The sequence below is a fragment of the Lutibacter sp. HS1-25 genome, from assembly GCF_004121075.1.
Classification (GTDB): domain Bacteria; phylum Bacteroidota; class Bacteroidia; order Flavobacteriales; family Flavobacteriaceae; genus Lutibacter.
On record NZ_RHLN01000009.1, the window covers coordinates 57,672 to 103,190 of the forward strand.

Sequence of the window (45,519 nt, forward strand, 5' to 3'; positions counted from 1 at the left end):
ATGTCAGATATTGCATCAAGAGTAAAAGCCATTATCGTAGATAAATTAGGCGTTGACGAAAATGAAGTGACAACAGAAGCAAGCTTCACTAACGATTTAGGAGCTGATTCACTTGACACTGTAGAGTTAATCATGGAATTCGAAAAAGAATTCGATATTCAAATTCCAGACGATCAAGCAGAGAACATTGGTACTGTAGGTCAAGCAATTAGCTATATAGAAGACGCCAAAAAGTAATTTTTATATGGAATTGAAACGAGTAGTAGTAACTGGGCTTGGTGCATTAACACCTATAGGTAATAATATAGAACAATATTGGAATGGTCTTGTTAACGGCGTTAGCGGAGCCGCTCCAATAACGCATTTTGATGCTTCCAAGTTCAAAACTCGTTTTGCATGCGAAATCAAAGATTTCGATGTTACTAAATTTATAGATCGAAAAGAAGCTCGAAAAATGGATAAATTCACACAATATGCTATGGTAGCAAGTGAGGAAGCCATTTTAGATACTCAAATTGATTTAGAAAAAATTGATAAAGATAGAGTTGGTGTTATTTGGGGTGCAGGAATTGGCGGTTTAGAAACATTTCAAAACGAAGTGATTAGCTATGCTGGCGGTGATGGAACTCCAAGATTCAACCCATTTTTTATACCAAAAATGATTGCTGATATTGCAGCTGGTCACATATCTATTAAATATGGATTTAGAGGACCAAACTTTGCTACTGTATCAGCTTGTGCATCTTCTTCAAATGCTATAATTGATGCTTTTAACTACATTCGTTTAGGACATGCAGATGTAATAGTATCTGGTGGTTCTGAAGCTACTGTTGCAATTGCAGGAATTGGTGGTTTTAATGCTTTACAAGCACTTTCAACAAGAAATGACGATCCTACAACTGCATCGAGACCTTTCGATAAAGATCGTGATGGTTTTGTTTCGGGTGAAGGAGCAGGAGCACTTGTTTTAGAAGAATATGAACACGCCATAGCTAGAGGCGCAAAAATTTATGCTGAAGTAGGCGGTGGCGGATTATCTGCTGATGCTTATCACATTACAGCACCGCATCCTGATGGTTTAGGAGCTAGAAATGTGATGTTAAACTGCTTAAGAGACGCTGGTTTAAAACCAGAAGATGTTGATGCTATAAATATGCACGGAACTTCAACTCCGCTTGGAGACATTGCAGAATCTAAAGCAATACTAGAAGTATTTGGTGAACATGCGTATACCATTAACTTAAATTCAACCAAGTCAATGACAGGTCATTTATTAGGTGCAGCCGGAGCTGTTGAAGCAATCGCTTCTATATTAGCTATAAAACACGGTATGGTACCTCCTACAATTAATCATTTTACAGATGATGACCAAATTGACAGTAAATTAAACTTTACGTTTAACAAAGCACAAAAACGTAATGTAAAAGTTGCAATGAGTAACACTTTTGGCTTTGGGGGTCACAATGCTTGTGTTCTCTTTAAAAAAATTGATTAACGTAATAATTGAATGAACTTCATTCGTAAAATTATTGAAAATCTCTCCAAAGAGGACGAGCTTTTTTTTAACGAATTAAAAAAAATTATAGGCTTTTCTCCAAGTAATTTAAGTTACTATAAAAAAGCTTTTATACATAGATCAATTAAACAAGTTGATAAGGAAACAGGTTTGCCTCTAAACTATGAACGTTTAGAGTTTTTAGGCGATGCTATGTTAAGTGCCGTAATTGCAGCATTCTTATTTAAAGAAGTCCCTAGTGGAGACGAAGGTTATTTAACTCAAATGCGCTCAAAAATTGTTAGTCGAGAACATTTAAATGAACTAGGACGCGATTTAGATTTGTTGAAGTTTGTTAAAAGTACAGTTGCCAAATCTAAATTTGGCGAAAATATTCATGGAAATATTTTTGAAGCTTTGGTTGGTGCTATTTATTTAGACAAAGGATACAAACAGTGCAATAAATTTATTGAAAAAAAAGTTATTGAACCTTATATTGATGTTCCTAAATTAGAAGGAAAAATTACCAGTTACAAAAGTCTTTTTATTGAATGGTGCCAAAAACATAAAAAAGAATTTGTATTTGAGGTATATGCAGACACTGGAAATGACGCTATTAAGCACTTTAGTGTAAAACTTTTTTTAGATGGAAAACAAATTTCAAAAGGAAGGGCAACATCTAAGAAAAAAGCAGAAGAAACAGCTTCTAAAAGAGCATATTTTGCATTTCAGAACGAAATTTCGAATATTTAAGAGTGAATTGTCCGAATACGTTTTCGTAAAAATATTAGTTACTGTACCTAAACAATAGTATTTTTGCACTTATTGTTTTCATCATTTGTATGCAACCATTAACATTTAATTTAGAAGAAGAAGACTACTCTTTAATTGGAATTCATTCAACCGAAGAAGATTATAGATTGGCTTATTTTTTAAATAAAATTTTAAAAACAAAGTTAAAAAGATCTAAATACAACTTAGACTTTCAAAATTCAGATGCTGAATTTTCTTTGTTTGAATTTAAAGATGAAACCAGTTTTACAAATTATTATTTAATAAATAACAAATTTAAATCATTCGTACAAAATAAAAATAACAACGGATTATTTGATGGAAATTTTAGTTCAATTTCATATTTAATACCAGAAAAAAATAAAATAGATTTCTTTCTAAAAATTGAAGGATGCTATTGTCAAAATTCTGTAAATAATTTAATTGAAAAATTAAATACAATAAATCAAGTAATTACCTCATATTCAATAGAACCAGAAACATTAAAATCAAAAGATCACCTAATATTTTAACTATGGCATTAAATAGAAAACGCACAAAAATAGTTGCAACACTTGGACCTGCAACCGACACAAAAGAAACCATTGAAACAATGATGGATTGTGGTGTAAACGTTTTTAGAATTAACTTTTCACACGCTGATTATTCGGAAGTTGAAAAACGTGTAAATATCATTAGAAACGCAAACAAAGAAAAAAACTTTCACGTAGCAATTTTAGCAGACTTACAAGGTCCTAAATTACGTGTTGGTGTAATGGCTGAAGACGTAATTTTAAACGTTGGAGACACTTTTACTTTTACAACAAACAAATGTGAAGGTACGCAAGAATTGGCTTATATGACTTACCAAAACTTCCCAATGGATGTTCAAGTTGGTGAGCATATTTTAGTTGACGATGGTAAATTGCTTTTTGAAGTAACTGCAACAGACAGAGACTCTAAAGTAACTACAAAAGTATTGCGTGGTGGACCTTTAAGATCTAAAAAAGGGGTTAACTTACCAAATACTAAAATTTCATTACCTGCTTTAACTGAAAAAGATAAAGAAGATGCTGAATTTGCAATTAAATTAGAAGTAGACTGGATTGCTTTATCATTTGTTAGAACTGCTGAAGATTTAACTGAATTAAGAGATTTTATTGATGCTCGTACTGATTATAAAATTCCAATCGTTGCAAAAATAGAAAAGCCAGAAGCAATTAAAAATATTGATGAAATTACAGCTCATTGTGATGCTTTAATGTGTGCTCGTGGAGATCTTGGTGTTGAAGTTCCTATGGAAACTGTGCCATTATTACAAAAGAACTTGGTATTAAAAGCTAAAAAAGCGCATATTCCAATTATTATTGCTACACAAATGATGGAAACTATGATTACAAATCAGGTTCCAACAAGAGCAGAAGTAAACGACGTTGCAAACTCTATTATGGATGGTGCTGATGCTGTGATGCTTTCTGGAGAAACTGCTATGGGAGATTATCCTGTTGAAGTAATTAAACAAATGAGAAGAATTATTGAAAGTGTTGAAAATTCTCCATTAATTTCTCCTCCAAGTGAATTTATTCAAGATCGTAGCGATGACCGTTTTATTTCTAAAACACTTTGTCATCAATCTGCTTTATTAGCTAAAAATATTGGTGCAGAAGTAATTACTACTTTAACTGCAACTGGATTTACAGCTTTCCATATTTCATCTTGGAGACCACAATCTCATATCTTAGTTTTCTCTTCAAACAGAAGAATTTTAGCTATGCTAAACTTACTTTGGGGTGTTAAAGGTGTTTACTATGATAAATTTGTAAGTACAGATCAAACAATTGAAGACATCAATGCATTGGCACACGAGCGTGGTTACTTAAAAGAAGGTGATTATGCAATTAACATTACTTCTATGCCTGTAAAAGCAAGAGGTAGAGCTAATACAATTCGTGTTACTCGATTTGAAAAATAATAAATACTATTGTATTTTATAACAAAAGGGATGCTTACTTAAATGTGAGCATCCTTTTTTTATTTAGAGCTGTATTGATTTGAATGATGCGTTTTTTACTTAAAATAATTCATAAATTTTAGCTTACTAAATTTTTATTTTATAAATATAACCCGCGTTAGGGATAGCAGCGGCATCCTTTTTTACAATGCAACGCAGTGAAATTGTAAAAAAGATATAGCGTATAGCCCGACCCCTTGTGGGTAACGCCCAAATTTACAAAGTGGCAAAAAAATTGTAAGTTGATTGCTTTTTTAATTTGTAATTGATTATTAATCACTTTTTTTCTTAAAAATTAACACAATGTAAGGTTAATGTTAGCTTAATGTTATACTTTTAATGTGTTTAAAATACCGATGCATTTTATGTTTACTTTTGTGAGTATTTATTAAATTATAGAATGAAAAACGCTGATATTAAAATATTACTTGTTGATGATGAACCAGATATTTTAGAAATTGTAGGTTACAATTTAAAAAATGAAGGTTATCAAATTACGACTGCAAAAAACGGACTTGAAGCTGTTGAATTGGCAAAAAAAATTGAACCTCATTTAATTATTTTAGACATTATGATGCCTGAAATGGATGGGATTGAGGCTTGTGAAAAAATTAGAGCAACTGCTGGTTTAGAAGATGTTATTATTTCGTTTTTTACCGCACGTAGCGAAGATTACTCACAAGTGGCTGGTTTTAATGTTGGTGCCGATGATTATATTACAAAACCAATTAAGCCAAAAGTATTGGTTAGCAAGGTAAAAGCTTTACTTAGACGTGTTAAAAATACTGCTGAAACTTCTAATTCAGAATCATCTGAACAGGTAAATGTTGGTGAAATTATTATTGACAGAGAAGAATATGTAATTATTAAAGATGGCGAAAAGCTTTCTTTACCAAGAAAAGAATTTGAATTATTTTCATTATTGGCTTCAAAACCTGATAAAGTTTTTAAACGTGATGATATTTTAGACCAAGTTTGGGGTAATGAAGTTGTGGTTGGTGGTAGAACCATTGATGTTCATATTAGAAAATTGCGTGAAAAAATTGGTGATGAGTATTTTAAAACTGTTAAAGGCGTAGGGTACAAATTTACTTTAGATGAAGATTAAAAAAACATACCAATTTGCATTTTGGACTTCACTTTATATTACACTTATTACAAGTATCTTATTTTATTTTAGCATTGCCTATTTGCTAAACAATTGGTTGTACTATTTATATATTGTTTTATTTTGTGTTATTGTTTTTACCGTTACTTTTTTTGTTACACAATACCGAGTTGAAAAATTTATTTATCCTCGAATTAAAAAAATATTAGAAAGTGTAGCTTTATTTGACTCGACCGACTTATCTAAAACTCCTATTTCGTCTAATTTTGATGATTTATCTAAAGAGGTTCAAAAGTTTGCAAAAATAAAGCAGCAACAAATTAAAAAATTAACACTTCAAGAAAATTATCGCCGAGAATATTTAGGCAATATTTCACACGAATTAAAAACACCTTTATTTACCGTTCAAGGCTATTTACTAACCTTGGAAGATGGTGCTATTGACGATAAAAAAATTAGGTATAACTATTTAAAAAGAGCCAATAAAGGCGTTGAACGTTTGATTGCGATTGTAAAAGATTTGGATTTAATTTCGAAATTAGAAACAGCCGATTTAAAATTAAACAAACAGTCTTTTAACATTGTTGAATTGATTAAAGATATTTTTGATTTGTTGGAAATGGAAGCGAAAAAGAGAAATATTTCGTTGCTTTTTGACAAAAATTACGATTTTCCAATTAAAGTTATTGCCGATGAGGAACGCATTGAGCAAGTACTTACCAATTTAATTGTAAACTCTATTAAATATGGTAAAATAAATGGAACCACCATTATTAGTATTGAATCTTTTAATACTGAAAAGGTTTTGGTGAAGGTAAAAGACAATGGCGAAGGTATTAAAGAAGAACATTTAGGTCGTATTTTTGAACGTTTTTACAGAGTAGATCAAAGTAGATCAAGAGATCAAGGAGGTTCTGGCTTGGGACTTTCTATTGTAAAACACATTGTTGAAGCGCATGATGAAGAAATTTTTGTAAAAAGCAAATATATGCGCGGTTCTGAATTTTCATTTACCTTAGAAAAGGCTGAAAAGATTTAAATCAATTGCAGTTTTACAACTTGTAAAACCGGTATAATTTTCAACTTCATTTAAATTTGCTAACTTAAAATTGGCTTGTTCTGAAAAAGGAGCAATTCTTTTTTCTTGTAAGCTTTCAGCCAAATATACTTGCTCAAACTGTCCGGGAGTTGGAATAAAAAATGCTTTTTTTCCCAACACAGCCAAATCCATAATTGTTGAATAACCCGATCGTGCCAACACCAACCTACTTTGATTGATTGCTTTTTCTAAAACTTCGGTTTCTAAATAATCTACAATTTCAATATTTTTATTAAAATTTACGCTTGTTGAAGTGTTGGGAACTCCTTGCACAAACAAAACAGCTCCTTTATAGCTTTTAAGCTCAAATAAGAGCTTTTTTTCTAAAATCGTTCTCTGAGGCTCTGGACCAGATAACAACACCAGTAAATCGTATTTAATTGCTGTTTTAAACTGTTTTAAACGACTTAAAACGCCTACATACTTAATATTGGGAAAATCTGTTTTTAAATGAGTTAAGATTCCTGAATAATTGGAATTACCTTCAAAATCAGGCACCCAACATTGGGTATATTTAGAAATTACTTTTTGATGAATTTTTGAAGTTAAAAATGAAGTTGCACCAGATAAAACCTGCAATTGGTGTGTGATATAAACTGTTGGGATTTTAGCATTAAACAATCCAAACCTATTGTCGGAAATAACACCACAAATGCCCTCACTTGCAATCAAATTAGTAACAAATTGTTGTTCCTTTTTAACTGCAGCGTAAATAAAAGGCACACTCAAAAGCAGTTTAAATTTTAAATTTTTACCGCTTTTGGTGTACTTAATATTGTATGAAGGAAGTGTATAACTTTTTAATGTTGGAAATTCTTTTTGAAGCACCAACAAAGCATTGCCATCGCTTGCTAAAATAGGTTCAAACCCGCTGTTTATAAGCGCGTAAATAATGGGCACGCAACGTGTAGCGTGACCCAATCCCCAATTTAACGGAGCGACAAGAATTTTTTTTTATAAGTCAAAACCAATATCTGTTCTAAAATTCATTCCTTCGAAACAAATTTTATCAATGTTTTCATATGATGTTTTTAAAGCTTCTGGAAAACTTTCACCATAAGAAGTAATTGCAATTACACGACCACCATTGGTTACAACTTTACCATCTTTGGTTGTTGTACCAGCGTGAAAAGCAATAGAACCATCAACTTTATCAAGTCCATGCATTTCTTTTCCTTTTTCATAAGCTTCTGGATAACCACCCGACACCAACATAACTGTACAGGCAGTCTCATCTTTAAACTCGATCGTTTTGGTATGTAACTCATTGTTTCCTGTAGCGATTAATAATTCTAAGAAATCGCTTTTAATTCGCGGAATTACAACTTCAGTTTCAGGATCTCCCATACGGCAATTGTATTCAATTACTTTAGGTTCGTCTCCTACTTTAATAATTCCGAAGAAAATAAAACCTTTGTAAGGAATATTGTCTTTTTGCAAACCTTCAACAGTAGGTTTTACAATGCGTTCTTCAATTTTTTGCATAAATGCAGCATTGGCAAATGGCACTGGAGATACGGCACCCATTCCACCAGTATTTAAACCTTTATCTCCTTCACCAATACGTTTATAATCTTTTGCATTTGGCAGGTTTACATAGCTTTTACCATCTGTAAGTGTAAAACAACTTAACTCAATACCATCTAAAAACTCTTCAATAACAACTTTGCTACTTGCAGCACCAAACTTTTTATTAGCCAACATTTCTGTTAGTTCGTCTTTAGCTTCCTGTAAATCGTTTAAAATTAACACCCCTTTTCCGGCAGCTAAACCATCGGCTTTTAAAACATAAGGAGGTGTTAAGGTTTCTAAAAATTGATGACCTGCAGGTATATTTTCAGCAGTAAAACTTTCGTAAGCAGCTGTAGGAATGTTATGACGTACCATAAATTCTTTGGCAAATTCTTTACTACCTTCTAATTGTGCTGCGTATTTTTGAGGTCCAATAACAGGAATTGTAACCAATTCAGCATCATTTAAAAAGAAATCGTGCACACCTTTTACCAAAGGATCTTCTGGTCCAACAATTACCAATTTAATATCATTTTCTAAAACCGCTTTTTTAACTGCTTCAAAATCTGTTTGACTAATATCTAAATTAGTTCCTACTTCTTTTGTACCTGCATTTCCAGGAGCAATAAATAACTTAGTTAATAAATTACTTTGGGCTATTTTCCAAGCCATTGCGTGTTCTCTTCCTCCTGATCCTAAAATTAATACATTCATATAATATTGCTTTCTGTTTTATCTACCTTTTCCTTGAAATACAATTATAATTGTACCCAAAATTACTTTAATATCTGTCCAAAATGTTAGATTATCCAAATAAATTAAATCGTAACGCGCACGTTTTAACATTTGTTCTAAATTATCGGCATAACCATATTTTATTTGTCCTAATGATGTGATTCCTGGCTTTAAATTTATCATTTTTTTGTATTTTGGAATGTATGAAGTAATATCATTCAAAAAAAATAAGCGTTCAGGTCTAGGCCCAACAATACTCATTTCTCCTTTAAATACATTGATAAACTGAGGAAATTCATCTATTCTATATTTTCGCATGATTCTTCCAAATGTTGTAATTCTTCCTTCTTCATCTTTAGATAATAAAGGATCATTTACAGGCGGAAAACCAACCATACTTTTAAATTTATAAATATAAAAAGGTTTCCAATTTTTACCGATACGCTCTTGTTTAAAAAAAGTTTTTTCACCCGATTCAAAAAAAATTATAATAGCAACCAAAGGTGTTAACCAAGTTAAAACGGCTAAAATAACGAATGATGAAAACGCAATATCAAAAATTCTCTTAGGAAATATGTACCTCTTTTTATGCAATAGAAATCAACTAAAATATTTGTTCTAAAATTTTTTGTGTTATTACATATGTTGGTAAAACACCATTGGTTCCCAATCCGCCTGAAGCCAAAGTGCTACCTGTTTCTAAAGGATTATCAGATGCATAATAAGCGTAACGCACTTTTACTTTTTTGGTGATATTTCCTCTAATTTTTGAAGCTGCTTGTATTGCTTTTTGATAGTGAGCTCCTTCCATTTCCAATCCGGTAACTTTCCATGTTGAATCGTGAAAGAAATTTAAAATATCTTTATTTTGAAGTGAAGTTCCTAAGACAGTTACCATTGCACCTGTATAAACATCGACTCCACAACCTTCAAACATTTTTTTCTTCAATTGGTTTTTAAATGGATAATTGTCGGCTGTACCTTCAAAAATATGAGAAGATGGAATCATAATATCTCCTTTTCCACCTTCTAAAATACCAGCTTTTCCCATGATTGAAACCGACTCAACATTTAAGTGCTGTTTCTTTTCTTTTCCGTATTTATAAGGTTTCAACAGCTCGTCCATAGTTTCATAAGCCTGTTCACCAAAAGCATAATCCATTACAATTAATACAGGTTTTTCTATACTATCCAGGCTATTTTTAATTTCAAAATTTGTTTTATCAATGTCAATTTTAGCAGTATCTATTATTTGAACATCAATATTGGTACCTGAAGTATTTTTGATAAATGTTAAGCCGTTTTTTGCGGCATATTCCATGACTTGTTTGCGTAAATCTTCATTATCATCTTTACTTAACATTTTAAACAATGAAATGGTATCATTGTCTTCTATTTGATTTGGTAAAACTACAGGCGCATAAATAGAGTTCATAACACTGTGCATATTGGCACTGATAATATGAATTGGGCGCTCTAACAAACCTTTATCGTGTAATATTTTTTTAATATTATCTGCCCACATTTCACCATAAATATGGTGACCAATACGTTCACGTAAAACCGGACTAAAAGTGATGGTTCTTTTTAAGTCTTTTACTTTTTCTTCAATTGCAAAATAACCCAACCAAAATATAATTTGAAAAAAACGGTCTGGGTTATTTTTTTCTGCTAAAACCCCATGTACATAATGAATTTCTTCAAAAGTTCTTCCTAAAATACTTGCTACGTGAGCAAACATAATATCGCGTTCATCTTTTGACAATTCTTTGTGATGAATTACAACTTCTTCCAGTTTTTTCCATTCTCTAATGGTTGTATTTTCATCTTCAATAAAAACCTTATTTGCTATTTTATGAGATTCAACAAACAAAAAAGTTAAGTGCGTGAGAATATCGTAGATTTCAGACCTTCCTCTGGTCACCTCAATATTCATTTGATCTTTGTCTATTCTATAGCAATTTCTTCTACGTTTAGGTGGAACAATGGCTTTAAAGTGTGAATTTGAATAACCTTCATCTGCAGTTAAATTGATAAATCGGCATTCTTCTATACCAACAGGAAGCCTTTCAATTACATAAATTAAGCCGTTTAATTCAACTTTTTCATCGGCAATTGAACCATAAATTTCTGGTCGAAGTTGTAGCAATGCCTGACGTAGAGCGTCTCCTGAAACACCCATAGGTTTATAAAAACCACGGCTAAACAAATGACGCATAGATATATACAAACGCTCAATGGCGTTTGATGACTCTTGTGCGCGAGTTCTTTCTCTTAATTTTGACTGTTGCATAATTTACAGTTTGGTTTACAAAGATACTTTATATTGTGGAAATGGTTTTAAGTTTTAAGCTTTAAGTTTAAGGCTAAAGCTAATGGTTAAAAAAACATTTCATCTTATCTAATCTTGAGCTTCACTTAAAGACTTATCGACCAGTTTTATTTTTTAAAAAACACTCCTAAAATCCCCTCAAAGAGATATTTGGAATATTGATAATGAAGAAGTAAAAACTTCTAACATCTAATATTTAACTTAATTTTTTAATATTTTTTCATATGCTGAAGTGTTGCTTAAAACAGAAACTGCTTTTAAAATAGTGGTATCAAAAACTGCTTTTTGCTGATAAACACCCTCTTCATAATAATAACGTTTTACAATTTCATCGGTCAAATTAAATAAAATTTCATCTTTATTTTTATCCAACTCTTTTAATTTTTCTGAATAAATAGTCGCTAAAAGATCGTTGTAATTTTTAGTCAAATTATTGGATAACTGATCTTCATTAGCCATTTTATTGGCTTTTTTAAATTCTATTTCTGTTTTTGTTTCAAAATCGGCTTGATGAGAAGCTAAATAAGACCTTAAATTATCGTAATCTGCATCATTCAATTTAAATTTTGAAGGCTGTGCAATGGTTGCATTTTTATAAAAATAGTTGGTCGCATAATTAAAAAATGCGTTTGAATTTAACAACACTTCGGTTGTTTTGGTTGTTGCTGGTTTTTCAATTTCAAGGTCTGGTAAAATTCCGCCACCACCATAAACAATTCTTCCGTTTTCAGTTTTGTATTCCTCTCTTCCAACATCAGAAAACTTTGGAACGTTGCCTTTATCATCTCTATTGGTATAATCTAACTCTTGAATACAGCGTCCGCTTGGCGTATAATATTTAGAAATGGTTAGTTTTAATTGTGTGCCATACGACAGTGATAAATATCTTTGCACCAAACCCTTACCAAAAGAACGACTCCCAATTATTACAGCTCTATCATAATCTTGCAAAGAACCGGCTAAAATTTCGGATGCTGATGCTGAATACCCATCAATTAAAATAGAAATAGGAATGTTTAAATCTAATGGCGCATCTTTTGTTTTAAAAGTATCGCTCCATTTATCGACTTTGGCTTTTGTGGTAACCACAATTTTATCTTTTGGTATAAAAAAATTGGTAATTTTTACGGCTTCATTTAACAAACCGCCTGGGTTGCCCCTTACATCAATAATCAATTTTTTCATCCCTTCATCTTTCAAAGCTAAAAATGCTTCTTTTACTTGTGCTGAAGCTTTTTCGTTGAAGGTGGTAAATGAAATATACCCCACTTCACTATTAAGCATTGTATAAAAAGGGACAGGATTTATCTCAATTTTTTCGCGAACTACTTCAATATTTAACAATTGATTTTGACGTTTAATTTGAAGTTTAACAGTGGTATTAGGAATCCCGTTTATCAAAGTTGCTATACCTTCATCATCAAAATCTGAAACTAAAATATCACCTACTTTTACAATTTCATCACCCGGTTTTATACCTGCTTTTTCAGCGGGTGCATCTTTTAGTACTGCTCTAATAGTTAAAACTTTATCTTTATATCTAGAGATTGCCCCAATACCTCCATAATCTCCAGTTGCTCTAATTTTGGCATCTTCTACACCTTGTTCATCAAAATAATTGGTGTAAGGATCCAGTTCTTTTAGCATATTTTTAATGGCCGTATTGGTCAATTGGGCAGGATTTATAGGGTCTACATAATACATATTCAACTCTTTAAACAAGGTTGTATAAATATCGATTTGTTTTGCAATTTCAAAAAAATCGGACTGAAATGCTGCAGAAACGCCAACAGAAATCACTATAAAAATGCCTAAAAACCATTTCTTAATTTTGCTCATCTTCTTTTATTTTATCTAAAAATTTGATGGTAATTTTTTCAAAAGTACGCTCTAATTCGGCATAATTTATTTCTTCTTTAGCCATATAAATCAGCATAAAAATATACTGTTCATTTAAATTGTCAACAATAGCATATTTATTTTTTCTATAAACTTCGCGCATTACACGCTTAATTCTATTGCGATTTACAGCTAATTTAACATTGCGTTTTGGCACTGAAAACCCTACCCTAACCGGAAATTCTGAATAGTGATTTACTTTTAAATAAATCAACCTAAAAGGAAACGATTTTACATGTTTTCCTTCTGCAAATAATTGATCAATTAAAGTTTTACTTTTTAATTTTTGCTCTTTTCCTAGGGTATATCTCATTATTAATTTTCAACTTTAAGTACTTAAATTTTAGCACTATTGAGGTATTGTATCAACCACAAATGTAAGGAATAAAAGATTTTAATAAATGAAATTGCTAGTACTTTAATTATTAACTTTGTGTAAAACCGAAAATTTTGAACCTATGTCACAAGATTTATTTCAAGCACCAGATTATTATCAAGTAGATGATTTACTAAGTGAAGAACACAAATTAGTTCGTGATACAGCAAGAGAATGGGTAAAACGTGCTGTTTCTCCTATTATTGAAGAAGCTGCACAACAGGCCAAATTTCCAACCTCAATTGTTAGTGGTTTGGCTGAAATTGGCGCTTTTGGACCTTACATTCCTGAAGCATATGGTGGCGCAGGTTTAGACCAAATATCTTATGGTTTAATTATGCAAGAATTAGAGCGAGGAGATTCAGGCATACGTTCAACAGCATCGGTACAATCATCATTGGTAATGTACCCAATTTACCAATATGGCAATGAAGCGCAACGACAAAAATATTTACCAAAACTAGCCAGTGGCGAATTATTGGGTTGTTTTGGTTTAACAGAACCAGACTACGGTTCTAATCCTGCTGCATTGGTTACCAATATTAAAGATATGGGCGATTATTATTTGTTGAATGGTGCTAAAATGTGGATATCGAATGCGCCGTTTGCTGATATTGCTGTTGTTTGGGCAAAAAATGAAGAAGGACGTATAAAAGGGTTGATTGTTGAACGCGGTATGGAAGGTTTTACTACACCCGAAACACACAACAAATGGAGTTTAAGAACTTCGGCAACAGGAGAATTGATTTTTGACAATGTGAAAATTCCGAAAGAAAATATTTTACCAAATAAAGACGGTTTGGGGGCACCACTTGGCTGTTTAGATTCTGCTCGTTACGGTATTGCCTGGGGTGCTATTGGCGCAGCTATGGATTGTTATGATACTGCTTTGCGTTACGCCAAACAACGCATTCAATTTGGAAAACCGATTGCAGGTACGCAATTGCAACAAAAAAAATTAGCTGAAATGATTACTGAAATCACCAAAGCGCAATTATTAACTTGGCGTTTGGGGGTTTTAAAAAATGAAAATAGGGCAACTACAGCTCAAATATCTATGGCTAAAAGAAACAATGTTGAAATGGCATTAAAAATAGCCAGAGAAGCGCGTCAGGTTTTAGGTGCTATGGGAATTACTGGTGAATACGCTATTATGCGCCATATGATGAATTTAGAAAGTGTTGTTACTTATGAAGGAACACACGATATACATTTGTTAATTACCGGAATGGATATTACAGGAATTTCAGCTTTTAAATAATTAAAAAGCCCATTTTATTGAATAAAATGGGCTTTTTTAATTTTAATACTTATTTTAAAAATTACTCTACAGTAACAGATTTTGCTAAATTTCTTGGCTGATCTACATTACAACCTCTCATTACCGCAATATAATACGATAATAATTGCAAAGGAATTGTAGTTAATAATGGTGATAATGCTTCTGAAATTTCAGGAATTTCAATTACGTGATCTGCAATATCTCTAACTTGCGTATCTCCTTTGGTAACAATAGCAATTATTTTACCTTTTCTAGATTTTATTTCCTGAATATTACTTACTACTTTTTCGTAATGACCCTTTTTAGTTGCAATTACAACAACTGGCATAGATTCATCAATTAAAGCAATAGGTCCGTGTTTCATTTCTGCAGCAGGATAACCTTCAGCGTGGATGTATGAAATTTCTTTAAGCTTTAAAGCACCTTCTAATGCAACTGGAAAATTAAAACCTCTTCCTAAGTATAAGCAATTTGGAGCGTCTTTGTAAATAGCTGCAATTTTTTCAATATCTTCACTAACTTTTAATAATTCTTGAACTTTTGAAGGTATTAAACTTAATTCTTGAATGTAATTATGCAACTCAGAATTTGAAAGTTCACCTTTTAAACTTCCTAATTTTAAAGCAATTAAAGTAAGTACTGTTATTTGTGTTGTAAATGCTTTTGTTGAAGCCACACCAATTTCTGGCCCAGCATGTGTATAAGCACCCGAATCAGTTTCTCTTGCAATTGAAGAACCTACTACATTACAAATACCAAATACAAATGCACCTTTAGATTTTGCCAATTTAATAGCAGCCAAAGTATCGGCAGTTTCACCAGATTGAGAGATTGCAATAACAATATCTCCTTTATTAATAATTGGATTTCTATATCTAAATTCTGAAGCATATTCAACTTCAACAGGGATACGAGCCAATTCTTCTATTAAATATTCTCCAACCAAACCTGCGTGCCAAGATGTACCACAAGCAACAATAACAATGCGCTTGGCATTTAAAAATTTAGCAATATGATTGTCAACACTACCCATTTTAATAACGTCAGTTTCAGGCAATAACCTTCCTCTGTAAGTATCTAAAATTGCACTAGGTTGTTCATGAATTTCTTTCAACATAAAATGGTCAAAACCACCTTTTTCAATTTGCTCCAAATTCATTTTTAGCTCTTGAACATTTGGCTCAACAATATCATTATTTAGAATTTTACGAACTCTAATCTCTCTTCCTAATTTGATAATTGCCATTTCTTCATCATCTAAATATACTGCATCTTTTGTATATTCTAAAAATGGAGAAGCATCAGAAGCAATAAAAAATTCTGAATTATTTTCACCAATTCCAATGGCAATTGGACTTCCTAAACGAGCAACAATAATTTCGTTTGGTTTTGTAATGTCAAATACTGCAATGGCATAAGCACCTACCACATTATTTAAAGCCAATTGAACAGCTTGACCTAATTTACAGTTATTTTTGGTTTTCATCTCTTCAATTAAATTGATTAAAACCTCTGTATCTGTATCACTAGAAAACGTATAACCTCTTGTTAACAATTCTTTTTTAATTGAATTGTAATTTTCAATAATTCCGTTGTGAACAATTACCAAATTGCCCGAATTAGATACGTGTGGATGAGAATTCTCATTGTTTGGCACACCGTGTGTTGCCCAACGAGTATGACCTAAACCTAAATTTCCAGCTGTATTTTTATTTTCGGTAATTTGCTGTAAATCAGATACTTTTCCTTTTGTTTTATACAATCCAGAAACACTTCCATTTGCCAAAATTATTCCTGCACTATCGTACCCTCTGTATTCTAATCGTTGTAATCCGTTAATTACAATTGGGTAAGCCTCTCTGTAACCTAAATAACCTACAATTCCACACATAAAAAATTAGTTTTCGTTAGTTTTTAATATTGTATATTTTATATCAAATGTTGCCTTGAAATTTCCTGCATTGTCCCCATTTTGGTTGTACAATACAACTCCTTTTGGTGTCCAACTATATTCTGGAATTTCAACAACGCTAACTGGTTTATCAGTTGGATTGTAAACTTTAATGGCTAAAGTTGATATATCTAAAGGATCTGTTGCTGTTAATACTCTTGAAATATAGTCTGTAATTTTAAAAGTATATTTATATGGTTTACCATCATCATCTCTTTCTAAAATACCACCTACAGTTGTTATACCTTCAGTTAAAACATCGGTAATTTGAGTATTCTCTTGATAATTATAAATAAATAGCTGTTCTGGTACAATATCACTTGAAGCATTTTGATCTACATAAAAAGTCAAACTAGCATCGTTAATTAACCATCCGCCAATATTTCGAATTTCTTCAATTTCTCCATCAGCAAATAAATCAATAGTAGCTATTGAACCTGCGGCTCCTTGAACGTACAATCTGTCTGGACCACTTTCGTGAGGTGTTGGATAATCTCTTTCTAAAACATTAGACTTGATATCTCCAAACAAAAATGTAAAACTCTTTTGTACTCTAACTCCTTGCTCTCCACTTATACCGTTTCCGTTTAAATCAGATGTTTCTGTTTCGTCCTGATCATTTGAATAATAAATAACCATTTTAGCCGATTTCATATCCAGAGAAACCAAATGCGATTTGTTTGTCAAATCTTCAGTAGCTTCAATATAAAAACCTCTAAAATAACGTGTAAAAGCATCTAAAGAAGAAAACTGAGAACCAGAAGCATTGTCTATAAATATTTGCTGAATTTTAGCCTCATCTAATGGCAATATAATACTTGGTACTGTGTTAGTTTGTTTTATAGTATCTGTGTTATATACTGTTACCCCATCGGCTAAATATCGTTTAATATAAGCAACCGTATCGTTGGGATTTATTTTAAAATTTTGAGCGTAAAATGGCGCATTTGATTTAGCAAAAACTTTATCAGAGTAATACACAATGCCCTTTGTTGGATCGTTAGGATCCAAATTATTTAAATAAGTTTCTAACTCGTAAACAGACAATTTAAATTCAACGTCTTTGTTTCCTATAACAGAATCGACTTGAAATAAAGGTTTTCCATCTTCGGCATCATCTAATTTTGTAGATTGATAAGGAATAAAAATAAGAACCGAATCTATACCTGCATTAACACCAAAGTTATAATCACTACCTGTTACATAACCGCCAGCAGAACTTAGTGGTAACAATAATTGAGAAACTATAGAACCTTTTAAAGATCCAAATTCATTGTCATAGTAAGACCCTAATAAATATTGTTCAATTTTATTTGCAGGAACACTATCAACATTTTTATTATTGGCAATGGCAGTAGAATTATAAGTACCAGTAGAAAATTTTGAATTATCTATAATTCCAACTCCAATTCCTTCAATTTCTTTTTCGCATGAAATTATTGTAAAAAACACAATGGAAAACAAACCAAAATATTTTAAAATAGTTACAACTCTTGTTGTCATATGTAATTTTTGATTTTTTAAGATAAAACTTTAGTTGTGTAAAACTCTGTATAGGCACTTTCAAATTCTTCAACCGGAAAATAGTCTAACACAGGTTTTCCTGATGCGTCTATAAATTCAGACAACTCAGTTGGTAACTTTTCACTTGCTTTGATAACTGCATCAGAATTATTAACAGCATTGATAAGTATATTTGTGTGGTTTGGTGTAGCAATTGGATGAATTTTATCTTCACTTATGTTGTCAAACATAATTTTATTGTGAAAATCTAAATCCAAATTACCTTCATAACTATCATTATAAACAGATGTAATTATTTTACTAGTTGCAAACAATGGATCATTTTTATAATACTCTTTAATGTACAAAGGCAACAAAGAAGCCATCCAACCGTGCACATGAATTACATCAGGTGACCAGTTTAATTTTTTTACAGTTTCAACAACTCCTTTTGCAAAAAATATAGCTCTTTCATCATTATCAGTAAATAATTTATTGTCTTCATCAGTAAACAAAGCTTTACGCTTAAAATACTCATCATTGTCAATAAAATAAACCTGCATTCTTTCTTTTGGAATAGAGGCAACTTTAAGAATTAAAGGCATATCCATATCATTAATTACCAAATTCATCCCAGATAGACGAATTACTTCGTGTAGTTGATGTCTTCGCTCATTAATTAAACCATATCTTGGCATAAAAATACGTGTTTGACCTCCCTTTCCATGAATCATTCTTGCCGTCTCAAAAGAAGACGTTGATAATTCATTTTCAGGCAAATACGGTACTACTTCCGAAGAAACAATCAATACTCTCTTATCTTTCATAATTCAACTCTTAATTTTAAAGATTGTGCAAAATTACGAAAATTTATATTGAATTTAGCTTTAATCATGTAAGTTTGCACGCTTTTAACGTTTATTAACACCTGATTATGTTAGTTTTTGCTAAAATTAAATCCGTACAAGAAAAATTAAAGTCGTTAAAAAAAGAGACTTCAATAGGCTTTGTCCCAACAATGGGGGCACTTCACAAAGGTCATTTATCACTTATTGAACAAGCAAAAAAAGAAAATGATTTTGTAGTTGTAAGTATTTTTATAAATCCAACACAATTTGACAAACAAGAAGATTTGATAAATTATCCTAAAACCATTGAAAATGATTTGGATCTTTTAAAATCTGTGTCATGTGATTTGGTTTTTATACCTACTGCTGAAGAAATTTACGCTAACAACATTACCTCTAGTTCTTTTGATTTTAATGGTCTAGAATACCAAATGGAAGGCAAGTTTAGAGACGGCCATTTTAACGGTGTTGGCACAATTGTAAAGCGTTTGTTTGAAATTGTAATGCCACACAATGCTTATTTTGGCGAAAAAGATTTTCAGCAACTTCAAATTATTAAAAATCTTGTTGCACAAAATCAAATGCCAATTAATATTATTGGTTGTCCTATTTTTAGAGAAAATGACGGGTTGGCTATGAGTTCTCGCAACGAAAGACTGACAACAGCGCACAGAGCTGCTGCACCTTTTATTTACAAAACACTTCAAAAAGCAAAAGTTGAGTTTGGCACAAAAAATGCTGATGAATTGAAGATTTGGGTTGAAAATGAGTTTAAAAATCAACCTTTATTAGATTTAGAATATTTTGAAATTGCTGATGAAGACACACTTATTTCAATTCAAGATATAAAAACATCGCAAAAACAAAGAGCTTTTATAGCCGTTTTTGCTGGAAAAATTAGACTTATAGATAATATAAGTCTATAAATTTAAATACATTAACACAAAATTATTAATTTTGCACTATGCAAATACAAGTAGTAAAATCTAAAATTCACAGAGTTAAAGTTACCGGTGCTGACTTACAGTACATTGGAAGTATAACTATTGATGAGGATCTAATGGATGCTGCAAATATTATTCAAGGCGAAAAAGTTCAAATTGTAAATATAAACAATGGTGAGCGCCTTGAAACGTATGCCATTCCTGGTCCTAGAAAAAGTGGAGAAATTACCCTTAACGGTCCTGCTGCCCGAAAAGTTGCCAAAGGTGATATTATTATTATTTTATCATATGGCATTTTAGAGTTCGAAGAAGCTAAATCGTTTAAACCTATGTTAATTTTTCCTAATGAAAACGACAATTCGTTAACATAAGTTTGGTAAAAAAAATAAAAAAATTAAGTTTTATAATACTCCCAATAGCCTTGGGAGTATTTTTTATTTGGTACTCTATCTCCAAACTTTCACCTTCCGACATTCAATCTATAAAGCTATCTTTTCAAACTGCCAATTATTGGTGGGTTGCATTGTCTTTGCTTTTCGGAATTTTAAGTCATTTTTCACGCGCTTATCGTTGGCAATTTTTGTTAGAGCCAATGGGCTACAAACCCAGATTTGCAAACAGTGTAATGGCTGTACTAATTGCTTATTTATTAAACTTATTTATTCCCCGTTCAGGTGAATTTGCCAGAGCTGGAAGCATCAAAAAATACGATAAAATTCCGTTCGATAAAGCTTTTGGAACTATTGTTGCCGAGCGTGTTGCAGATGCTATTATGCTGCTTTCTATAATTGGAATCGCCTTTTTTTTACAAACAGATTTAATAGGAAGTTACCTATTTAAAGACAAAGAAGAAAGCACCTTAATTTCAAAAATATTTTTCTTTATTATATTGCCATTGGCAGGTTTTTTTATTTATCGAAAATTAAAAAAATCGCACAACCCATTTGTAATAAAACTAATTGCATTTATAAATGGATTGGCCGTTGGAGCCATCAGTATTTTTAAAATGAAAAAGAAATGGGCATTTATTTTTCATACGCTTTTTATATGGTTAATGTATGTATTGATGTTTTACGCAGTAACCTTTGCTTTACCCGAAACAACCAACCTGCCTTTTGAAGCTATTGTTGTTGGTTTTGTAGTTGGCGGTTTAAGTATGGCGCTTACAAATGGCGGCTTAGGAACTTACCCTGTTTTGGTGGCTGGTGCTTTGGCATTGTACAATGTACCTCACAACCCTGCACTTGCTTTTGGTTGGATTATGTGGACAGCACAAACCATTATGGTAATTTTATTTGGTTGCTTATCTTTATTTTTAATGCCTATTTACAATAAATATAAAAAATAGTTGGGTTTTCTTTATATATTTATTGCTTTCAAATAATAAAAAATGGCCAAAACAAAAACTACCTTTTTTTGTCAAAATTGTGGTGCTCAATATGCAAAATGGTTGGGACAATGCAAATCTTGTAACGAATGGAATACCATTGTTGAAGAGGTAATTCAAAAAGAAGAAAAAAGAAACTGGCAACAATCTTCTACTTCAAAAAAAACAAATAAAGCCTTAAAAATAAACGAAATTTCTTCAGAAAAAGAAGATCGTATTTCAACAAAAAACAACGAATTAAACAGGGTACTTGGTGGTGGCATTGTAAAAGGCTCAATGACTTTATTAGGCGGAGAACCTGGTATTGGAAAATCTACTTTACTATTACAAATTGCACTTACAATTCCTAAAAAAGTATTGTATGTTTCGGGCGAAGAAAGTCAATCGCAAATAAAAATGCGTGCTGAACGACTTAAAATTGCAAATACAAATTGCTTAATTTTAACCGAAACCAACACACAACATATTTTTAGAGCTATTGAAGAAGTGCAACCCGAAGTGGTTGTAATAGACTCTATACAAACCCTGTTTACAGATTATATTGAAGCCTCACCCGGATCCATTTCTCAAATTAGAGAAACAACAGCCGAGCTGATAAAATTTGCCAAAGAAACCGCAACACCAGTACTTTTAATTGGACATATTACCAAAGATGGTAACATTGCTGGTCCAAAAATATTAGAGCATATGGTTGATGTTGTTTTGCAATTTGAAGGCGATAGAAATCATACCTACCGTATTTTAAGAGCCAATAAAAACCGATTTGGTTCAACTGCTGAAATTGGTATTTACGAAATGCAAAATGTTGGCTTGCGTGAAGTTGAAAATCCTTCAGAAATATTAATTTCTCAAAAAGACGACGACTTAAGTGGTACTGCAATTGCTGCTACTTTAGAAGGTATTAGACCATTAATGATTGAAGTTCAGGCATTGGTAAGCACAGCAGTTTATGGCACACCTCAACGATCATCAACAGGTTACGATATAAAACGATTAAATATGCTTTTGGCTGTACTAGAAAAACGTGCAGGTTTTAGATTGGGCGCAAAAGATGTGTTTTTAAACATTGCAGGTGGTATTAAAGTAGATGATCCTGCTATAGATTTGGCGGTAATTTCTGCTATTTTATCATCAAATGAAGACGAAGCAATACCACAGGATTACTGTTTTGCTGCAGAAATTGGTTTGGCTGGTGAAATTAGACCTGTTAACCGCGTAGAACAACGTATTTTAGAGGCTGAAAAATTAGGATTTCACAAAATATTTATATCAAAATTCAATAAAATTAACACTGGAAATTACACCATAAAAGTGGTAAAAGTTTCAAAAGTTGAAGACATATTTGCTAACTTATTTGCATAAAAAAACCGAGAAAAATCTCGGTTTCTTTTATAAAATATGTCTTGTTATTTTTTATTAACTTCCATAATGTACTTTTCCAAAGCCATTGTCATTGATGGTGTTTCAGGCGTTGGAGCAGGAATATTACAATTTAAACCAGCATCAGTTGCTGCTTTAATTGTTGAAGTTCCAAATGCTGCAATTCTTGTGTTATTTTGTTTAAAATCTGGGAAATTCTTAAATAAAGAATCAATTCCAGAAGGAGAAAAGAACACTAAAATATCATAAAACACATCAGACAAGTCTGATAAGTCACTCATAACTGTTCTATAAAAAATACCTCTAGACCAGTTAACACCTAATTCATTTAAAGTTTCAGGAACAATATCTTTCAACTTATCTGAAGATGGTAATAAAAACTTTTCGTCTTTGTATTTTTTAATAATTTTTCCTAATTCAGGAAAAGTACGTTCGCCAACATAAATTTTACGTTTACGATATACAACATACTTTTGCAAATAAAAAGCAACAGCTTCAGACTCACAAAAATATTTCATGTCATCTGGCACTGTAAATCTCATTTCTTCTGCAATTCTAAAAAAGTGATCAACAGCATTTCTGCTAGTTAAAATAATTGCAGTAAAATTTTTCAAATCAATTTTTTGAGCGCGAACCTCTTTTGCAGTAACGCCCTCAACATGTATAAAAGGTCTGAAGTCAATTTTAACTTTTTGCTTTTCTGACAGTTCTAAATAAGGTGAATGATCGGCTTTTGGGGCTGGTTGAGAAACCAAAATTGTTTTCACTTTCATAAACTTCAATTTTGTCTTTAAATGGTTAATTTTAAAATAATCACCAAAGGTGCTATTTCAAGTGCGCAAAGGTATAAAATAAAATAAAACAAGTTCTGAAAAAGAAAAGATTTATTATTTTTCAACAATAAAATGTAACGAACTGTTAATAACCCAACAAACATAACAAGGGTTATCCACAAAAATAATTCATAATAATTTTTAGAATAAACCAAGAAAAGAATAGGTACTATAACCCACAATATCAATGAATTAGTGTAATTTGATTTTTCAAAAAGCACTTTTCTATAAATGTTTTTTAAGTTAAAAACAGACGATAATAAATATCCAGAAACAAATCGAAAACAATAATACAAACTTACAACACCAAGCGAAATTAAATACATATTTAGAGAAATATCGTAAAGAGAAGCTTGAAAAAACCCATACAAAACACTTAAAAACAACGAAATAACCAATATTTGAATTACAAAAAATAAACCCTGAAACAAATTTAGCATCCCAATTTTATCTTTATTATAATAAATAGAAACATATTTTTTTGAAAACAACAACACGCTTGTATGGTACAAACGCTCTTTAAACATTGTTTTTAAAACAACTAGAATTATTAAAATAATAAAAAACACCAAGGCAATCCAATCGGTATTTTGAGGTACTATTTCTTTTGCTTCAAACATGAAGTTCGTCTTAATTTAATAGCAAAATTAGTAATAATTTGTTTTATCTTTGCGTCTTAATAATTTTATATGTCAAATACGGTTGTAATAATACCTACTTATAATGAAAAGGAAAATATTGAGGCTATTATAAGAGCTGTTTTTTCTCAAGAAAAACAATTTGATATATTGGTAATAGACGACAGTTCACCAGATGGTACTGCTGAAATTGTTCAAAATTTACAACAACATTTTTCTAATTTATTTATTGAAATTCGAAAAGAAAAAACTGGTTTAGGCACAGCTTATATCCATGGTTTTAAATGGGCTTTAAAAAAAGAATACAAATATATTATTGAAATGGATGCCGATTTTTCTCACAATCCATTAGATTTAATTAGATTGTACAATGCTTGTGAAAATGATGGTGCAGATTTTTCAATTGGTTCAAGATATTTAAATAATAAAATAAATGTTGTTAATTGGGATTTTAAACGCCTATTTCTATCGTACTTTGCTTCAAAATATGTTCGTGTTATTACACAAATACCTATATTTGACACCACTGCCGGATTTGTATGCTACAACCGAAAAGTGCTAGAACGTATTCAATTAAATAAAATAAATTTTGTGGGTTATGCGTTTCAAATTGAAATGAAATTTAAAGCATGGAAACACAATTTTAAACATAAAGAAGTTTCGGTTATTTTTACCGACAGAAAAAAAGGAATATCAAAAATGAGCGGATCTATTATTTCTGAAGCTGTTTTTGGTGTTATTAAAATGAAATTACAGGGATTGCCAAAATAAAGAAAAAGACTATGGGGTTAACACTTATTAAAAATGCAAAAATTGTAAATGAAGGAACAATTTTTGAAGGAGATATTTTAATTGACGGAGAATATATTGTTGATATTGATACATCTATAAGTTCAAAATCAGCAACAACCAAAGTTATTGATGCTGAAGGAAAATACTTAATTCCTGGAGCTATAGACGATCAGGTTCATTTTCGCGAACCAGGATTAACACACAAAGCAACTATTGAAACCGAAAGTAGAGCTGCTGTTGCTGGCGGAATTACTTCGTTTATTGAAATGCCTAATACATCACCTCAGGCAACAACACAAGAATTATTAGAGGATAAATTTACAATTGCTTCAAAAACATCTTACGCTAATTATTCGTTTATGTTTGGTGGCACAAATGACAATTTAGAAGAGTTGTTAAAAACAAATCCTAAAAATGTTGCTGGTATCAAATTGTTTTTAGGGTCTTCAACAGGAAATATGTTGGTGGATAATGAAGAAGTTTTAGAAAAAATATTTTCTTCAACAAAAATGTTAATTGCAGTTCATTGTGAAGATGAAACTACTATTAAAAATAATTTAGACAATTATTTAAAAGAGTACGGAGAAGATATTCCGGTTGAAATGCATCCAAAAATTAGAAGTGAAGAAGCTTGTTACTTATCATCTTCAAAAGCAATAGAATTGGCAAAAAAAACAGGTGCACGTTTACACGTTTTTCATTTATCTACTGCTAAAGAAACTGCATTATTTTCAAATAAAATTCCGGTTGAAAAAAAGCAAATTACTGCTGAAGTTTGTATACATCACTTGTGGTTTGATGAAAGTGACTACAAAAAGAAAGGTACTTTTATTAAATGGAATCCGGCGGTAAAATCGGAAGAAGATAAAGATGGTCTTTGGAAAGCGTTATTAGACGATAGAATTGATGTAATTGCTACGGATCATGCTCCACACACCAAAGAAGAAAAAAAACAAATATACACCAAAGCTCCAAGTGGCGGACCACTGGTTCAGCACGCAATTTCGGCTATGTTTACAGCACATCGTCACGGCAAAATTTCACTTGAAAAAATTGTCGAAAAAATGTGTCATAATCCAGCTAAAATTTTCAAAATTGAAAAAAGAGGTTTTATTAAAAAAGGCTATTATGCAGATTTAGCACTGGTTGATATTGCTTCGCCTTGGACAGTAAATAAAAGTAATATTTTATACAAATGTGGCTGGTCTCCTTTTGAAGGAACAACTTTTTACTCAAAAGTAACACACACTTTTGTAAATGGAAATTTAATTTACAACAACGGTAAATTTAATGATACTATAAAAGGAAAACGCTTAGAATTTAACAGAACAGATGCGTAATTTTTTTTACATAGCCGCTTTAATTTTGCTGCTAACAAATTGTACAAGTAATACAATTATTAGCAAGCCTAAAAATTTAATACCCAAAGACAAAATGGTAGATGTTATTACAGACATGCTTTTGGCTTCGGGTGGCGAAAATATTAAAAATATACACATGCAACGTAAAGTAGATTACTTTCCGTTGGTTTATGAAAAATATCAGATAGATAGCACCCAATTTAAAGAAAGTAATTTTTATTATGTTTCGAGAATAGATGACTTTGAGGAAATTCTTGAAAAAGTTGACAAACGTTTAAGTAAATTGAGATTGGAAAACGAAACGGCACAAAACATAAAAGATTCCATCAAAAATATTGATCCTGAATTAAAAAAATTGGACTAATACTATTAATTTTTTAGGATTTAAATTATTGAATTTTGTAAAGGTTAAAAACTAAATCTTGCCAAATTAATTTCCAACAATACCTTTAGGAATGGCATCAATTAGCTTTTTGGTGTAGTCTTTATTTGGGTTGGCATAAATGGCATCGGCATCCCCAATTTCTTCAATTTTACCCTTATTCATAACAACCAATTGGTCTGCCATATATTTTACAACCGCCAAATCGTGTGAAATAAAAATATAGGTAAAACCAAAATCTTTTTTAAGCTGATTTAATAGATTTAAAACTTGTGCTTGCACCGAAACATCTAATGCCGAAACCGACTCGTCGCAAATAATTAATTTAGGTTTTAAAGCTATGGTACGCGCAATTCCAATTCGCTGTCTTTGCCCACCCGAAAATTCGTGCGGATACCTATAAAAATGCTCCTTTGTTAAGCCCACACAGTTTAAAATATCAAAAACATATTGTTTTCTTTCTTCAGCAGAAGCTAAAATTCCATGAACTTTCATCGGTTCCATAATGGCTTCACCAACAGGAATTCGAGGATTTAATGACGAAAACGGATCTTGAAATATAATTTGAACCTCTTTTCTAAAACTTTTCAATTCGCTTTTTGAAAGATTTGTAATGTCTTTTTTACGATAAAAAATAGTGCCTTTTGTAGCTTTTTCAAGATGAAGAATGGTGCGTCCCAAAGTTGTTTTTCCGCAACCAGATTCGCCTACCAAACCCAAAGTTTCACCTTCAAAAAGTTGAAAAGAAACATTGTCAACCGCCTTCACTTCACTTTTTTTACCAAAAAAGAAACTATTATCCGAATTAAAATAAGTCGCTAAATTGTTAACTTCTAACAACGGTTTTTTACTGTAAATTTTTTGATGAAAATCGGTACGTTCCTCAGTAGTATAAACCTTATTATCAATAGTTTGATCTATAAAATCTTTTACCGTAGGTAATTTTTTTAAACGTTGCGTTAAACTAGGTTTAGAATTAATAAGCGCTTTTGTGTAATTGTTTTTTGGCGATATAAATAGCTGCTTTGCATTGCCTTGCTCTACAATTTTACCTTGATACATAACCACAACAGTATCTGCAATTTCAGATACCAAAGCCAAATCGTGCGTAATAAAAATAATGCTCATTTTGGTTTCTTGTTGCAACTCTTTTAACAACTCAATTATTTCTTTTTGCACCGTAACATCTAAGGCTGTTGTAGGCTCATCGGCTATTAAAATTTGCGGCTTACAGGCAATTGCCATCGCAATCATAACACGTTGTTTTTGTCCGCCTGAAATTTGATGAGGATATTGGTTAAATATCACTTCAGCCCTTGGCAACTTAACTTTGTTAAACAAGTTTATTACTTCATTTTTTGCTGCTGATTTTGAAATATTTTTATGCTGTAATAAAATTTCAAGCACCTGAAAACCACAAGTTAAACTAGGATTTAAAGAACTCATAGGTTCTTGAAAAATCATTGAAATTTGATTGCCTCTAATTTTTTGAAATGCTTTTTCTGAAAGATTTGTAAGCTCACTTTTATTAAAAAGAATAGAACCTTCAACTTGAGCATTTTTTGAAAGTAGCCCTAAAATAGCTAAAGAAGTAACCGATTTTCCGCTACCAGATTCGCCAACAATTCCTAAAATTTGTTGCTCTTTTAATTCAAAAGAAATGTGATCAACAACGGTTGTAATTTTGTTGTTTGATTTAAAAGAAATAACTAAATCTTGGACTTTTAACATTGTTTTATTTTGATTGATAAAAATACGTTTTTAATGTTAAAAATTTAAGACTCACTTGAGCGCAATTGATTATTAATAGTGGTTTTTCGTCAATTCGAATGATTTTTGATAGAAAATTATCATCAAAAACAGTTCTCGATACATTTTTTGTTCCGTTTTACTACACAAAAAACACTCGAACTAACGCTTTTAACAATTATTGATATTGGCACAAATAAGAAGTTTGCCCAACAGATTTTACTTTGAATTTGGTATTTGCTTCCACTTCAAATTTTTCACCGTTTTTGTAACTTTTCCAAATAGTTTCATTTGGTAATTGCGCAATTAATTCGCCTTCAATTACAATCATTGTTTCGTGGGTCGAAGTTCCAAATTCGTACTCACCTTCTTCCATAACACCTACAGTAGATTTTCCTGTTGCTGAAGTATATCCTAAAGATTTTACTGTAGCATTAAAATATTCGTTTGCTGAAATCATATTATTTTTTTGAATTTTACGCAAATATATGATTTCAAAAATAAATTAATGAATAATTTTTAATGACGAATTTTCAATAAAAAATGAATAATAAAAATACAATAACAAGCACTGTTACAAAAACCAAAATTTTTAATTGTTTTATTTTTTCTTTTTTAACCTCATTTTGAACTTTTAATTTAAAAATTTCGAGTTCATCTTTTGAAAATTTTGGAAAACTATATGCTGTTTTTATGTTTTTTGTTTTAGCATAATCGTTACCACCTTTAAATTTATTACGACGTGCATTTTTTAGAGCTGCATTTTGCTTAACTCTATTTATCATATCATTTACATGACCTCCAAAACTCATTATCGTAAAATTGAAGTTAAAATAAAAATGAGATGCTTTAAAAAGTATAGAAAAACATTATTCTGAACTTTTTTAAACACCTCATTACTTTAATACAGAACAGTTATTTTATATCAGAATCTTTGGTATTCTCATCAGATATTTCATGTTCAGAAGTCACATTTTCAATATTTTTACCTTTTAAATATTCTGGCAATTCCATACCTGCCATATTAAACATTTCTTGTAAAGGTGGTACTGCTTTGTACATTCCTGAAATAAAGTTTGATGTAGATGTTTTACCGTCTTTTCCGTTGCCACCATTTTCCCAAACAGTAACTTTGTCTATTTTAATATTTTTAATGGCTTCAGCTTGTGTTTTAACCAATTCAGGTAATTTATCTGCAATTAATAACAATGCTGCATTTTGTGCATTGTCTCCAGCAGCTTTTACAATTTGATCTAAACCTTGAGCTTGTTTTGTTAAAATTTCAAAAATACCTTTTGCTTCAGCTTCTTTTTTCATAAAGATAGCGTCGGCTTCACCTTTTGCAATACGTCTAATTTGCTCAGCTTGTGCTTCGGCATCAATTTCAACTTTTTGCTTGTCTATTTTTGCAGGTACAACAATATCAGCTAATTGTTCAGCTTCTTTGCGTTTTGCTCTAGCTTCTTCAGCTAATTTTTCTGCCGCATATGCCTCCTCTAATGCTTTTGCTGCTTGCACTTTTTCTGAAGCAATGGCACGTTTTGAAGCCTCAGCTTCACGCTCACGTCTTAAAGCGTCAGATTCTGCAATTTCTATTTTCGAAAGGTTTTCACCTTCTATGGCTTTTGCGTTTGCAGTTGCAGTTTTTATACGTTCAATTTGCAAGGCTTCAGCCTCCCCAATTTTTGCTTTTGCGCGTGCATCAGCCGTTAACACTCTTTCTTTTTGATTTGCATTTGCTTCACCAATCATTGCAGTCGCTATTTTATCTGCCACTTGTACACGCTCTGTTTGGTTGGCCTCAGCTTCACCAATTTTTGCTTTTGCCAATGCATCTGCAACTTTAACACGCTGATCTTGATGCGCTTCCGCTTCACCAATAGATCCATCTCTTACTTTTTGAGCTACAGAAATTTTAGCATCATTAATTGCTTTTGCAGCAGCTTCTTTTCCTAAAGCTTCAATATAACCAGATTCATCGTGAATATCGGTAATATTTACGTTGATTAATTTTAAACCTACTTTTTTTAATTCGGCTTCAACACTATGTGTAATATGTGATAAAAATTGATCTCTATCTGAGTTAATTTCTTCAATATCCATAGATGCAACTACCAAACGCAACTGACCAAAAATAATTTCTTGGGCTAAATCTTGAACAGCATCTAAGCTTAAACCTAATAAACGTTCAGCAGCGTTTTGCATAACGCTTGGCTCTGTTGAAATACCAATGGTAAAGCGCGATGGAACATTAACACGAATATTTTGCTTACTTAATGCATTTGTTAGGTTTACTTCAATAGACATTGGTGTTAAATCTAAAAACTCATAATCTTGGATAATTGGCCAAATAAATGAAGCCCCACCGTGAATACATTTAGCAGATTGACCTCCGCCTGTTTTACCGTAAACAACTAAAATTCTGTCAGACGGACAGCGTTTGTATCTCCTTATCATAGAAAAGAAGAATACAACAATAATAAAAATGACAGCACCAACTAAGTAAACTAATGTAGGAGCCGATTGAAGTGGCAATAAAAGGGATAATAAATTCATAGTTATTTTTATTTAGATAATTTTTCAACAAGTAATATTTCGGCACTAACAATTTCTGTTACTTTTACCATTGAGCCAGTTTTTAAATCTTCGTCTTCATCAGTTATTGCTTCTAATTCACGCAAGCTACCTTGCACTTTTATTTGCACTTTCCCCATTTTAGAGCGTTTAGCACCAATTGGCAAATAAACTTCGCAAATAACACCTACTGCATTTTTTACTTTTAAAGTACCCGATTCGGCTAATTTATGCATCCAATAAAAAAGTAGTGATGTTAAAAACATCATTATTAAACCTGCAATTACAGAAATTATTATTGTTACGGTTGTAGATAAATTGCTATCTAAACAAGTAATACCTGTCCACCCAAAAATGGTAAAAAAAGCAACAATTCCTTTAAAAGTAAAAAACTGAAATCCAACACCGCCATCATCGGCTTCAAAATCATTTGCATCAGCTTCCATATCTGTATCACCGCCGCCAATAAAAGTAACTATAAAAATGATTAAAAAAATGAAAGACCCAATAAGGGCTATAATCCAATACGTTTGTTCTAAAGTTGACATCTCGTCAAAAAATTCCATCATAATTGCAATTATTAAATGAAGATACCGAAGATACTAATTCTTAAAAAAATATAAGATAAAATTATCATTAATTTTTAGTTTCATAACAACCAACAATCAACTTTTAGTATTAGGTTTTTTATTTCTGAAAAATATTACGTTAATACCGTTAAAAAACTTTTAAATTTGTTTTTGAAAAAATTATAAGATTATGACAAATAAGATAGAATTAAGTTGGAAAGGACAAATGTTATTTGAATCTGTTGCTCCAGAAGGCAATGTAATGATTGATGCTGCTCCAGAAGTTGGCGGACAAGGAAAAGGATTGCGTCCAAAAGCATTAATGTTAACTTCATTGGCAGGTTGTTCTGCAATGGATGTTGCTTCTTTGTTAAAAAAAATGCGTGCTGAAGTTGAAGATTTTAAAATTGAAGTTCAGGCTAATTTAACTGAAGAACATCCAAAAATTTACGATAAAGTACACGTTATTTACCGTTTTTACGGAAATGATTTTAAAAAAGATAAAATTGAAAAAGCTGTAAAATTATCGGTTGATACTTATTGTGGTGTTATGGAAATGTTTAGAAAATTTGCAACCGTTACTACAGAAATTGTGTATGTAGAACAGTAAATTTTAAACAAAAGTAATACGTATTGGGCACAAATATTTCTAGTTATTAGCTAAAAAATATCAAATACAATACAAATAAAATCCTTCTTATTTAAATTAACTTGAGAAGCGATTCAAAAAAAAGCAATGCTATGCGATGGAAATTAAAACCCGAAACAAATCCTGAGGTTACTGCAAATCTTGCTTCAGCATTAGGAATAGAATATACATTGGCTAAATTATTGGTTCAGCGAGGTATAGAAACTTTTGATGAAGCCAAAGCCTTTTTTAGGCCCGATTTAAGCAACTTACACGATCCGTATTTAATGAAAGATATGGACAAAGCTGTTGCGCGTATTGAACTGGCAATTGCAAACAACGAAAATATTTTGGTGTATGGCGATTATGATGTAGACGGAACTACTTCGGTTTCATTAATGAGTTCGTATTTAAAAACCTTACACCCAAACATAGCTACTTATATTCCAGATCGTTATGTTGAAGGCTATGGAATTTCATATCAAGGAATTGATTTTGCCGATGACAATAATATCACTTTAATTATTGCGCTAGATTGTGGTATAAAAGCCATTGATAAAGTAGATTATGCTACCAAAAAAGGCATCGATTTTATTATTTGCGACCACCACAGACCGGGAACTGAAATTCCGAATGCAGTAGCTGTTTTAGATCCAAAACGTGAAGATTGTGAATATCCTTACAAAGAATTGTGTGGTTGCGGTGTGGGTTTTAAACTAATACAAGCCTTGGCAAATAAAAAAGGCGAAACCATTGAAGATTTAATGCCTTATTTAGATTTGGTTTCTATTGCTATTGCAGCAGATATTGTGCCTATTACTGGTGAAAACCGTATTTTAGCCTATTACGGCTTACAGGTAATAAATACCAATCCACGAAATGGGATTAAAGCCATGATTCATCAGCTTAATAAAAACGAATTAACCATTACCGATGTGGTGTTTATTATTGCACCAAGAATCAATGCTGCTGGCAGAATTAAACATGGTAATTATGCTGTTGAATTGTTAACTGAATTAGATTTTGATGCTGCAGTAAAATTTGCTTCAGAAATAGAAATAAACAACAACGATAGAAAAGATTTAGATAAAACCATTACTTATGAAGCTTTACAACAAATTACAGACCATCATGAAGAACAAAAATTTTCAACGGTTGTTTATGCTGAAACTTGGCATAAAGGTGTTATTGGCATTGTGGCTTCTAGACTGATAGAAACTTATTACCGCCCAACTTTGGTGTTTACAAAAAGTGGCGACAAATTGGCTGCATCGGCACGATCTGTTAAAGGTTTTGATGTATACAATGCACTTGAAGAATGTGCTGAATTTATTGAACAATTTGGTGGACATAAATATGCAGCTGGTTTAACTTTGAAGGCTGAAAACTATGAAAACTTTAAAAATAAGTTTGAAGAAGTTGTAAAAAATACTTTACCAGAAGAATTGCGCACACCTGAAATTACCATTGATGCTGAAATTAATTTGACCGAAATTACACCAAAATTTTTCAGAATTATGAATCAGTTAGCGCCTTTTGGACCTCAAAATATGCGACCTGTTTTTATGGCTTCGGGCTTGCGAGACAATGGTTATGGTAAAAAAGTAGGTGATGATGAAACGCACTTAAGACTCAATATTTTTGAAGGTTCTAATAAAGCTACTTACAATGCAATTGGTTTTGGTATGGGTGATCAGTTTGAATTAATTCAAAATGGAAAAGCTTTTAAAGCTGTTTTTAATATTGATGAAAACCATTGGAATGGCTACACATCTCTTCAATTGTTGCTAAAAGATTTGAAAGAGGAATAAAATTTAGTCTAAAGTTGGAAAGTTTTTTAGGGTAATGGTGACAGAGCTTAACTGAAGTATTTATGTTTTTAGCAACTGTTTTCAACTTTTTTTAACGCAACAAATAACACGCGTTAGGGATTGCAGCGGCATCCTTTTTTACAATGTAACGCAGTGAAATTGTAAAAAAGATATAGCGAAAAGCCCGACCCCTTACGGGGAACGCCCAAACTACATTAGTCGAAAGTCTGAAAGTTGAAGAAATCTGAAAGTTTTTAACTATTATAAGCTTTAAACACAATTAAACTTTTTATCAAATACCAAAATTCCCCTTTGGGGTTAGGGGACTTAAACATGAACAATGCTCAAATCATCAATCAACGGCTGATTGTTAAAACGCAATAACAACTGGGCAATGGCAATGGTGTCTTTTTCGCAATAAACAACTATACGCTTGATATTTTTTTCTTTGTAAAAAACGTCGCCAACCTCGCTGCCACTAATATCGTCTTTTGGTGACGGAATTCCCAAAATAGCTGTTAGTAATTTTAATGAAGTGTAATGCTTATAATCGCCAAAACGCCATAAATCCATGGTGTCTAAATGCGCTATTTCCCAAGGTTTTTTACCAAATAAATTTAATTTTTCGGGCAAAGAAACCTGGTTGATAATCATTCTACGCGCAATGTAAGGAAAGTCAAATTCTTTGCCATTATGAGCGCATAAAACGTGGTCTGGTTTGTTAAAATGTTTGTCTAATAAAGTTTTAAAATCGGTTAAAATTTTAGGCTCTTCACCATAAAATGAAGTTACCCTAAATTTACGTTCATTAGAATTGAAATTGATAAAATAACCTACAGAAATACAGACAATTTTACCAAATTCGGCCCAAATTCCGGCGCGTTCGTTAAAAGCTTCAGCCGAAACTTCATCTTTGCGTTGGTATTGGGTTTTTGCGGCAAATAATTCTTGTTTTTCTTGGGTTAGATCTGCAAAATTTTCAAATTCTGGCACAGTTTCTATATCCAAAAAAAGGATTTTCTCAAAGTTAAGTTTCCCGTTCATTGCTTTTTTTTAAATAAAAGTAATGAAAAATAATTTTTAAAGTTTCTTCAATTTATTTAAAATCCATTTTTTTAATAAAAAATGTACCGAAAAGTATTTTAAAAACTTATCGATACATTTTTGCAATTCAATTTCTCTTTCAAATGGCTAGTCCTTATTTATCAATAAATAATAGTCGTTTTCAAGGTGTAAATACCCCTGATTGTAAATATAATAATATGTGTTACCCGTTTTTGTGGTATAAATTGATGTAAAATAATTAAAGTCAAAATTGCCATCTAATAGCCTGGTTCTTGACACTTTTGTTTTGCCTGTGGTATTTAACTCCGTTAGCAATCGGTGATTTTTTCGCAATCTATTATTTATATTTCTAACTAAATTTTTATTGTCTTTGTCAATTTTGTTATTGTAAGCGTTTCGGCAATAATCTGAGCAAAATTTTTTATCTACTCTTCCGTTAAGAGGCTCACCGCACTCCAGGCATTTTTTTTTCATAGTAATTTTTAATTGTTAATCTTCTAATTTCACATGCCCCCAATTCTCACCCGATTTAATTCTGTACAGTTGCATTTCTGAAATTCCAAATTGTTTTGCAATTAAACGCATTCTGGTTTTTCTGTTAGGATCAAATATTTTCTTTTTAATTAATCGCACTCTTCCTTCGGTTAATTTTGAATATGTTACCTGACCTATTCTTGCAATTTTCTTCGGATTTTTTTTATGGTGTAAAAACATTTCTGCTTTATTCACCCATTTTAAATTTGAAGCCTTGTTATTTTCTTTATCAAAATCTAAATGAATTACATACTTTTCGTTGTTTGGGCGTTCGCAAAACACAGAAGCCACAACTCTATGCACATAATAGGAAGACGTTGATTTACTTTTTTTTCTTCTTATCCAAAAAGTAACATAGCCACCAATTAAGGATGTTTTAGAAAGTTCCCAATTGTCTTCAAAGGTTTTTTTCCGTTGAATTCTCCCAAAATTAGAAACTAAATATTCATCATCATCGCTCCAAAGTTCGTTGGCATATGGAGCCCAAACCTCGTTCTTGTAATCTCGTATCATCGTAAAATTTATTAGTAGTACTAACAAATATACAACAATTTATCCGATTACAAACGACTACAAACATTTACATCCGAAAGTAATTATATTTTAACCGAATAAAATTTTAAAAGCATCCAATATTTGCAGTGTTGAATAGAACAAATGACATTCGACTTATATAAAACCTTATCTTATGAATACGTTAAGAAACAAAGTACAGTTAATTGGAAACTTAGGAAACAAACCTGAAATTATAACTTTAGACTCAGGAAAAAAATTGGCAAAACTATCAATCGCTACCAACGAAAGCTACAAAAATGCACAAGGCGAAAAAATAACAGAAACTTACTGGCACAATTGTGTTGCCTGGAATAAAACTGCTGAAATTGCTGAAAAATATTTAGAAAAAGGAAAAGAAATTGCCATTGAAGGCAAATTAACTACCAGAAGTTATGAAGACAAAGACGGTACAAAGCGCTACATAACAGAAATTATTATAAACGAATTGTTATTGCTAGGTAACAAATAGAGGGAAAATAGTTATGAAAAAGAGAAAAGCGGAGACAATTTAGTTTACGCTTTTTTTTTGTTTTACTAATTTATGAACCCTATAAATTAAATGAATTCAACATTTTAGCTTAAATCTAAATCAATTACTTATTTTTACTTTTTACAAAATAATTTTACATTTATAAATGTTGACAAAGAACATATTACTCAGATTATTTTTTTTATTTTTTATAGTTATTTCAAATAAAAATTGGGCACAAACACCACCAGTATTAACTGCTTTGGGTAATCAAGCATATTGTCCGTTAAGTAATATTCCTATTGTTACCGATTTTACTTTAACAAGTGGTACAAATCAAGTTGATGCTATTTTTATTCAAATTTCAACAGGATATGTAAATGGCCAAGACAGATTACAATTATTAGGAAATCATCCAAACATTACTGAACAACCATTTAATACTTTAGAAGGAAAATTAGAACTAAAGTGGACTGGCTCTGGAATTGCAAACGATGCCGAGTTAATTGCTGCAGTAAAAGAGGTGGTTTATAGAAGTACTGCCCTAAACCCTGCAAACGATAAAACATTTTCTATAACTGTTGGCGAAGCAAATTACCTGCCTTCAACAGGCCATTATTACGAATATGTGCCTTCTTTAGGTATAACTTGGACTAGTGCAAAAACAGCTGCAGAAGGGCGAAAATATTATGGTTTACTACAGGGTTATTTGGCAACAATAACCTCTGCCGATGAAGCAAAACTAAGTGGAGCACAGGCAGCAGGTGCGGGCTGGATAGGTGGTAGTGATGCTGCCGTTGAAGGAACTTGGCGATGGGTAACTGGACCTGAAAATGGAAAATCTTTTTGGATTGGCAATGGAAGTGGTTCTACTGTAGGAACAGATATTCCTTTTGCTTTTTGGAACAGCGCCAATGGCGAACCAAACAATTTAGGAAATGAAGATTATGCACATGTAACTGCACCCGGAATTGGTCAGGCTGGTTCTTGGAATGATTTAAGTAATACCGGAGGTGCATCTGGAGATTATCAACCCAAAGGCTATATTGTTGAATATGGCGGAATGCCTGGTGATCCTGTTTTAAACCTTTCAGCATATACCCAAATTACTATGCCACAAATACTTACAACCTCAGCAAACACACCTCTTTGCGGTTCGGGTATTGCCACCATTACTGCCAACTCAAATACTGGTTATGTTATTTGGTACGATAGCCCTACAGGTGGCACAAAATTAGGAACAGGATCTACTTACAACTCTCCTTTGCCTATCAATACAACTACAAGTTACTATGCTTTAGCTTCTGCAGATGGCATTTGCGAAACAGGAACCAGAGTTAAAATTGATATTGTTGTAAATAGCATACCAACCATTATCTCGGCTCCACCATCAACAATTTGTGGCGCAGGAATAGGGATTTTAAACGCATCAGCTTCTGCAGGAACAATTAATTGGTACAACTCGCCTACTGGCGGTACTTTATTAGGAACAGGAAATAGTTTTACTTCACAAGTTATTACAAACACAACAACTTATTATATTGATGCAACTGATAAAAATTGTACAACTTTAACCAGAACACCCATTGTTTTAAATGTTGAATATACGCCTGAACCAACCGCACCTTTAACACAAAGTTTTTGCGATATAGCAAATGCAACTTTGGCTAATTTGTCTATTACAGGCACTAACGTTTTATGGTATGCAACAGCAACAGGCGGTGTGGCTTTACCAATTTCAACAGTACTGGTAAATAATACTACCTATTATGCCAGTCAAACTTTAAATACCTGTGAAAGCGCTACAAGATTTGCTGTAAATGTAAAAGTTTACGAAACTGTTGTTGCGCTACCTCCTGCCAATATACCTGTTATTTCAACGTGTGACAATGCTTCAGATGGAGATGACACAAACGGGTTTTCAACCTTCGATTTAACAGTAAATAATTCTATTTTACTAAATAATAAAAATGCTTCGGATTTTACATTTTCGTATTTTGAAGATCCATCTTATAGCCTAACTAGTGAAATTTTAACACCTTCAAATTTTGTAAATACCATAAAAGACGGACAACCTATTTATGTGAAAATTTCGAACAATTTAGATTCAACTTGTTTAACTGAAACTAAATTTAACATTCAAGTAAATTCATTGCCAGTAATTACCTCAACTGCTACACTTTTAAATTGTGATGAAGATGGAAATTACGATGGTTATACCGATTTTAATTTAACTGAAGCCAATAATGAAATTACAAATGGCGACAATTCATTAATCGTAAACTATTATTTGACCTTAGCTGAAGCCAATTCGGGCATAACTCCACCAATAAATCCTTCGCCTTTTAACAATGCAACGGCAAGCACCGTATATGCACGTGTTGAGAATGCAAATGGCTGTTATAGAGTTGCTACTGTAAATTTAAAAGTTTCAACAACTCATTTTCCAATAGGCTATATGGCAAATTTATCAACTTGTGATTCAGATGCTACAATAGATGGCTATGAAACATTTGACCTTACGCTAGCTTCACAAGAAATTATAGATCAATTTCCAACAGGTCAAAATTTAAGTGTGCATTATTATCGAAATTTAACTGATGCTCAATTAGAAGAAAATGAAATTTTACCACAAAATGCGTACAAAAACCAAAATCCTTTTTCTCAAATTTTATATGTTAGGGTTGAAAGTGAAGACAATGGAGATTGTTTTGGAATTGGACCACATTTAACTTTAACGGTATTTCCTCGTCCGCAATTTGAAGTAAATCCAACTGAAATTGTATGTTTAAATTTACCTCCTATAACCTTAGCGCCCAACAATGCTCAAGGCACATATACATACCAATGGTTCAACGAAAATGGCGATATAATTAGCAACCAACCAATAGTATCTGTTTCAAAAGGAGGTATTTATACGGTAATTGCAACTTCAGGTGCCAACTGTAAATCGTTTCCTCAAACAGTAACCGTAACTGAATCTGTAATTGCAAATATTACTCAAAAAGACGTTACAATAACCGATGATTCTTCAGAAAATGCGATTTCAATAAACAACGAAAATAACAATTTAGGTATTGGAGATTACGAATTTGCTTTGGATAACTCCTACGGTCCATATCAGGATAGCCCTATTTTTAACTCGGTACCTGCCGGAATTCACACCATTTATGTACAAGATAAAAATAATTGTGGTATTGCCAGTATTGAAGTTTCAGTAATTGGATTTCCTAAATTTTTTACGCCAAACAACGATGGTTTTAATGATACTTGGCATATTGATGGTGTAAATGCCCAATTTTACCCAACGGCTACAATTTATATTTTTGACCGTTTTGGAAAACTACTTACTCAGCTAAATGCCTCAAGCAATGGTTGGGACGGTAATTATAACGGAGAATCACTTCCACCAACCGATTATTGGTTTTCAGCCCAATTAATTGACAACGATGGAAATATTAGAGAAAAGAAAAGTCATTTTAGTTTGATAAGAAAATAGTTTTTTAACTACAGATCCATTTTGTTAATATATTTAAAATGAGTACTTTTAAAGTAATTTCATTTTAAAAATGAAAGCATCTTTCAACCAATAATAATTAAAAAAAATGAACTTTATTGATTATTATAAAATATTAGGAATTGATCAAAAAGCCACTGAAAGCGATATTAAAAAAGCGTATCGGAAATTAGCGCGCAAATACCACCCAGATTTAAATCCAAACGACAAAGAGGCTGAAAAAAAATTCAAAGAAATTAATGAAGCCAATGAAGTTTTAAGTCATCCTGAAAATCGTAAAAAATACGACAAGTACGGTAAAGACTGGCAACATGCCGAACAATTTGAAAAAGCCAATCAACAGCAACAATACCAACAACGTTCGCAACAAAGTAGTTCGGGAAATTTTGGTGAAGAAGATTTTTCAGATTTTTTTAGTGCTATGTTTGGCGGAAGAAGTGGTTCTGCAAGATCTGGCAACCGAAATGTTAAATTTAAAGGACAAGATTTTAATGCCGAATTGCAGCTGGATTTAAAAGATGTTTATAAAACCGACAAAAGAACTTTAACCATTAATGGCAAAAACATTCGCTTAACAATACCTGCTGGGGTTGAAAACGGACAAACAATTAAAATTAAAGGATATGGTGGCGAAGGCATAAACAATGGCCCTAAAGGAGATTTATACCTAAAATTCAACATTTCCAATCATACCAATTTTAAACGCGACAAAGATAATTTATATACTAACGTTGACCTTGATTTGTACACGGCTCTTTTAGGAGGCGAAACAGTAGTTGATACTTTTGACGGAAAAGTAAAATTAAAAGTAAAACCCGAAACTCAAAACGGAACTCAGGTAAAACTAAAAGGAAAAGGTTTTCCTGTTTACAAAAAAGAAGGTTCATTTGGCGACTTATATATTTCTTATCAAATAAAGATGCCAACAAATCTTTCTGAAAAAGAAAAAAAACTATTTGAAGAATTGGCAAAACTACGATAGACATGGATGCAACAAATTACATTTCACTAACTCAGTTATGCGAACACTACCAAGTAGAATTTTCGTTTTTTAATCAACTTCACGAAGTTGGATTGATAAAAGTAACAACCATAAAACAAACATTGTACTTGCACCAAGATACTTTAAATGATCTTGAAAAAATGATTAGAATTCATCAGGATTTAAATATCAATATTGAAGGAATTGATGCTGTTTTTAACTTACTTCAAAAAATGGAAAACCTACAAAGAGAGTTGAATTCGCTTCAAAACAGGTTAAAATTGTACGAAAAAAATTAAAATCCACTTTCAATTAAAAGAAATGAAAAGAAAAACAATTTTACTGTCAATTATTTTTCTAACAATTTCTTGCAATACAACTATGAAACAAGACGATTTAACTAAGTGGAAAAACGAAATTATTGAAACCGAAAAAGATTTTGCCGAAACTGTTTTAAAAGAAGGCGTTGCTTCAGCATTTTTAAAATATGCTGCAGAAGATGCTGTTTTAATGAGAAACAACAATTTAATTATTGGTAAAAACTCCTTAAAAGATTTTTATAAAAATTCAAATTCAGACCAAGGAAGTCTAACCTGGAAACCCGATTTTGTTGATGTTTCTAATTCGGGAGATTTGGGTTATACTTACGGAAAATACCAATATACCGCTACAGATTCTTTAGGAAACACAAATACTTCTGAAGGTGTTTTTCACACAGTTTGGAAAAAACAAAGCGATGGAAAATGGAAATTTGTTTGGGATTAAAACCTCATTTCAAAAAAAATTGGCTGTAAACTTTTAAAAATCTACATTATTTAAAATTAATATTCACAAGAAAAAAAGGTATTTTAGCTTTATAAGACAATTGTATGAAATTAAAATTATACTTAGTATTTCTTTTTGGAATAATAGCTATATCTCATTCACAAAACAAGTTTGATACTGAAACCGTTTCACTTTCTGAACGCTGGAATTTAATAAAACCAGGCGATAAAAAACAGCTATTTAAATTTGAACCTTACAAGCCTGTTTATATTTTATTTGCAAATTATACAAATAATATAAACCTACAACCAACAAGCGAAAATCCAAACAATACCGTCCCTTTCCCTTTAGATTTAAACCCAGTTGAGTTAAAATTTCAACTTAGTTTTAAAACAAAGATTTTACAAAATGTTTTTGGCGAAAAAACAGGTGGCGATTTTTGGATTGGCTATACACAATCCTCACGATGGCAAATCTACAATGCTAAACAATCTCGACCTTTTAGAGAAACCAATTACGAGCCTGAAATGATTTTTATATTACCTACAAAATATAAACTTTTTGGATTAAATGGCGTTTACACGGGTGTTGCTTTAACACATCAAAGCAATGGTAGAGCAAACCCACTTTCACGAAGTTGGAATCGTGTTATTTTTCATGTAGGTTTAGAAGCTCAAAATTGGTCTGTTATTTTTAAACCTTGGATTCGTATTTCAGAAGATTTGGCTGAAGATGACAATCCGAATATTGAAAATTATATTGGTAGAGCTGAACTATTGGTTGCGTACAAACACAACAGACACCAAGTGAGTTTTAGAGGACGACACTCCCTAAATGGCGGCGATAATAACCGTGGAAGTGTGCAATTTGATTATGCGGCTCAACTATATAATAATCTAAAAATATATACACAATTTTTTCACGGTTACGGAGAAAGTTTGATTGACTTCAATCACAAACAAACCACAATTGGCATTGGATTGTCATTGGTTAACTGGATGTAATTATGTTAGATTGTTAAAAAATTACAGCAAACAATACTACAATAGTTTTATCGCTTAAATTTGATTAATTTTGCCGCTATGGTAAAAGAAATTCAAATACGGGTTCAACTTCAAGAAGAAAAAGTAGCAGGTTTTTTGGCTAAAAAAGCTGCTCGTAATTTGGGTATTTCAGCAAATGAAATTACCGCCATAAAAGTACTTAGAAAATCTATTGACGCTCGAAAAGCAATCATATTTTTTAACTATAAATTAGCCGTTTATATCAACGAAAACATTCCTGAAACACCCGATTATATTTTTGATTATAAAGATGTTTCAAAAGCAAAAGAAATTCATATTATTGGCTTTGGTCCTGCCGGAATGTACGCCGCATTGCGTTGTATAGAACTTGGTTTTAAACCCATTGTTTTAGAACGTGGTAAAAATGTGCAAGATAGAAGGCGCGATTTACGTGCTATCAATCAGTTTCATTTGGTTGATGAAGATTCAAATTATTGTTTTGGTGAAGGTGGTGCAGGAACATATTCAGACGGAAAATTGTACACCCGAAGTTTAAAACGTGGTGATGTTCGCCGTATTTTTGAAAACTTGGTTTATCATGGTGCAACAGACCAAATTTTGGTAGATGCTCACCCGCATATTGGTACTAATAAATTGCCAAAAGTGGTTAAAAATATTCGTGAAACCATTTTAAAATATGGTGGCGAAATTCATTTTGAAAGTCGTGTTACCGATTTCATTATAAAAAACAACAAACTGCAAGCCATACAATTACAAAATGGCAAAGAAATGCCTGTTGAAGCTGTAATTTTAGCAACTGGGCATTCGGCACGAGATATTTATTATTTATTACATCGTAAAAATATTGCCTTAAAATCCAAATCATTCGCTATGGGCGTTCGTGTTGAACATCCGCAGGAAATTATTGATTCTATTCAATACCATTGCAAAGGCGAACGAGACGAATTGCTACCTGCAGCATCGTATAGCTTGGTGCATCAGGTTCAAAACAGAGGCGTTTATTCGTTTTGTATGTGTCCGGGCGGATTTATAGTACCTGCAGCAACAGCCAATGGCGAAGTTGTTGTAAATGGTATGTCGCCTTCAAAAAGAAATAATTTATACGCCAATTCTGGTATTGTTGTTGAAATTAATGCCGAACAAGATTTGCGTAAATACGAACAATTTGGCGTGTTAAAAGGCTTAGAATTTCAAAAAGATCTGGAAAAATTAGCCTGGGTTGCCGGTGGAAAAACACAAGCTGCTCCTGCACAACGTTTAACAGATTTTGTTGAAGGAAATTTATCAAACACACTCAATCCAACTTCATACCAACCAGGCTTAAAATCGGCATCATTACACTCCATTTTACCAAAACAAATTGGCGGAAGATTGCGCAAAGGTTTTGAAGAATTTGGCAGAAAAATGCATGGTTTTTATACTGCGGAAGCCAATGTTATTGGGGTTGAATCCAGAACCTCATCTCCGGTAAATATTCCAAGAAACGAACAATTGGAACATCCTGAATTAGAAGGTTTATTTCCTTGTGGTGAAGGTGGTGGTTATGCTGGCGGAATTGTTTCAGCAGCAATGGATGGCGAACGCTGTGCAGAAGCGGCTGTTAATAGGGTTTTAGGTGTAAATCAATAGACTGTTTAGTTTTTAGTTGCAGTGTTCAGTTCTCAGTTGCAGTTTTCAGTCTTTGTCTTTGTCTTTGTTCTTTGTTCTTTGCTCTGTTAATAATAGATGATTAAAATTCATAAAAAGAAGCCGTCTCAAAATTAAATTGGGGCGGTTTTTTTTATTTTTAATTTCTACCGATAATTTTAGGATGTTTTAATTTTTGGCATGAAGTTGCCATTTATTAGGCACATTTCTTTCTTATATTATGTGCTAATGCGTGTAATCCGAACTCTAATTCAGCTTTTTCTATTCCTTTATGGGTAAATCGTTTAAAATTTCGATTGGATTTTATGTGTGCAAAAACAGGTTCTACATCGGCAGTACGCTGTTTGCGTTTTAGTTCACCTATTTCGCTAAGCAAATTCCTTCTTGCTTTTTCCTTGTATGCCTCTAGTTTGTGATTCCGCTCTACAATTCTATTTCCTTTTGCCTTAAAACAAGCGCCTCGCAATTGACAATCTTGACAGTTTTGTGCGCTATATATACTACTAGTTTGTGCATAACCTGTTTTAGTTCACCTATTTCGCTAAGCAAATTCCTTCTTGCTTTTTCCTTGTATGCCTCTAGTTTGTGATTCCGCTCTACAATTCTATTTCCTTTTGCCTTAAAACAAGCGCCTCGCAATTGACAATCTTGACAGTTTTGTGCGCTATATATACTACTAGTTTGTGCATAACCTGATTTGGTTTTTCTCTTTCGCTCACCTATTTTTTTCATAGTTTGACCCATTGGACAGATATAGTGGTCTTGATCTTGGTTGTAATATAGTTTATCCCTGTTGAAGTCCTCGTTTTTCTTTTTTAGCTTTGACTTTAAAATACCTTGTTCTTTATCAAAAGTGTTGTATTTCACATAGGTGTTTATCTTTTTTTGCTCTAAAAACTCATAATTTTCTTCGCTTCCATAACCTGCATCAGCGGTCAATTGTTCTGGTAAAAATTCATATAAATATTCAAAAGTATTAAGGTGTGGTTT

45 protein-coding genes are annotated in these 45,519 nt (G+C 32.0%); 24 read left to right on the forward strand and 21 right to left on the reverse strand.

Annotated features, from left to right (window positions below; genetic code table 11):
- From EC396_RS05185 to EC396_RS05215, 7 genes are all read left to right on the forward strand, one after another.
- On the forward strand, positions 1-237 hold the full coding sequence (locus tag EC396_RS05185; RefSeq protein ID WP_089380648.1) for an acyl carrier protein: 237 nt from the start codon (positions 1-3) through the stop codon (positions 235-237).
- Between the two features lie 7 nt (positions 238-244).
- A complete protein-coding gene (gene fabF / locus EC396_RS05190; RefSeq protein ID WP_129365643.1) occupies positions 245-1,495 on the forward strand; it encodes a beta-ketoacyl-ACP synthase II in 1,251 nt (416 codons plus the stop codon).
- Between the two features lie 12 nt (positions 1,496-1,507).
- Positions 1,508-2,248, forward strand: a complete 741-nt coding sequence (gene rnc, locus EC396_RS05195; protein WP_129365644.1) for a ribonuclease III — start codon at positions 1,508-1,510, stop codon at positions 2,246-2,248.
- A gap of 89 nt (positions 2,249-2,337) precedes the next feature.
- A complete protein-coding gene (locus EC396_RS05200) occupies positions 2,338-2,799 on the forward strand; it encodes an IPExxxVDY family protein (RefSeq protein ID WP_129365645.1) in 462 nt (153 codons plus the stop codon).
- Positions 2,800-2,801: 2 nt separating this feature from the next.
- Positions 2,802-4,238 carry a pyruvate kinase gene (gene pyk / locus EC396_RS05205; protein ID WP_129365646.1) on the forward strand — a complete coding sequence of 479 codons (1,437 nt, stop codon included), beginning with the start codon at positions 2,802-2,804 and terminating at the stop codon, positions 4,236-4,238.
- A gap of 439 nt (positions 4,239-4,677) precedes the next feature.
- Entirely contained in the window at positions 4,678-5,385 is a 708-nt protein-coding gene (locus EC396_RS05210) for a response regulator transcription factor (RefSeq protein WP_129365647.1), read from the forward strand.
- Positions 5,375-6,424 (forward strand): cell wall metabolism sensor histidine kinase WalK, encoded by a 1,050-nt coding sequence (locus EC396_RS05215; RefSeq protein ID WP_129365648.1) that lies wholly within the window; start codon positions 5,375-5,377, stop codon positions 6,422-6,424. Before EC396_RS05210 ends, EC396_RS05215 begins: the two co-directional genes overlap by 11 nt.
- On the opposite strand, the gene EC396_RS05220 is transcribed toward EC396_RS05215, so the two are convergent.
- The 6 genes from EC396_RS05220 to rnpA all read right to left on the reverse strand — a co-directional run bounded on the left by EC396_RS05220 (position 6,401) and on the right by rnpA (position 13,275).
- Complete coding sequence (locus tag EC396_RS05220) at positions 6,401-7,405, reverse strand: glycosyltransferase (RefSeq protein ID WP_240665637.1); 1,005 nt, start codon at positions 7,403-7,405, stop codon at positions 6,401-6,403. The two genes, EC396_RS05215 and EC396_RS05220, sit on opposite strands and share 24 nt — an antisense overlap.
- 33 nt (positions 7,406-7,438) lie before the next feature.
- Complete coding sequence (gene purD / locus EC396_RS05225) at positions 7,439-8,710, reverse strand: phosphoribosylamine--glycine ligase (protein ID WP_129365650.1); 1,272 nt, start codon at positions 8,708-8,710, stop codon at positions 7,439-7,441.
- A gap of 18 nt (positions 8,711-8,728) precedes the next feature.
- The gene (locus EC396_RS05230; RefSeq protein WP_129365651.1) at positions 8,729-9,325 is read right to left on the reverse strand and encodes a sugar transferase; all 597 of its coding nucleotides are present in this window, start codon (positions 9,323-9,325) and stop codon (positions 8,729-8,731) included.
- Positions 9,326-9,335: 10 nt separating this feature from the next.
- A complete protein-coding gene (locus EC396_RS05235) occupies positions 9,336-11,024 on the reverse strand; it encodes a hypothetical protein (RefSeq protein WP_129365652.1) in 1,689 nt (562 codons plus the stop codon).
- 240 nt (positions 11,025-11,264) lie between these two features.
- On the reverse strand, positions 11,265-12,902 hold the full coding sequence (locus EC396_RS05240) for a S41 family peptidase (protein ID WP_129365653.1): 1,638 nt from the start codon (positions 12,900-12,902) through the stop codon (positions 11,265-11,267).
- On the reverse strand, positions 12,889-13,275 hold the full coding sequence (gene rnpA, locus EC396_RS05245) for a ribonuclease P protein component (RefSeq protein ID WP_129365654.1): 387 nt from the start codon (positions 13,273-13,275) through the stop codon (positions 12,889-12,891). The genes EC396_RS05240 and rnpA overlap by 14 nt, the downstream gene beginning before the upstream one ends.
- A 145-nt stretch (positions 13,276-13,420) precedes the next feature.
- Between rnpA and EC396_RS05250 the strand changes: the two genes are divergently transcribed.
- On the forward strand, positions 13,421-14,599 hold the full coding sequence (locus tag EC396_RS05250; RefSeq protein WP_129365655.1) for an acyl-CoA dehydrogenase family protein: 1,179 nt from the start codon (positions 13,421-13,423) through the stop codon (positions 14,597-14,599).
- A gap of 61 nt (positions 14,600-14,660) precedes the next feature.
- Here the strand turns inward: EC396_RS05250 and glmS are convergent, their stop codons facing one another.
- The 3 genes from glmS to EC396_RS05265 are packed head-to-tail and all read right to left on the reverse strand — an operon-like array spanning position 14,661 to position 18,901.
- Positions 14,661-16,511: a glutamine--fructose-6-phosphate transaminase (isomerizing) gene (glmS, locus tag EC396_RS05255; RefSeq protein ID WP_129365656.1), complete on the reverse strand. Its 1,851-nt coding sequence runs from the start codon at positions 16,509-16,511 to the stop codon at positions 14,661-14,663.
- Positions 16,512-16,517: 6 nt separating this feature from the next.
- On the reverse strand, positions 16,518-18,074 hold the full coding sequence (locus EC396_RS05260) for a DUF4270 domain-containing protein (RefSeq protein ID WP_129365657.1): 1,557 nt from the start codon (positions 18,072-18,074) through the stop codon (positions 16,518-16,520).
- Positions 18,075-18,091: 17 nt separating this feature from the next.
- Positions 18,092-18,901, reverse strand: coding sequence for a glycogen/starch synthase (locus tag EC396_RS05265; protein ID WP_129365658.1), 810 nt, complete (start codon positions 18,899-18,901; stop codon positions 18,092-18,094).
- 107 nt (positions 18,902-19,008) lie between these two features.
- Here EC396_RS05265 and panC point away from each other — a divergent pair, with 107 nt between their 5' ends.
- From panC to radA, 4 genes are read left to right on the forward strand one after another with little or no spacing between them, the layout of a single operon-like run.
- Positions 19,009-19,848, forward strand: a complete 840-nt coding sequence (panC, locus tag EC396_RS05270; RefSeq protein ID WP_129365659.1) for a pantoate--beta-alanine ligase — start codon at positions 19,009-19,011, stop codon at positions 19,846-19,848.
- A 38-nt stretch (positions 19,849-19,886) separates the two neighbouring features.
- Entirely contained in the window at positions 19,887-20,237 is a 351-nt protein-coding gene (gene panD, locus EC396_RS05275; RefSeq protein ID WP_129365660.1) for an aspartate 1-decarboxylase, read from the forward strand.
- Between the two features lie 2 nt (positions 20,238-20,239).
- Positions 20,240-21,214, forward strand: a complete 975-nt coding sequence (locus EC396_RS05280; RefSeq protein WP_129365661.1) for a lysylphosphatidylglycerol synthase transmembrane domain-containing protein — start codon at positions 20,240-20,242, stop codon at positions 21,212-21,214.
- Between the two features lie 42 nt (positions 21,215-21,256).
- Complete coding sequence (gene radA, locus EC396_RS05285; protein ID WP_129365662.1) at positions 21,257-22,615, forward strand: DNA repair protein RadA; 1,359 nt, start codon at positions 21,257-21,259, stop codon at positions 22,613-22,615.
- A 44-nt stretch (positions 22,616-22,659) separates the two neighbouring features.
- Here the strand turns inward: radA and EC396_RS05290 are convergent, their stop codons facing one another.
- A complete protein-coding gene (locus EC396_RS05290; RefSeq protein ID WP_129365663.1) occupies positions 22,660-23,406 on the reverse strand; it encodes a uroporphyrinogen-III synthase in 747 nt (248 codons plus the stop codon).
- Positions 23,407-23,423: 17 nt separating this feature from the next.
- Entirely contained in the window at positions 23,424-24,086 is a 663-nt protein-coding gene (locus EC396_RS05295; protein WP_129365664.1) for a DUF4271 domain-containing protein, read from the reverse strand.
- A gap of 69 nt (positions 24,087-24,155) precedes the next feature.
- On the opposite strand from EC396_RS05295, the gene EC396_RS05300 reads away from it, so the two are divergent.
- The 3 genes from EC396_RS05300 to EC396_RS05310 are packed head-to-tail and all read left to right on the forward strand — an operon-like array spanning position 24,156 to position 26,621.
- Positions 24,156-24,875 carry a polyprenol monophosphomannose synthase gene (locus EC396_RS05300; protein ID WP_129365665.1) on the forward strand — a complete coding sequence of 240 codons (720 nt, stop codon included), beginning with the start codon at positions 24,156-24,158 and terminating at the stop codon, positions 24,873-24,875.
- An 11-nt stretch (positions 24,876-24,886) separates the two neighbouring features.
- Positions 24,887-26,236 carry a dihydroorotase gene (locus EC396_RS05305; RefSeq protein WP_129365666.1) on the forward strand — a complete coding sequence of 450 codons (1,350 nt, stop codon included), beginning with the start codon at positions 24,887-24,889 and terminating at the stop codon, positions 26,234-26,236.
- A complete protein-coding gene (locus EC396_RS05310) occupies positions 26,229-26,621 on the forward strand; it encodes a DUF4296 domain-containing protein (RefSeq protein ID WP_129365667.1) in 393 nt (130 codons plus the stop codon). Before EC396_RS05305 ends, EC396_RS05310 begins: the two co-directional genes overlap by 8 nt.
- Positions 26,622-26,687: 66 nt before the next feature.
- Here EC396_RS05310 and EC396_RS05315 read toward each other — a convergent pair whose 3' ends face one another.
- The 5 genes from EC396_RS05315 to EC396_RS05335 all read right to left on the reverse strand — a co-directional run bounded on the left by EC396_RS05315 (position 26,688) and on the right by EC396_RS05335 (position 31,531).
- Positions 26,688-28,370: an ABC transporter ATP-binding protein gene (locus EC396_RS05315; RefSeq protein WP_129365668.1), complete on the reverse strand. Its 1,683-nt coding sequence runs from the start codon at positions 28,368-28,370 to the stop codon at positions 26,688-26,690.
- 196 nt (positions 28,371-28,566) lie between these two features.
- Entirely contained in the window at positions 28,567-28,848 is a 282-nt protein-coding gene (locus EC396_RS05320) for a pyrimidine/purine nucleoside phosphorylase (protein ID WP_129365669.1), read from the reverse strand.
- Between the two features lie 73 nt (positions 28,849-28,921).
- On the reverse strand, positions 28,922-29,200 hold the full coding sequence (locus tag EC396_RS05325; protein WP_129365670.1) for a hypothetical protein: 279 nt from the start codon (positions 29,198-29,200) through the stop codon (positions 28,922-28,924).
- 103 nt (positions 29,201-29,303) lie between these two features.
- On the reverse strand, positions 29,304-30,944 hold the full coding sequence (locus tag EC396_RS05330) for a flotillin family protein (RefSeq protein WP_129365671.1): 1,641 nt from the start codon (positions 30,942-30,944) through the stop codon (positions 29,304-29,306).
- 8 nt (positions 30,945-30,952) lie between these two features.
- Entirely contained in the window at positions 30,953-31,531 is a 579-nt protein-coding gene (locus tag EC396_RS05335; RefSeq protein WP_129365672.1) for a hypothetical protein, read from the reverse strand.
- Positions 31,532-31,721: 190 nt separating this feature from the next.
- Here EC396_RS05335 and EC396_RS05340 point away from each other — a divergent pair, with 190 nt between their 5' ends.
- Together EC396_RS05340 and recJ are read left to right on the forward strand one after the other, a co-directional pair.
- Positions 31,722-32,141, forward strand: a complete 420-nt coding sequence (locus EC396_RS05340) for an OsmC family protein (protein ID WP_129365673.1) — start codon at positions 31,722-31,724, stop codon at positions 32,139-32,141.
- 131 nt (positions 32,142-32,272) lie between these two features.
- Complete coding sequence (recJ, locus tag EC396_RS05345; protein ID WP_129365674.1) at positions 32,273-33,970, forward strand: single-stranded-DNA-specific exonuclease RecJ; 1,698 nt, start codon at positions 32,273-32,275, stop codon at positions 33,968-33,970.
- A gap of 327 nt (positions 33,971-34,297) precedes the next feature.
- Here recJ and EC396_RS05350 read toward each other — a convergent pair whose 3' ends face one another.
- From EC396_RS05350 to EC396_RS05360, 3 genes are all read right to left on the reverse strand, one after another.
- Positions 34,298-35,014 (reverse strand): 3'-5' exonuclease, encoded by a 717-nt coding sequence (locus tag EC396_RS05350; RefSeq protein WP_129365675.1) that lies wholly within the window; start codon positions 35,012-35,014, stop codon positions 34,298-34,300.
- 147 nt (positions 35,015-35,161) lie between these two features.
- Positions 35,162-35,509: a hypothetical protein gene (locus EC396_RS05355; protein WP_129365676.1), complete on the reverse strand. Its 348-nt coding sequence runs from the start codon at positions 35,507-35,509 to the stop codon at positions 35,162-35,164.
- A 15-nt stretch (positions 35,510-35,524) separates the two neighbouring features.
- Positions 35,525-36,082, reverse strand: a complete 558-nt coding sequence (locus tag EC396_RS05360) for an HNH endonuclease (RefSeq protein ID WP_129365677.1) — start codon at positions 36,080-36,082, stop codon at positions 35,525-35,527.
- A 175-nt stretch (positions 36,083-36,257) separates the two neighbouring features.
- Here EC396_RS05360 and EC396_RS05365 point away from each other — a divergent pair, with 175 nt between their 5' ends.
- From EC396_RS05365 to EC396_RS05395, 7 genes are all read left to right on the forward strand, one after another.
- Positions 36,258-36,593, forward strand: coding sequence for a single-stranded DNA-binding protein (locus tag EC396_RS05365; RefSeq protein WP_129365678.1), 336 nt, complete (start codon positions 36,258-36,260; stop codon positions 36,591-36,593).
- Positions 36,594-36,762: 169 nt separating this feature from the next.
- Positions 36,763-40,092 (forward strand): T9SS type B sorting domain-containing protein, encoded by a 3,330-nt coding sequence (locus EC396_RS05370; protein ID WP_164975206.1) that lies wholly within the window; start codon positions 36,763-36,765, stop codon positions 40,090-40,092.
- A 106-nt stretch (positions 40,093-40,198) separates the two neighbouring features.
- Positions 40,199-41,092, forward strand: coding sequence for a DnaJ C-terminal domain-containing protein (locus EC396_RS05375; protein ID WP_129365680.1), 894 nt, complete (start codon positions 40,199-40,201; stop codon positions 41,090-41,092).
- Between the two features lie 2 nt (positions 41,093-41,094).
- Complete coding sequence (locus tag EC396_RS05380; protein WP_129365681.1) at positions 41,095-41,391, forward strand: chaperone modulator CbpM; 297 nt, start codon at positions 41,095-41,097, stop codon at positions 41,389-41,391.
- Positions 41,392-41,413: 22 nt separating this feature from the next.
- On the forward strand, positions 41,414-41,857 hold the full coding sequence (locus EC396_RS05385) for a DUF4440 domain-containing protein (protein ID WP_129365682.1): 444 nt from the start codon (positions 41,414-41,416) through the stop codon (positions 41,855-41,857).
- 104 nt (positions 41,858-41,961) lie between these two features.
- A complete protein-coding gene (locus EC396_RS05390; protein ID WP_129365683.1) occupies positions 41,962-42,861 on the forward strand; it encodes a phospholipase A in 900 nt (299 codons plus the stop codon).
- A gap of 78 nt (positions 42,862-42,939) precedes the next feature.
- The gene (locus tag EC396_RS05395) at positions 42,940-44,511 is read left to right on the forward strand and encodes an NAD(P)/FAD-dependent oxidoreductase (protein WP_129365684.1); all 1,572 of its coding nucleotides are present in this window, start codon (positions 42,940-42,942) and stop codon (positions 44,509-44,511) included.
- A 214-nt stretch (positions 44,512-44,725) separates the two neighbouring features.
- Here the strand turns inward: EC396_RS05395 and EC396_RS05400 are convergent, their stop codons facing one another.
- Positions 44,726-44,905, reverse strand: a complete 180-nt coding sequence (locus EC396_RS05400) for a transposase (protein ID WP_240665684.1) — start codon at positions 44,903-44,905, stop codon at positions 44,726-44,728.
- A gap of 47 nt (positions 44,906-44,952) precedes the next feature.
- A partial coding sequence (locus EC396_RS18270; RefSeq protein ID WP_205757918.1) for a transposase occupies positions 44,953-45,519 on the reverse strand: 567 nt, incomplete at its 5' end.

What these genes read in the sequence shown, in the direction of transcription:
- EC396_RS05185 (WP_089380648.1), top strand. Translation starts at nt 1, where the DNA reads ATGTCAGATATTGCATCAAGAGTAAAAGCCATTATCGTAGATAAATTA.
- fabF (WP_129365643.1), top strand. Translation starts at nt 245, where the DNA reads ATGGAATTGAAACGAGTAGTAGTAACTGGGCTTGGTGCATTAACACCT.
- rnc (WP_129365644.1), top strand. Translation starts at nt 1,508, where the DNA reads ATGAACTTCATTCGTAAAATTATTGAAAATCTCTCCAAAGAGGACGAG.
- EC396_RS05200 (WP_129365645.1), top strand. Translation starts at nt 2,338, where the DNA reads ATGCAACCATTAACATTTAATTTAGAAGAAGAAGACTACTCTTTAATT.
- pyk (WP_129365646.1), top strand. Translation starts at nt 2,802, where the DNA reads ATGGCATTAAATAGAAAACGCACAAAAATAGTTGCAACACTTGGACCT.
- EC396_RS05210 (WP_129365647.1), top strand. Translation starts at nt 4,678, where the DNA reads ATGAAAAACGCTGATATTAAAATATTACTTGTTGATGATGAACCAGAT.
- EC396_RS05215 (WP_129365648.1), top strand. Translation starts at nt 5,375, where the DNA reads ATGAAGATTAAAAAAACATACCAATTTGCATTTTGGACTTCACTTTAT.
- purD (WP_129365650.1), bottom strand. Translation starts at nt 8,710, where the DNA reads ATGAATGTATTAATTTTAGGATCAGGAGGAAGAGAACACGCAATGGCT.
- EC396_RS05235 (WP_129365652.1), bottom strand. Translation starts at nt 11,024, where the DNA reads ATGCAACAGTCAAAATTAAGAGAAAGAACTCGCGCACAAGAGTCATCA.
- EC396_RS05240 (WP_129365653.1), bottom strand. Translation starts at nt 12,902, where the DNA reads ATGAGCAAAATTAAGAAATGGTTTTTAGGCATTTTTATAGTGATTTCT.
- rnpA (WP_129365654.1), bottom strand. Translation starts at nt 13,275, where the DNA reads ATGAGATATACCCTAGGAAAAGAGCAAAAATTAAAAAGTAAAACTTTA.
- EC396_RS05250 (WP_129365655.1), top strand. Translation starts at nt 13,421, where the DNA reads ATGTCACAAGATTTATTTCAAGCACCAGATTATTATCAAGTAGATGAT.
- glmS (WP_129365656.1), bottom strand. Translation starts at nt 16,511, where the DNA reads ATGTGTGGAATTGTAGGTTATTTAGGTTACAGAGAGGCTTACCCAATT.
- EC396_RS05260 (WP_129365657.1), bottom strand. Translation starts at nt 18,074, where the DNA reads ATGACAACAAGAGTTGTAACTATTTTAAAATATTTTGGTTTGTTTTCC.
- EC396_RS05265 (WP_129365658.1), bottom strand. Translation starts at nt 18,901, where the DNA reads ATGAAAGATAAGAGAGTATTGATTGTTTCTTCGGAAGTAGTACCGTAT.
- panC (WP_129365659.1), top strand. Translation starts at nt 19,009, where the DNA reads ATGTTAGTTTTTGCTAAAATTAAATCCGTACAAGAAAAATTAAAGTCG.
- panD (WP_129365660.1), top strand. Translation starts at nt 19,887, where the DNA reads ATGCAAATACAAGTAGTAAAATCTAAAATTCACAGAGTTAAAGTTACC.
- radA (WP_129365662.1), top strand. Translation starts at nt 21,257, where the DNA reads ATGGCCAAAACAAAAACTACCTTTTTTTGTCAAAATTGTGGTGCTCAA.
- EC396_RS05290 (WP_129365663.1), bottom strand. Translation starts at nt 23,406, where the DNA reads ATGAAAGTGAAAACAATTTTGGTTTCTCAACCAGCCCCAAAAGCCGAT.
- EC396_RS05295 (WP_129365664.1), bottom strand. Translation starts at nt 24,086, where the DNA reads ATGTTTGAAGCAAAAGAAATAGTACCTCAAAATACCGATTGGATTGCC.
- EC396_RS05300 (WP_129365665.1), top strand. Translation starts at nt 24,156, where the DNA reads ATGTCAAATACGGTTGTAATAATACCTACTTATAATGAAAAGGAAAAT.
- EC396_RS05305 (WP_129365666.1), top strand. Translation starts at nt 24,887, where the DNA reads ATGGGGTTAACACTTATTAAAAATGCAAAAATTGTAAATGAAGGAACA.
- EC396_RS05310 (WP_129365667.1), top strand. Translation starts at nt 26,229, where the DNA reads ATGCGTAATTTTTTTTACATAGCCGCTTTAATTTTGCTGCTAACAAAT.
- EC396_RS05315 (WP_129365668.1), bottom strand. Translation starts at nt 28,370, where the DNA reads ATGTTAAAAGTCCAAGATTTAGTTATTTCTTTTAAATCAAACAACAAA.
- EC396_RS05320 (WP_129365669.1), bottom strand. Translation starts at nt 28,848, where the DNA reads ATGATTTCAGCAAACGAATATTTTAATGCTACAGTAAAATCTTTAGGA.
- EC396_RS05325 (WP_129365670.1), bottom strand. Translation starts at nt 29,200, where the DNA reads ATGAGTTTTGGAGGTCATGTAAATGATATGATAAATAGAGTTAAGCAA.
- EC396_RS05330 (WP_129365671.1), bottom strand. Translation starts at nt 30,944, where the DNA reads ATGAATTTATTATCCCTTTTATTGCCACTTCAATCGGCTCCTACATTA.
- EC396_RS05335 (WP_129365672.1), bottom strand. Translation starts at nt 31,531, where the DNA reads ATGATGGAATTTTTTGACGAGATGTCAACTTTAGAACAAACGTATTGG.
- EC396_RS05340 (WP_129365673.1), top strand. Translation starts at nt 31,722, where the DNA reads ATGACAAATAAGATAGAATTAAGTTGGAAAGGACAAATGTTATTTGAA.
- recJ (WP_129365674.1), top strand. Translation starts at nt 32,273, where the DNA reads ATGCGATGGAAATTAAAACCCGAAACAAATCCTGAGGTTACTGCAAAT.
- EC396_RS05350 (WP_129365675.1), bottom strand. Translation starts at nt 35,014, where the DNA reads ATGAACGGGAAACTTAACTTTGAGAAAATCCTTTTTTTGGATATAGAA.
- EC396_RS05355 (WP_129365676.1), bottom strand. Translation starts at nt 35,509, where the DNA reads ATGAAAAAAAAATGCCTGGAGTGCGGTGAGCCTCTTAACGGAAGAGTA.
- EC396_RS05360 (WP_129365677.1), bottom strand. Translation starts at nt 36,082, where the DNA reads ATGATACGAGATTACAAGAACGAGGTTTGGGCTCCATATGCCAACGAA.
- EC396_RS05365 (WP_129365678.1), top strand. Translation starts at nt 36,258, where the DNA reads ATGAATACGTTAAGAAACAAAGTACAGTTAATTGGAAACTTAGGAAAC.
- EC396_RS05375 (WP_129365680.1), top strand. Translation starts at nt 40,199, where the DNA reads ATGAACTTTATTGATTATTATAAAATATTAGGAATTGATCAAAAAGCC.
- EC396_RS05380 (WP_129365681.1), top strand. Translation starts at nt 41,095, where the DNA reads ATGGATGCAACAAATTACATTTCACTAACTCAGTTATGCGAACACTAC.
- EC396_RS05385 (WP_129365682.1), top strand. Translation starts at nt 41,414, where the DNA reads ATGAAAAGAAAAACAATTTTACTGTCAATTATTTTTCTAACAATTTCT.
- EC396_RS05390 (WP_129365683.1), top strand. Translation starts at nt 41,962, where the DNA reads ATGAAATTAAAATTATACTTAGTATTTCTTTTTGGAATAATAGCTATA.
- EC396_RS05395 (WP_129365684.1), top strand. Translation starts at nt 42,940, where the DNA reads ATGGTAAAAGAAATTCAAATACGGGTTCAACTTCAAGAAGAAAAAGTA.